This window comes from Sphingobacterium sp. BIGb0165 (assembly GCF_024810095.1).
GTDB lineage: Bacteria > Bacteroidota > Bacteroidia > Sphingobacteriales > Sphingobacteriaceae > Sphingobacterium > Sphingobacterium detergens.
The window spans coordinates 173,015-230,685 of the sequence record NZ_JANUEB010000006.1; the positions used below are offsets into that span (position 1 = coordinate 173,015).

Annotated in this window: 53 protein-coding genes and 1 tRNA gene (2 of these 54 running past the window's edge); 24 read left to right on the plus strand and 30 right to left on the minus strand. The window is 38.3% G+C overall.

The genetic code is table 11. The features are described from left to right. A protein-coding gene (locus M2408_RS15155) for a TonB-dependent receptor (RefSeq protein ID WP_259183162.1) crosses the window boundary here: on the minus strand, positions 1-2,890 show its 5' portion. It extends 281 nt beyond the left edge of the window; only the first 2,890 of its 3,171 coding nucleotides appear in the window; its start codon is at positions 2,888-2,890; the stop codon falls past the left edge of the window. Between the two features lie 180 nt (positions 2,891-3,070). Beyond that, entirely contained in the window at positions 3,071-4,099 is a 1,029-nt protein-coding gene (locus M2408_RS15160) for a FecR family protein (protein WP_259183163.1), read from the minus strand. Between the two features lie 433 nt (positions 4,100-4,532). Between M2408_RS15160 and M2408_RS15165 the strand changes: the two genes are divergently transcribed. Then, positions 4,533-5,129, plus strand: coding sequence for an RNA polymerase sigma factor (locus tag M2408_RS15165; RefSeq protein WP_259183164.1), 597 nt, complete (start codon positions 4,533-4,535; stop codon positions 5,127-5,129). Between the two features lie 89 nt (positions 5,130-5,218). On the opposite strand, the gene M2408_RS15170 is transcribed toward M2408_RS15165, so the two are convergent. The 3 genes from M2408_RS15170 to M2408_RS15180 form a co-directional block, all read right to left on the minus strand. Then, positions 5,219-5,551, minus strand: coding sequence for a 2Fe-2S iron-sulfur cluster-binding protein (locus tag M2408_RS15170; RefSeq protein WP_259183165.1), 333 nt, complete (start codon positions 5,549-5,551; stop codon positions 5,219-5,221). A gap of 149 nt (positions 5,552-5,700) precedes the next feature. After that, the gene (locus M2408_RS15175; protein WP_259183166.1) at positions 5,701-6,603 is read right to left on the minus strand and encodes a dihydrodipicolinate synthase family protein; all 903 of its coding nucleotides are present in this window, start codon (positions 6,601-6,603) and stop codon (positions 5,701-5,703) included. 27 nt (positions 6,604-6,630) lie between these two features. Next, on the minus strand, positions 6,631-7,131 hold the full coding sequence (locus M2408_RS15180) for a cupin domain-containing protein (protein ID WP_120258890.1): 501 nt from the start codon (positions 7,129-7,131) through the stop codon (positions 6,631-6,633). A 100-nt stretch (positions 7,132-7,231) separates the two neighbouring features. Between M2408_RS15180 and M2408_RS15185 the strand changes: the two genes are divergently transcribed. Continuing rightward, positions 7,232-8,653 (plus strand): PLP-dependent aminotransferase family protein, encoded by a 1,422-nt coding sequence (locus tag M2408_RS15185; RefSeq protein ID WP_259183167.1) that lies wholly within the window; start codon positions 7,232-7,234, stop codon positions 8,651-8,653. A gap of 189 nt (positions 8,654-8,842) precedes the next feature. Here the strand turns inward: M2408_RS15185 and M2408_RS15190 are convergent, their stop codons facing one another. The 6 genes from M2408_RS15190 to M2408_RS15215 form a co-directional block, all read right to left on the minus strand. After that, positions 8,843-11,134: a PQQ-binding-like beta-propeller repeat protein gene (locus M2408_RS15190; protein WP_259183168.1), complete on the minus strand. Its 2,292-nt coding sequence runs from the start codon at positions 11,132-11,134 to the stop codon at positions 8,843-8,845. Between the two features lie 246 nt (positions 11,135-11,380). After that, complete coding sequence (locus tag M2408_RS15195) at positions 11,381-13,195, minus strand: RagB/SusD family nutrient uptake outer membrane protein (protein ID WP_259183169.1); 1,815 nt, start codon at positions 13,193-13,195, stop codon at positions 11,381-11,383. 13 nt (positions 13,196-13,208) lie between these two features. Further along, entirely contained in the window at positions 13,209-16,571 is a 3,363-nt protein-coding gene (locus tag M2408_RS15200; RefSeq protein ID WP_244211713.1) for a TonB-dependent receptor, read from the minus strand. Positions 16,572-16,825: 254 nt separating this feature from the next. Continuing rightward, entirely contained in the window at positions 16,826-17,926 is a 1,101-nt protein-coding gene (locus tag M2408_RS15205; protein WP_259183170.1) for a FecR family protein, read from the minus strand. Between the two features lie 51 nt (positions 17,927-17,977). After that, a complete protein-coding gene (locus M2408_RS15210) occupies positions 17,978-18,523 on the minus strand; it encodes an RNA polymerase sigma factor (RefSeq protein WP_259183171.1) in 546 nt (181 codons plus the stop codon). Positions 18,524-18,745: 222 nt separating this feature from the next. Then, a complete protein-coding gene (locus tag M2408_RS15215) occupies positions 18,746-19,993 on the minus strand; it encodes a winged helix-turn-helix domain-containing protein (RefSeq protein ID WP_259183172.1) in 1,248 nt (415 codons plus the stop codon). A 252-nt stretch (positions 19,994-20,245) separates the two neighbouring features. Between M2408_RS15215 and M2408_RS15220 the strand changes: the two genes are divergently transcribed. From M2408_RS15220 to M2408_RS15235, 4 genes are all read left to right on the plus strand, one after another. Then, a complete protein-coding gene (locus tag M2408_RS15220; protein ID WP_120258897.1) occupies positions 20,246-20,623 on the plus strand; it encodes a nuclear transport factor 2 family protein in 378 nt (125 codons plus the stop codon). A 335-nt stretch (positions 20,624-20,958) separates the two neighbouring features. Then, positions 20,959-21,858: a TraB/GumN family protein gene (locus M2408_RS15225; protein WP_259183173.1), complete on the plus strand. Its 900-nt coding sequence runs from the start codon at positions 20,959-20,961 to the stop codon at positions 21,856-21,858. Positions 21,859-22,267: 409 nt separating this feature from the next. Next, complete coding sequence (locus M2408_RS15230) at positions 22,268-23,203, plus strand: S9 family peptidase (protein ID WP_259183174.1); 936 nt, start codon at positions 22,268-22,270, stop codon at positions 23,201-23,203. 118 nt (positions 23,204-23,321) lie between these two features. Then, entirely contained in the window at positions 23,322-24,479 is a 1,158-nt protein-coding gene (locus tag M2408_RS15235) for a TlpA disulfide reductase family protein (RefSeq protein ID WP_259183175.1), read from the plus strand. 91 nt (positions 24,480-24,570) lie between these two features. Here the strand turns inward: M2408_RS15235 and M2408_RS15240 are convergent, their stop codons facing one another. The 3 genes from M2408_RS15240 to M2408_RS15250 form a co-directional block, all read right to left on the minus strand. Then, complete coding sequence (locus M2408_RS15240) at positions 24,571-25,209, minus strand: hypothetical protein (RefSeq protein ID WP_259183176.1); 639 nt, start codon at positions 25,207-25,209, stop codon at positions 24,571-24,573. Next, the gene (locus M2408_RS15245) at positions 25,200-25,694 is read right to left on the minus strand and encodes an RNA polymerase sigma factor (protein ID WP_120258903.1); all 495 of its coding nucleotides are present in this window, start codon (positions 25,692-25,694) and stop codon (positions 25,200-25,202) included. Before M2408_RS15245 ends, M2408_RS15240 begins: the two co-directional genes overlap by 10 nt. A 232-nt stretch (positions 25,695-25,926) precedes the next feature. Then, a complete protein-coding gene (locus tag M2408_RS15250; protein ID WP_259183177.1) occupies positions 25,927-26,922 on the minus strand; it encodes a phosphotransferase enzyme family protein in 996 nt (331 codons plus the stop codon). 156 nt (positions 26,923-27,078) lie between these two features. On the opposite strand from M2408_RS15250, the gene M2408_RS15255 reads away from it, so the two are divergent. Beyond that, positions 27,079-28,173 (plus strand): DKNYY domain-containing protein, encoded by a 1,095-nt coding sequence (locus M2408_RS15255; protein WP_259183178.1) that lies wholly within the window; start codon positions 27,079-27,081, stop codon positions 28,171-28,173. A 209-nt stretch (positions 28,174-28,382) separates the two neighbouring features. On the opposite strand, the gene M2408_RS15260 is transcribed toward M2408_RS15255, so the two are convergent. After that, positions 28,383-28,712, minus strand: a complete 330-nt coding sequence (locus M2408_RS15260; protein WP_120258905.1) for a hypothetical protein — start codon at positions 28,710-28,712, stop codon at positions 28,383-28,385. Between the two features lie 426 nt (positions 28,713-29,138). Here M2408_RS15260 and M2408_RS15265 point away from each other — a divergent pair, with 426 nt between their 5' ends. Beyond that, entirely contained in the window at positions 29,139-29,861 is a 723-nt protein-coding gene (locus tag M2408_RS15265; protein WP_259183179.1) for a ferritin-like domain-containing protein, read from the plus strand. Positions 29,862-29,882: 21 nt separating this feature from the next. After that, a complete protein-coding gene (locus M2408_RS15270) occupies positions 29,883-30,716 on the plus strand; it encodes a ferritin-like domain-containing protein (RefSeq protein ID WP_259183180.1) in 834 nt (277 codons plus the stop codon). 62 nt (positions 30,717-30,778) lie between these two features. Here the strand turns inward: M2408_RS15270 and M2408_RS15275 are convergent, their stop codons facing one another. Continuing rightward, positions 30,779-31,621, minus strand: coding sequence for an anti-sigma factor domain-containing protein (locus M2408_RS15275; protein ID WP_120258908.1), 843 nt, complete (start codon positions 31,619-31,621; stop codon positions 30,779-30,781). Between the two features lie 2 nt (positions 31,622-31,623). Next, complete coding sequence (locus M2408_RS15280; protein WP_120258909.1) at positions 31,624-32,190, minus strand: RNA polymerase sigma factor; 567 nt, start codon at positions 32,188-32,190, stop codon at positions 31,624-31,626. A 346-nt stretch (positions 32,191-32,536) separates the two neighbouring features. On the opposite strand from M2408_RS15280, the gene M2408_RS15285 reads away from it, so the two are divergent. The 3 genes from M2408_RS15285 (at position 32,537) to M2408_RS15295 (ending at position 34,338) form a co-directional block, all read left to right on the plus strand. After that, positions 32,537-33,385: an NAD(P)-dependent oxidoreductase gene (locus M2408_RS15285; protein ID WP_259183181.1), complete on the plus strand. Its 849-nt coding sequence runs from the start codon at positions 32,537-32,539 to the stop codon at positions 33,383-33,385. A 102-nt stretch (positions 33,386-33,487) separates the two neighbouring features. Beyond that, positions 33,488-33,937, plus strand: a complete 450-nt coding sequence (locus tag M2408_RS15290) for a hypothetical protein (protein WP_259183182.1) — start codon at positions 33,488-33,490, stop codon at positions 33,935-33,937. A gap of 71 nt (positions 33,938-34,008) precedes the next feature. Continuing rightward, a complete protein-coding gene (locus M2408_RS15295; protein WP_120258912.1) occupies positions 34,009-34,338 on the plus strand; it encodes a helix-turn-helix domain-containing protein in 330 nt (109 codons plus the stop codon). Here the strand turns inward: M2408_RS15295 and M2408_RS15300 are convergent. The 3 genes from M2408_RS15300 to ppsA all read right to left on the minus strand — a co-directional run bounded on the left by M2408_RS15300 (position 34,335) and on the right by ppsA (position 38,450). After that, positions 34,335-34,793 carry a VOC family protein gene (locus M2408_RS15300; protein ID WP_120259312.1) on the minus strand — a complete coding sequence of 153 codons (459 nt, stop codon included), beginning with the start codon at positions 34,791-34,793 and terminating at the stop codon, positions 34,335-34,337. The genes M2408_RS15295 and M2408_RS15300 overlap by 4 nt on opposite strands. A 103-nt stretch (positions 34,794-34,896) precedes the next feature. Beyond that, a complete protein-coding gene (locus M2408_RS15305; protein ID WP_259183183.1) occupies positions 34,897-35,697 on the minus strand; it encodes a DUF1080 domain-containing protein in 801 nt (266 codons plus the stop codon). A gap of 320 nt (positions 35,698-36,017) precedes the next feature. Continuing rightward, complete coding sequence (ppsA, locus tag M2408_RS15310) at positions 36,018-38,450, minus strand: phosphoenolpyruvate synthase (RefSeq protein ID WP_259183184.1); 2,433 nt, start codon at positions 38,448-38,450, stop codon at positions 36,018-36,020. 126 nt (positions 38,451-38,576) lie between these two features. On the opposite strand from ppsA, the gene M2408_RS15315 reads away from it, so the two are divergent. Beyond that, positions 38,577-39,461: an AraC family transcriptional regulator gene (locus M2408_RS15315; RefSeq protein ID WP_259183185.1), complete on the plus strand. Its 885-nt coding sequence runs from the start codon at positions 38,577-38,579 to the stop codon at positions 39,459-39,461. A 338-nt stretch (positions 39,462-39,799) separates the two neighbouring features. Beyond that, complete coding sequence (locus M2408_RS15320; RefSeq protein ID WP_259183186.1) at positions 39,800-40,519, plus strand: DUF1028 domain-containing protein; 720 nt, start codon at positions 39,800-39,802, stop codon at positions 40,517-40,519. 267 nt (positions 40,520-40,786) lie between these two features. On the opposite strand, the gene M2408_RS15325 is transcribed toward M2408_RS15320, so the two are convergent. Continuing rightward, on the minus strand, positions 40,787-41,101 hold the full coding sequence (locus tag M2408_RS15325; RefSeq protein WP_259183187.1) for a hypothetical protein: 315 nt from the start codon (positions 41,099-41,101) through the stop codon (positions 40,787-40,789). A 474-nt stretch (positions 41,102-41,575) separates the two neighbouring features. Between M2408_RS15325 and M2408_RS15330 the strand changes: the two genes are divergently transcribed. Both M2408_RS15330 and M2408_RS15335 read left to right on the plus strand, forming a co-directional pair. After that, positions 41,576-41,657 (plus strand) — tRNA-Leu (locus tag M2408_RS15330). 529 nt (positions 41,658-42,186) lie between these two features. Beyond that, positions 42,187-42,633, plus strand: a complete 447-nt coding sequence (locus M2408_RS15335) for a VOC family protein (RefSeq protein WP_259183188.1) — start codon at positions 42,187-42,189, stop codon at positions 42,631-42,633. A 609-nt stretch (positions 42,634-43,242) separates the two neighbouring features. On the opposite strand, the gene M2408_RS15340 is transcribed toward M2408_RS15335, so the two are convergent. After that, a complete protein-coding gene (locus tag M2408_RS15340; RefSeq protein ID WP_259183189.1) occupies positions 43,243-43,983 on the minus strand; it encodes a hypothetical protein in 741 nt (246 codons plus the stop codon). Between the two features lie 119 nt (positions 43,984-44,102). Between M2408_RS15340 and M2408_RS15345 the strand changes: the two genes are divergently transcribed. Further along, positions 44,103-44,999: a hypothetical protein gene (locus M2408_RS15345; protein ID WP_120258921.1), complete on the plus strand. Its 897-nt coding sequence runs from the start codon at positions 44,103-44,105 to the stop codon at positions 44,997-44,999. 222 nt (positions 45,000-45,221) lie between these two features. Here the strand turns inward: M2408_RS15345 and M2408_RS15350 are convergent, their stop codons facing one another. From M2408_RS15350 to M2408_RS15370, 5 genes are all read right to left on the minus strand, one after another. Continuing rightward, entirely contained in the window at positions 45,222-45,605 is a 384-nt protein-coding gene (locus M2408_RS15350; protein ID WP_259183190.1) for a hypothetical protein, read from the minus strand. A 128-nt stretch (positions 45,606-45,733) separates the two neighbouring features. Then, positions 45,734-46,702 (minus strand): ROK family protein, encoded by a 969-nt coding sequence (locus M2408_RS15355; RefSeq protein WP_259183191.1) that lies wholly within the window; start codon positions 46,700-46,702, stop codon positions 45,734-45,736. Positions 46,703-46,953: 251 nt separating this feature from the next. Then, positions 46,954-47,703, minus strand: a complete 750-nt coding sequence (locus M2408_RS15360; RefSeq protein WP_259183192.1) for an SDR family NAD(P)-dependent oxidoreductase — start codon at positions 47,701-47,703, stop codon at positions 46,954-46,956. Positions 47,704-47,844: 141 nt separating this feature from the next. Beyond that, entirely contained in the window at positions 47,845-48,303 is a 459-nt protein-coding gene (locus tag M2408_RS15365; protein ID WP_259183193.1) for a hypothetical protein, read from the minus strand. Between the two features lie 205 nt (positions 48,304-48,508). Then, positions 48,509-48,946: a GNAT family N-acetyltransferase gene (locus M2408_RS15370; RefSeq protein ID WP_259183194.1), complete on the minus strand. Its 438-nt coding sequence runs from the start codon at positions 48,944-48,946 to the stop codon at positions 48,509-48,511. 213 nt (positions 48,947-49,159) lie between these two features. On the opposite strand from M2408_RS15370, the gene M2408_RS15375 reads away from it, so the two are divergent. Both M2408_RS15375 and M2408_RS15380 read left to right on the plus strand, forming a co-directional pair. Beyond that, on the plus strand, positions 49,160-49,981 hold the full coding sequence (locus M2408_RS15375) for an SH3 domain-containing protein (protein ID WP_259183195.1): 822 nt from the start codon (positions 49,160-49,162) through the stop codon (positions 49,979-49,981). 31 nt (positions 49,982-50,012) lie between these two features. Then, positions 50,013-51,044 (plus strand): hypothetical protein, encoded by a 1,032-nt coding sequence (locus M2408_RS15380; RefSeq protein WP_259183196.1) that lies wholly within the window; start codon positions 50,013-50,015, stop codon positions 51,042-51,044. Between the two features lie 83 nt (positions 51,045-51,127). Here M2408_RS15380 and M2408_RS15385 read toward each other — a convergent pair whose 3' ends face one another. Next, positions 51,128-52,027: an AraC family transcriptional regulator gene (locus M2408_RS15385; protein WP_259183197.1), complete on the minus strand. Its 900-nt coding sequence runs from the start codon at positions 52,025-52,027 to the stop codon at positions 51,128-51,130. Positions 52,028-52,366: 339 nt separating this feature from the next. On the opposite strand from M2408_RS15385, the gene M2408_RS15390 reads away from it, so the two are divergent. The 5 genes from M2408_RS15390 (at position 52,367) to M2408_RS15410 (ending at position 56,024) form a co-directional block, all read left to right on the plus strand. Next, entirely contained in the window at positions 52,367-53,416 is a 1,050-nt protein-coding gene (locus M2408_RS15390) for an alpha/beta hydrolase (protein WP_259183198.1), read from the plus strand. 24 nt (positions 53,417-53,440) lie between these two features. Next, complete coding sequence (locus tag M2408_RS15395) at positions 53,441-53,887, plus strand: nuclear transport factor 2 family protein (protein WP_259183199.1); 447 nt, start codon at positions 53,441-53,443, stop codon at positions 53,885-53,887. 51 nt (positions 53,888-53,938) lie between these two features. After that, complete coding sequence (locus M2408_RS15400; protein WP_259183200.1) at positions 53,939-54,664, plus strand: carboxymuconolactone decarboxylase family protein; 726 nt, start codon at positions 53,939-53,941, stop codon at positions 54,662-54,664. Positions 54,665-54,668: 4 nt separating this feature from the next. After that, positions 54,669-55,190, plus strand: coding sequence for a cupin domain-containing protein (locus M2408_RS15405; RefSeq protein ID WP_259183201.1), 522 nt, complete (start codon positions 54,669-54,671; stop codon positions 55,188-55,190). Between the two features lie 195 nt (positions 55,191-55,385). Beyond that, positions 55,386-56,024: a hypothetical protein gene (locus tag M2408_RS15410; RefSeq protein ID WP_259183202.1), complete on the plus strand. Its 639-nt coding sequence runs from the start codon at positions 55,386-55,388 to the stop codon at positions 56,022-56,024. Between the two features lie 843 nt (positions 56,025-56,867). On the opposite strand, the gene M2408_RS15415 is transcribed toward M2408_RS15410, so the two are convergent. Both M2408_RS15415 and M2408_RS15420 read right to left on the minus strand, forming a co-directional pair. Continuing rightward, positions 56,868-57,062: a hypothetical protein gene (locus M2408_RS15415; protein ID WP_259183203.1), complete on the minus strand. Its 195-nt coding sequence runs from the start codon at positions 57,060-57,062 to the stop codon at positions 56,868-56,870. 568 nt (positions 57,063-57,630) lie between these two features. Then, positions 57,631-57,671, minus strand: partial view of a bestrophin family protein gene (locus M2408_RS15420; protein WP_259183204.1) — the 3' end only. The gene runs 967 nt beyond the window's last position; only the last 41 of its 1,008 coding nucleotides appear in the window; its start codon lies off the right edge, out of view — the gene reads right to left on this strand; the stop codon is at positions 57,631-57,633.

Sequence of the window (57,671 nt, forward strand, 5' to 3'; positions counted from 1 at the left end):
GGTTTTCCGGAGTCCAGTTGTCCATGTGCATAGGACGGGCATTCTGTGTCAGGAAAAAGGCCCAGCCTTCATAGCCACTGATATATCGCGTATTCTGCAAGGCACCGTACATATTGACCGATATATCCAAATTTTTCCAACCCAATCCCAAATTCAGTCCATAACGTATGACAGGTTTATCGCGCAATATCACACGGTCGTCTCCATTGATGACACCATTTCCATCCTGATCTTTGTATTTAATATTTCCCGGAAAAATATTTGCCCCCTGTGACGCACTATTGGCAATTTCCGCTTCAGATTGGAACAACCCCTCGGCTTGATAGCCGTAAGGAAGATTATAAGTATATCCTATATCCGTAAAGGTTTGGCTTCCAATCCATGGGCCTGTCCCCGCGAGATTCTTAACTTTATTTTTAGAAAAAGAAGCGTTAGCATCGACGGACCAGTACCAATCATTTTTGCGATCATTATATCCGACCTGAAACTCCATTCCCTGACTCCGCAAACTCAGCAAATTGGCCAAGGGTCCGGCTAAGCCAAACTCTGTAGGTACGGGCGGTGCATATAAGATATTATCGCGATTATTGATAAAATACTCCGCGGTTATATTCACTTTGTTGAATAGACCCAAATCAACAGCTAAGTTGCTCTGTTTGGACTCTTCCCAGCTAATATTTGGATTGATCGAGACATTGTTCCAAGCACCGGGTACCACAACGCCATTGAATCCATACATGGCCGGATCATAAGTTAATACGGCAGCAGTAGCATAATATCCTACCTTTTCGGCATCACCCAAAATTCCCCAAGATCCTCTCAATTTTAAAGTGCTCAGGAAATCAGCATGAAAGAAATCTTCCTGATGAATATTCCACCCTGCAGAAAACGATGGAAATACACCCCAACGATGTCCTTTTGCAAACCGTGACGATCCGTCAGCTCGAACATTGGCCTGGAATAGATATTTCCCTTTATAATCATAATTCAATCGCGAGAAGTAAGATTGGATAGCCACATCGCTGGCATCCCCTGTCGAAATCATATTGGTCTGGGCTCCGCTATTTAGCACATCAATGTTCGGAAAAGGCAAATTGTCCCGAAATGCTGTAAAACCTGAAGTATTAAAATACTCCTGCGAATATCCGCCTAGCAATTTGAAGTGATGATCACCGAAATCCTTTTTGTAGGTACCTGTAAATTGTAGCATATTACGGTAATTGTTGCTCGCTCCATCAGTTAAATTTGTGACCCGATTTTGAACAGAAACTACATTTCCAGCATCATCATATAAATTGTAACTCAAGACACGGTTTTTACTCCAGTTATCAAACGTATAACGGGAAAAATTTCCTTTAAGCTCCAAATCTTCTATCGGTTTATAGGTCAGTTCGAAAATACCCAATAGCTCCTTGTATTTTTGTCGATTGACCCCAGATTGGTAAACTCCCGCAATGGGGTTGTTAACCATCGAAGAACCTGGACCATACTGTCCCAGTTGATTTTGTACAGAATAAATAGGTGCAACACGCGTGGCTTGTGTCTGCCAAATTTCTGTTCCGCCCTGAGGAGCATCAATATAGGTTTCAGTATATTGAATATTTGCCCGCGCATCAATCTTTTCGGAGATATGAAATGTCATATCTGGCTTTAAAATAATACGGTTATATTTGTTGTTGGGCAATGTTCCGTTTTGGAAATCGTGTGAAGCCGAAAATCTATATTTTACGCGTTCGTTGTTGCCGGAAAGCGACAAATAATTATTATTAATAATTCTGTTTTTCTTATAAATCTCTTCGTACCATTTAACATTGGCATATTTTCCATCGTGTAAATCTTGCAAACCTTTTTCTCCATACAATACAGCTTTTCCATCATTTACAAGTCCTTGATCCCACAACTTCATAAAATCTTCTGAGCCTACGAAATCAATATGTTGCTGCGGTGACTGAATACCTATTCCTGTATTGACTTCAATAGACAGTTTATCAAATGCCTGGCCACTTTTAGTGGTGACTAAGATTACACCATTTGCCGCACGAGACCCATATATTGAAGCAGATGAAGCGTCTTTTAAAATCGAAACACTCTCGATATCATTAGAGTTTAGCGTATTGATATTACCCGGTACTCCGTCGATGAGTACCAATGCTCCTGAGCTGCCACCAATTGTTGATGTTCCACGGATGTTAATTGAGGCCCCACTGCCTACAGCACCACTCCCCTTACTCACATTGACACCGGGAATTGTTCCGGCCAAAAGCTCCTGAACGTTTGTAACCGGCCTTGACTTTAAAGATTTGCCAACATCCACTACACCTACTGACCCTGTCAAATCAGCTTTCTTTTGTGTACCGTACCCGACAACGATAACCTCGTCCAAATTGGTAATAGCCGTAATGAGTTGTACAGTCATTGGTGCATCAGAATTAATTTCTCGACTAACAGCCTGATACCCCAAAAGATTGAACTGTAAAGTACTTCCAATGGCTGCTTCTATGTTAAACTTCCCCTCAGCATCCGTTCTAACTGCTGTTGTTCCCTTTAAAACTTTTACTGTAACGCCTGTCAACGGCTTTCCATCTTTATCAGTTACAGTCCCATTAATATATTGCTGATTTATAAAATTCTGCTTACTTAAGGAGGTTCTCTCTATGGTATTACTGGTCGATTGCTCAAATTTTTCGATAACATATTGTTTGTCCGAGATCTTGACCATCCGAAGATTAGCTCTCGCCAAAATTTTAGGTAGCGAGGACAATTTCACAGTCAAGGGATCTATTTCGCTAATCGCCAACTTTTCAATAAGGACATCTGCATAGGCAAAATAAATTTTCTCCTGTTTGGAAACAATCTGTAAAATTTCAGGAACACGCAGTGATCGAAGCACTATTTTGTCAATTCGTTGTTGCTCAAAAGACAGTTCTGCAGCATTCGTATTCCAATAAATCTCCGAGGCTAAGGCACCGTCGATCAGCGAAAATCATGACAGACCAATCCCAGCCCAGGCGAGTTGCCGAATCCATTTGTTTTTCATAATGTAGGGGGTATTTAGATTATAATTTTTTGTTTATTCGCTCGTTTTGATTTCGAAGTGGTCTTTTTCCTCTGAAATATTAACCTTATACAAGTTGCCTATTGATCTCAATACAATTTCCTGTTCTGAGACATCTATCTTGCCACTCACTGTGGCCTTCATCATACTTGAAGGAAGCCTGCCAACCACTTTCTTTCTGTAGGTTAATTCCATCCAAATAATGATTTCATTTAAAGTAGTTTTATCCAAATCGAGTATACCTGTCTGCCAACTATTTACCAAACCAGATCGTATCGGCAGTCGCTTCAATATACCCCGGTCTACGTTTACAACTTCACCTGGTTTCATAATCATATTACCGCTTCCGTAACCTGCCCGCACACTTCCCTCATCAAGGGCCACTAATTTCGTTATAGGTGTATTGATAACATTAAAACGAGTGCCTAATACTTCTACTTTTAGACCATCATGTTCAACAATAAAAGGTTTTTTTTTGCCATGCTCCATTCGCTTTGTCACATGCAAATAACCTTCTCCAGTCAGATCCAGTCTTCTACCAAATTCATCTTCATGATATACAGCGGTACTGTTTTTATTGAGCCAAAGTGTGGTTCCATCCGGCAAGGTGATTTCTTTTTTATAGCTTGTACTGCTGTATTTTTCACCCGAAGGTATCGTGGCCCGTTGGAAATAAATCCATAAGCCAAGTGCACTCACACAGATAAAAATCGCTGCATACTGTAGCCATCGCATCAAACTTTGTTTTCCCAAATTACGATCAGGTTTTGAGCTTTCGCTAGTATCTAAATGCGCGACAACACCTTCCCAAACTTCTGAGCGATAGGTTTCATTGAAAGTTACCGTGGATTCATAATATTTTAACTCGTAAAGCTTTCTAGCCACGAGATTCACCTCTTGATACCTCGGATACTCATCAAACCAAAGTTGCCATTGCGCATCGTCAACCAAAGCTTGTTGCGCAATTAATTGCAAAAAGGAAGGTTCTCGGAACAACTCTTCTAAAAGCTGATCGCCGCCAAACATATCTGTGTTAGTTGTCATGTATCAATAATTCGGTTTACTTAATTTAAAGACACCATTTTTTAATTCTGTCACCCAAGAAAAATTAAGAAAAACTATAAAACACTGTAAATGAGATATATTTATTTAAATTTAAATCTCATTTCAGAAAAAACATAGCCGTGCCTAATGTCAAATTGAGTTGTTCCTATTGATATCGACGGCTAAATGCAGGACCTCTATAACGAACAGCGACAGCTATTTTTATCTCATTTGACGAATTGTTTTTTTCGGATAAAAGATACATTCTCGATGAGGATCATTTATAAATCTTCTTTTTTGCAAAAATTTTATTTTCGTTTCAACTTCTGTTTCAGGTTACAAATGATGCTCTCGAAAAAGTAAAAATAAAGGCTGTAAATCCAAGCGATATACCTGTATATTTGTCTCATTACTAATAGCTAGTCATATAACGATGCAAAATGAAAACACATTAGAAATTGAATGGGAGAAGTTTCTGAAGGGAGATAGAAGCTCTTTTGAGAAAATTTATAATTCTAATTTCAAAAGTTTATTTCTATATGCCCTTCGCTTTTCGAAAGATGATGACTTAATTAAAGATGTAATACAAAATGTTTTTATCAACTTTTGGGAAAAACGGAATTATATTAGAGAGATGAAGAACGTGGCGGTGTACCTACACCGATCTGTTCGCAACGAGCTTTTAAATCGGAAAAGACAGGAGGATAAGCATGCTTTTGACGTTTTGGATGAACAGGTTTACTCGTTTGATTTCGAACTTCCGCTTGAGGCCAGAATTATAAAAAAGGAAGAATTAAAGGAAACGCGCCAACGCCTAAAACATGCATTAGAAAATATTACTGATCGGCAAAAAGAAATATTGTATCTGAAATATGTCAAAGGCATGACTTTCGAAGAGATATCTGACACAATCGGCATCACAGTTAAGGCTTCTTATAAGCTTCATGCTCGAGCAATCAGCTCCATTCGACAAAATTTCGGCAACAACCGTTATTCCATTGCTTTCCTAATATCGCTGTATTTCTCTTGATAACAGTAAAGACAATATCTGCTTGGATAGCGACCTGAGATGTCGGATAGTAGCTCAGATACAACCAACTTAAAAACCATCTATTATAGCTAAAATTCGTCGTAGTTTATCTTTATTGTGTTACTTACAGGCGCCGCTACGCAAGTTAAAATTAAACCTTGCTGTAGGTGAGCTTCTGACAAAATAAAATTTCGTCTCAAACGCACTTCCCCCTCCTCTAGCTTGCACACACAAGTCCCACAATTACCACGGCAGCAGCTATGTGGTGCAGCAATCCCTGCATCGAGGATAGCATCAAGCAAGGATATTTTCCTGTCCCAGCGGATCTTGCCGATAGTTCCATTCAAGGTTAATGAAACTAATACACAATCCGATGGTTCGGCATCAGTTTCGGTAGTTTTTGATTCTTCGTCCAGATTCATACTTTTTCACTTATAAAATTACAACAAGTTCGGTTTACAAAGCCCGAACGCTCGCAGCGTTTCGGGCTTTAAAAATCATTATTTTAAATCTTCAATAGATGTCCTAAAGCCAATATGTTATACATTTTCATTAGCTCCGTTTTTCTGCTCTATTGATATTGGTATTCTTCACTTTTTACTGAGGCGAGTATCGTTTCTAATGTTGCGATATCATAATCACTGAGCGGCCCCAAAGGACTTTTAAAACCACCACCGCCTATTCCCAAAATATCTAATCCGGCCTTAATGGAACGCGGCAACCCTTTTGCTACGATGAATTTGAGTAGGTCAACCTGTTGATAGAAGAGCTTTCTTGCCTTTTCCAAATTATTCACTTGAATTGCCTCGTACAATGCTATATTCAATTCGGGGATAAGGTTAGGAGCCGCAGTACACCAACCGGCTGCTCCGGCCGTAAAAGCAGCTAATGCTAACGGATTGGAACCGTTGAAAAAGGCAACTTCCTCTCCCAATTCTTTCCTTAAATAATGCATGCGCTGAATGTCCCCTGTACTCTCTTTGATCATGGTCACATTGGGAATTTCGAGCAGGCGTTTCAGCAATGTTGGCGACATATCAACCCCGCCTGTTGCGGGATTATTGTATGCCATTATTGGGATAGAAATTTTGGATGCCACGGCATCGTAATGCCTTACTATTTCATCGTCGGTCAATTTCCAATAACTCATCGGTATAATCATCACGGCAGTCGCGCCAGCTTTTTCTGCAAACTGTGCATGGTAAATGGTCTTTTCCGTAGTCAGATTGGAAACGCCGACTAACGTAGGGACACGCCCTGATACCTGCTTCATGGTGGCTTCAGCAATAGCTTCTTTCTCTGCGTCATTCAAATAAGGCAGTACGCCTGTACTCCCTAATGGCGCAATCCCATGTGAACCCGCAGCAACTAAACGTTCAACCTGCTTTTTAAACAAAGGGATATCCACGACCTCATTGTCGTCGAATGGCGTAACAGGATAAGCGATTATCCCTTTAAATGGTACATTATCCATATGGTTTCTATTTTAATGTATGCTGAACTAAAAATCTCTTCCTTCTTCTTCGCGCAAGGCAACCCCTAGGTTTTGCAGTTGTGGCGCATTTTCACAAGCGATGTATTTTGCACTTTCGGTATCACTGGTGTTTTGGTGTTGATGCCAAGCCCAGGACGGAATATAAACGGCATCGCCGGCTTCCCATTCTACAATTTCATCCTCCACTTTGGTCCAACCTTTGCCCTCGATCACATACAGGACAGTCTCATAGGTATGGCGATGTAGATGCGTTTTTTGTCCGGGTAATAGTCCTCCGATCGTCAAACTGACATTTTTGCTTGGTAAGTCTACAAAGAAAACGGGATGCTTTCTTTCTGCTGAGAATTGATTGTGTACCCCAGCGTTTTCAACATTCTTATGGATAACATGTGAAGGTCTTACATAGGTAGGTCTTGCAAAGGTCTGATGAAAATCTTTAGAACTAAATTGCTTTTGTTCTGCATGAATTGATTTTTTTACTTCTGTTGATGCTTCTAATTTTGACATAACTTTAAAAATTTAATGTTCATTGCATTATTGCATAACAAAAATATGCTAACTTTGGACTAGCGTTATGATACAGTTTTTATAAAAAGAAATAGTCCAGATGTTACGAGAGTGGGAATTTCAAATTCAATTAGATGAACAATCAGATAAGGCCATTTATCTACAGATTGCCGATGCCATCATAAACGATATTCATTCCGGCCGATTAAAGGCGGGTGATGCTTTGCCGGGCAGTAGAAATCTGGCGCAGCGACTGAAAGTCAATAGAAATACCATAGTAGAAGCATTGAGTGTACTATTGATAGAAGGTTGGCTTGTTTCCAGAGAGCGGCAAGGCACATTCGTTGCTTCGACCTTGCCAGATTTTAAGGAAACGCAGACTACAGCGCCAATCGCTGAAGCAACAAATGATGCCACGAGTGGATCTACTCAACTGCAAATTGATGATGGATACCCCAACAGCAAAATTGCACCTGTTAATGAATTAGCTCGGGCATACCGTCAAATTTTCAACCAAAAAGCGAAGTGGCAATTAATGGGCTACAGTAGCGAATTCGGGAATCTAGAATTTAGAAAGGCTGTGGTCCAGATGCTCAATCATCAACGGGGAATGCGGGTGAATGAACAACATATCTGCATCACAAGGGGGAGCCAAATGGCCATGTATCTTGCAGCTCAATGCTTACTTTCAAAAGGAGATTATGTGATCATTGAAAATCCCGGATATAAACCCGCTTGGGAGGCCTTTGACCAAAGCGGAGCTAAGTTGTTACCTGCGGGGGTAGATAACGAAGGTGTGATAATCGAGGATATAATAGCGCTTCTGAAATTGCACAAAAACATAAAAGTTATTTATGTGACACCCCACCGCCAATACCCAACTACGGTCACAATGAGCCTAAAAAGAAGACTGGAACTGATCAAACTTTCCAATGAATATGGATTTACTATTATTGAAGATGATTATGACAATGAATTTCATTTTGGTTATCGCCCCATTCTTCCGCTGTCAAGTTTTACGGAGCTTAAAAATTACGTGTATATCGGTACCATGAGCAAGGTCGTAGCTCCGGCGTTACGTATCGGTTATATAGCAAGTAATGATTGTACTTTGATCAACAAAGTCGCTCGTTTGCGCAAGATTATCGATGTGCAAGGAGACAGTATTATGGAACAGGCTGTTTTGCAATTGATCAAGGATGGCACCATAAAACGTCATATAAAAAAAGCAACAAATTATTATAAGACAAAAAGGGATATTACCGAAATATTACTACAAAAACACCTTGGAAATAAAGTATCTTACCTTATCCCCGAGGGTGGGCTTGCCTATTGGATCGTGCCTAAAAAGCAGGTCGACTGGGCACTGATTTCGGAAAAACTCAATATGAAAGGTTTCAGCATGATCACACCAGAGAGCTACAGCTTTGACAAAATAATGAATGGTATGAGATTGGGATACGCATCGCTGTCTGATCAAGAATTGGAGGATTTTATCAGCGCTTTGGCGGACTTGTTTTAATAAACAGTACGGTCGATGTTTAGCGTATGTCTATCCCGAGCTTTATTTCAGTAAAATAAGTTGGAGAACTGGGAATTTTAAGTTCTCTATTAAGCTGGGCAATATAAAGGTGAGTTGCCCAGCTAATTTTAAGATAATATTATCAAACTATTCCACCTTAGTCTAATTGTGGCCTATATTCCAAGTAATTTATTTTGTTGTTGTCGTTATATTAAAACAATAGACATTACCCGCAAAGTCCGCAACATAGACTTCATTTCCATGAATGGAGACTTCGGCTAATATCGGTGTGCCCAGATTAACCTTTTGCACCAAAGTTCCATCTAAATTTAACACATATAGATAGCCGTCTGATCCACCGAAAAACAACTTTCCAGCCGCATAGCGGACACTGGATTCGACAGTTGCAACTTTCTTATGAAGATCAGGAGTTGAATAAGCAGAGCTGTAAATAAGGGCCTCTTCAGTCTGGAAACTCCATTTTTCGGTTAATGTATTACGATCAAATGCTTTTATCCCATTAGTCGCTGTGGGCATGATCACCAGTTCCTCTGTTAATAAGGGTGAGGCCATAACTTTAAAATCATCATCAGTTTGGCTTTTAGTTAACACAGTGCCCTTCTTTTGATCCAATCTAAAAAGATTGTTCAGCCCGGCTACATAAAGCGAATTTTCATCTGCACTGGCTCCTCCTGTTCTAAATCGCAAACCATCTTCATTTTTCTTCCATAGGAGTTTTCCTGTCTTACAATCGTGAACAAATAAGGCATTCCAATTTGCACCAGTAATTAAGTATCCGTTGGTGATCAGTAGCTCTCCAGGCATCCCTTCACCACCATTCCAGTCACTATTCTGCCATACTGTTTTCCCATCTTCGACTTTTATTGCTGACAGATAATTACCTGCGCCAGTATAATAAATACCATCGCGAACAACTCCAGCACTTACGTATCCTGGAAGCCGTCCCCCACTGAGATCCTTCTTCCAAACGAGTTTGCCCTCTTTTTCATCGATTGCATACACCGTACCTCCCATATCTGTAGCCAATACCAAACCATTGCTATAGGCCAACTTCTGCTTGACGGAGTTCTGGGTATGGAAAGTCCAGATGGTTTCCCCCGATTGGGCTTTTAATGCCTGAATTTTACTTTTACCACCAATGGCATCATCGATACTGGCCACATATACCCGCTGCCCCTGTACCAGAGGTGAACTCTTCCAAATATTCGCTCCAATATTTTTTGACCAAGCCAATTGAAGAAAAGCGGAAGAAGTGGGTTCGTTATGCCAAGCAAATTTCTTAAGCGCCTGTGTACTGTCGCCATAATTTACTTCCAGCATAATATCATACTGCTGATCGGTACGGCGTGGAACTGTAAAATTTCCACGCCAGTTCCAGTCGCTAACGGATTTCAATTTAGCCGTTTTTATCGCAGTTCCAAATTTATTTAATAGTGTTGCATACACAGAAATAACATTCTTTTCCGTATGATACACACTTGTGCTAATTTCTATTTCTTTTCTGTTTGAAATCTGCATTTGCTTACTTTGTGGATAAATTAACGCGATGTGATCTGACAAATAAGGATACTTTGGCGTTATTTTGCTAACCCCCTTTTTATCCACATCAATAAGCAGGAATTGAGCTGCAGAATTATCTATTCCTCCTTTATTAGGAGCATTTGTGGATATAACCGCAACTCCATCTCTGCTGCCAAAACTATAATTATTATGCCAATGGCCATACAGGTATGCTTTTAGATTATACTGCTTCAAATCTATAGAATCGGTTTTTCCTCTCATCACGAAATCCTTTCCGACAAGCAGGTCGTGGTTAATAAAAATGAGCGGTTTATCTTTTGTTTTTAGAGCGAGATCTTTTTTCAACCAAGCGATTACTTGATCCTGACTATAGCTGGGTGCATAATCACCGCCAGGCATGGGCGTAACCACAAAGTGTGCTGGTCCTGCCTCAAATGAATAGTAGACCGGTCCAAATAAATCCTCAAATAGTTTTTCACCATACTCACCTTTGACAAGGTCATGATTGCCTACTGTATAATAGGTCGGAACACCCATCAGTTCCGTATTTACCTGTCGGGCATGAAACTGCATCCCTGGCTCGTAGCAGATGTCGCCCGTATGCATAATCAGTGTAGCATTTTGTTGCTGCGAAAACTTACGAATATTGTCTATCCATTTCCCATATAATGGCGTTTCGGTATCTGTAATCTGAATAAACCGAAGCTTATCCGCCTCTTGCTTTTCATCTTGGATTAAACCGAAATCATAATTTTCTAGTTTTGGATCAATCTTAATATAATGAGTTCCACTTGCTTTATAACCAGCTGGAACACGCACAAAGAGAAATCTGGCTTTATCATTCTTTTTTAGGTTAAAGCTTCCATCTTCAGCAGTTTTTACAACCTCGTAACCATCGGATAATACAATATCTTTCATTCCTTTTTCAGCGTTTTCCATCTTTTTGTTGTTATCAAGATCCAAAAAGATATGCCCCCGATATTGAGCGTAAATTGCATTACTACATAGTAGTAGCAGTGATAGTATAAATTTATGTGTAGAACATTTCATATAAAAACTCTAATTGCAAATAAAGATAGGGTGCCATCCATCGATTGGAGTACCCTATCTTTAACCTTAAAATTTGTAAAAAATAACTCTTTTAATTTAGTCTTTTAGCATATTATCTAGCATAAAACCAATTCCTTACCAAAAGTTTGTCTGTACCAACTTACTACCATCCAGAACCATCTGACTATTAGCAACCGGATAATAGTAATACTTCGGTTTTTCAAATGTCTTCTTCTTATCTCTGGCTACAGTGAACATTATATGTCCATTGTTCCCATTTTCAAGATAAATTGACGTATTATTACCATTGGCATCTTTTAAATAATACAGGGAAATGTTCTTCTTTTCCTCTTCTGTCAAGTCTTTAATCGGATCGGTATCCTTTGCTGATTCAAGTATTGCGATATCTATTTTACCATCTCCGGTTACGTCCATTGGTCCCAATGCTTTTACATACATCCCTTGTTGTTGATCGGCCAGACGTTCGCCAACTTCCCATCTAAAAATGTCTCTATAGCGTTGACCTTCACAAGCGAGTTCAACACGTCTTTCTCTCCGTATTTCTAGGATAAGCCCCACATTGCCTCCTTTCACATTTGAATAGTAAGCTTGCAATTTCGGATCCACATTGGCATTTACCTGGCCCAGCTGCATGCTTGGCATCCCCACACGTTGACGTAGCAGGTTGACCGATTTGTCAAGATCAGCCTGGCTCGTGAGGATTCCCAGCTCCGCTTTGGCCTCCGCGAAGATTAACAGGATTTCGGCATAACGAAATACAAATGCATCTGTATAGGCTGCCTCCCAACTGATCATATCTGCTATTTCGGGATAGAATTTGATCTGATTGTACCCTCCGAGTGTTGGTTTGAGTCGCTGTGGGGTTGCAGCATTGACTGACTGAAACCCAGGCTTCATAAAAGTCTGCTCAAGGCGCGGGTCTCGGTTTACAAAAATTTGGTCTATATTCTTCGTTTTATAATCCACTTGGTCCGTAAAACGCTTTCCGTCTTTCATCAGATAGTTTTCCATCAGCGTTTGGCTCAGAGCCCATTCATAATCCAATACCGTATGTGCATTACGTCTTCTTCCTAAATCCTTATCGTAATCAATAAATAGGATGGTCTCAGGATTCGCCTGCAGGTTAAGACTTATAAATAGATCCCGATAAGCACGGTTAACACCACCAGCATTACTGATTGAAAACTTATTTGACTTCATAATCTCCTCAGTAGCAGAAACCGCTCTTTGCAGAAAAGTATTGGCCGATCCGCTCAGATTCAAATAAGAGTGATATTTACGGAAAGTTCCTTCTTGCAAGGCAAACTGTGCTAATTGCGCCAAAGCTCCCCACTTCGTAACTGTCGACTTGTGCCCATCAGGTTTGATATTGGCAGCGGCAAATTCGAGATCAGCCATGATTGAATCGACAACAAGCGACCGGCTGTCTTGTTTTTTGTGCAATAGTTCAATATCTGATGTTCCCATGGTCTGACTATACCAGGGAACATCACTGTATTGGTTGACCTTATCGATATAAAACCGTGCACGAAAAAACTTTGCAATGCCGATGTAATGGTTCACATCGGCGGCACTAGCCCCCTTCACACGCCCAGCATTTTCAAGAAAGAAATTAATATTTCTCAATGCTGACCAACTCCACACTGCTGCATTCTGCGCGCTCACGCCACCACGCATGATCTCATCAATCGTACTTCCAGAATTGTAATGTGCCAGATTATCTGTCCCAAGATCCGCTATCGGCGCACTCAAACTACCGTAGAAACCATCGGTATAAGTTTTAAGATCGTTTACATTGCTAAAAAACACTTCCGGTGTAACCGATGTCGTGGGATACCTATCCATGAAATCATCGTTACAGCTCATGATCAGGAACAAGGCCCCCAGCAACGCTCCAATCTTGATAATTTGTCTTTTTATATTTTGCATGATAATAGTCATTTTAGAAATTAAAGTTTAAGCCAAACGAGTAGGTCCTTTGGAAAGGATATGCCGTCCGATCGCCAACAATTTCAGGATCGAGATAATCCATTAGTTTGGTAAACTCAAAGAGGTTTTCACCGCTGACGAACAGACGCAATCGGTCTATTCCCCATCTATCTGTCATCAACTTGGGAAGCGTATAACCCAAAGTCACATTTTTCACCCTTAAATAACCTGCATTCTGCAAATATTTAGTCTGCGTCGCGGCTAGTTCAATACCACTTTGCTCGGCTACATAGGATTTTGGTCTTGGCAAATACGCATTTGGATTTTCAGGCGTCCAATGGTCCAAGTTAAACTTGGTTAGACTCGCCCAAGGTTGAGCATATATACCCCAAAAATAGTGGTCACCACCTGGAGGATAATAATTTCTTTTTCCGACACCTTGCAGGAACACACGCAAATCAATTCCGTTCCAGCTTGAATTCAAATCTATACCGTAACTGTAACGCTGTCTCGAATTACCGATAATTTTATAATCTCCATGATTATCCAATGTCCAATCCCCTCGGTTTATTTTGCCGTCACCATTGATATCCGCAAACTTGAGGTCACCCGGTTCCAATCCTCTCGTACCAGGATAAGAAGTGACATCATTTTGATTAGCATGTGCCTTGATCTCTTCCTGAGATTGGAAAAAACCCAATGTGGTTAGCCCCCACATCTCCCCTAATTCCTGTCCGACATAATAATCGCTTAAGTTATTTTTAGGATTATTATATTTTGTAATATAAGCTCTACTGTCTGCTAAATTAACTCTTGCGGAGAATGAAAACGGTTTGCTAGCCACCATAAACTCTTTATTATATCCAAGTGTTAATTCCCAACCGTTGGTTTTTAGGTTCGCCGCATTTTCAAGAGGAACCCCCGTACCAAGCACGATTGGCAACGTCCTACCTGCTGTCAACATATCCTTGGTATCACGACGATAGATATCAAATGAACCAAAAAACTGATTTTTAAATAAGCCGATATCCACCCCAAAATTAGATTGTGTGATGGTTTCCCAGGTCAGGGTCGATGACACTAAGCCCGGACTACCCACAATAGGTACAATCTTGCCGTCCAAAATTGCTCCACTTCCTTTGGACATATTGGCAATGTAAGGGTAATAGTTGTCCCTTAGATCCTGATTTGCCAATGAACCATACGATCCCCGCAGTTTAAAATTAGATACAGTTTCCTTTAGCGGCTGAAAAAAGTTTTCTTGCGAAACTACCCATGCAGCAGATACGGAAGGATTGAATGCAAAACGATCTTTTTTAGGGAATCTTGAGGAGCCATCATAGCGGAGGTTAGATTCCAGGATATATCTATCTTTATAAGTATAATTTAATCTGGCAAAAGCCCCTCTTACCGACCAGGCATAATCAAAAGCACCGACAGAAGGAGTTTGACCAGTCGCGAGTCCTATTGTCGGTAGCGAATTAGAAATCAACTGATCCCGGGATGCCGAAAATGACTCGTAGATCCGTTCTTCCTGATTGAAGCCCAGCATCACAGAAAAATAGTGATCATTGAGTGTCCGCTGATATTGTGAATAAATATTGTACACATTATAGCGTGTTTCATTACTTCCATTGGAGGCATAGCTATTGAAGTTTTGCCTGTTCATCACATTTGGTCCTGTACTGTAGGCAAGCGGCAACTGAAAGAAGTGTGATTTTCCAGAAACCCTTCTAAAGGTTGCGTCCCCATTTAAGGTCCAAACATTTTTGATGAAGTCGATTTTCGCACCAAAACTAGTTTGAAAATCGTTGATGCGACTGATACTGCGGCCCCCTTCGGCTACAGCTCCGATCATATTTACCCCAGCTTCTGTATAGGTACCATCCGGATTGTAAACGGTATTTAGCGAAGGTTGACGGTTAACATTATGCCAGTAGAGATACCCCTGATCAATTGCTGAGGGCTGATCATACTTATCATTTGTAAAGGTTGTATTATTTGATAAAGTAAACCAGTCCGTGATTTTGTAATCACCTTTTGCCCTGAAATTATAACGGTCATAGGTATCGGGACTGATCCGTAGCATACCATTTTGTCTGTAGTATTCACCAGAAAGGTAAAATGAAGAGCGTTCATTCTTTTGCGCGATGCTGATATTGTTGGTATATGAGGGTTGTATATTTTTATAAACTTCCTTAAACCAATCCGTAGATCCTAAATAGATATAAGCATTTGGATTTTGTGGATCGACGATCACACGAGGCAATGAAGGGTTTTCACTCAGCTGTTTACCATATTCGAGCATTTTCTCATCGTAAAGATTGTACCATGGTGCTGACATGATATTCCTGTATTTCATTACCTGATACGGATCATCCTCTATCTCTACTGTACGTGTTATTGCTTTTGCCGCAAAGATTGAGTTGGCCGTGACCTTAATTTCCTTCGTTGTACCCGATTTAGTCGTAACCAGTACAACCCCGAAAGCAGCGCGACTACCATAGATCGCTGCTGACGCGGCATCTTTCAATACAGTAACACTAGCAATGTCCATTGGATTCATACGATTGAGCTCCTCGTTCGTTGCTGGAATCCCATCAATAACAATAAGTGGCCCACCACCTGACAGTGATGTATACCCTCGCACATTGATCCCTGGCGAGCTATTGGCTCTTCCAGAGGTCGGTGTAATATTAAGATTAGCCATAGCGCCCTGCAATGCTGTCCCCACATTTGTAATCGGTCTACTTTCCAAAAACTTTTCACCAATCTGATCTACAGCTCCCGAAAGATTGATCTTTTTCTGCGTACCATAGCCAACAACGATGACCTCGTCGAGATGAGACTCTGCAGTTTCCATCAATACGTCCGCTCTGTTCTTGTCTGAGACATTGATTTCAACATCTTTATAGCCCATAAAGCGAAACAAAAGGATTGCTTTCTCTGGAACCCGTATGCTGTAACGTCCATCCTTATCGGTTTTTGTTGATATTCCAGCTACCCCCAGTACAGTCACCGTCACTCCTGCCATTGGTCCGGAAGCATCTTTCACAGCTCCTGACACTTCACGATCAGTCTGTTTTTTTTCTTTAATGACGATCGTACTTCCCATGATATCAAAGATCAAATTGCGACCACGCAATGTCTTTGCCAATGCAGCCCTTACATCAGATCCTGCCACAGAGATATCGACACGTGAGGCATTTTCAAATAGCCTTTCGTCGTAAAACAGACGCAACTTCGTCTGGTTGGAAATCTCTTTAAGGACAGTTTCAATTTTGGCATTCTTCAAGGACAGATTTACTTGTTGCGCATATCCAGATGCTCTAACACCTACCGTAAATGCCAGCAACAGTACACAAATCAACTTCATAGTCAAAATGACTTTAATGCTTAGGGTATAAGAATGACTTCTCCGGTCCCCCCATGCTATTAATGGAGAAAAAAATTTCATAACTTTGAATTGTTAAGGGTTTAATAATCTATAGAATTCGTACTTCGATAAATTTGGCCTTTTACAACAGGGGATGCGTCAACATCCCCTTTTCTATTGTATAGAACCTTTTGGTTAATTCGTCTGGTTATATCATATCTTATAAATTTTAATTGGTGAAAAATTTAACTGTACTAACGAATGATTATATGCCGTCCATCTATTTCAAACTTTCGGTTTGTCGCAAACGACAGAATATTCAACACCTCTGAAAGTCTGGATTCCCGGCTAAGCGTTCCATTAAACCTATTGCTTACGGTGATATCCTCCGCATTAATAAAATCCACATTATACCACCTAGAAATTTGACTAATAATTTCCGAAAAGCTACTACCCTCAAGTGAAAACTCCCCCCGTTGCCAAGCGGTATTTTTTTGTATGTCTGCTGGCTGTATACGTATTTTATCCGTGCTAATGATGGCTTCATTTCCTGGGAGAAGATAGGCTTCGTGCCCTTGACTCATAATTTTCACCTTACCTTCTACCAATGAGGTATTGATTTCTTTATGGTAGGCATTTACATTAAAACTCGTACCGAGTACCTCGATAACAGAGTTTTCAACTTCGATCCGAAAAGGTTTTTTGGCATCTTTGGCTACTTGAAAAAAAGCTTCTCCAATCAATTTTACTCGGCGTTCATCCCCTTCAAATTGATCTGGGTACTGTAATGTTGAAGCAGCGTTTAACCATACTTGGGTACCATCGTTCAACACAATACTATAGGTGCCCGCTGCTGGTACTTCTAATTTCAGATTCCCCTTAAGTTCTGCGGACTTTATGTTTTCGACCTGATCTTCCTTTCCCAAAGAATGTGTTTCCCCATGCTCATTGGAAAGTCTCGCATAACGCTCACCAGGCAGAATATCATTTTTATACAGGCCTGTTGTATCCGGAGTAATGGCCGCAAGCTGTGGAGCAGGGCTCGTTTGTCCTTGTTGCAAGAATAAAACAGTAATAGTTAACGCAAAGAGAACGGAAGCTGCAATGGCAATCCGTTTCCAGGTAAACACATTTTTGTTAGGTTTCATCTTATTCATCTCCCCTTCAAATTTGTGCATCAAAACATCTTTGGATCGACCTAGCAATGCCTCTCTTTCATCCTTTGGCAATGTTAGTTCATCATCTAATGAATAGAACCATTTGGTTACAAGCTGTTCTTCTTCTGGATTGCACTCCCCTCTCAAATATTTTTTTAGTAATTTTTGAGCATGCTCTCTTTGATTATCTTCTGTCATATATCTATATAACCTTAGATAGCGGATAGAAGTACCGAAAAAAAATGATTTTTATTTCGCCTTAAGCTTTAACCGACTTAAAGCCAGCGAAATATTATTCTTCACGGTCTGTTCGGATATTGATAGTCGAAAAGCGATTTCTTTAATGCTTAAGCCTTCGATACGGCTGAGATTAAATGCTGACTGCATTGTGGAGGGCATCTTAGCAACTTCATTATCCAGCAAAAATGAGAGTTCTTTAACCATCAATTTCTCATCGCTGTTACTTGCACCAACTGGTTCGTTGGTCAGTGGAAACACAAGTCGCTCGAAATATGAAATCCGTTTTTGATCCCTTGCCATCCAGTCAATGACTTCGTATTTAGCAGCTTTGAAAAGATAGGGGTAAATAGATTCCTCGATTTCTATTTTATAGCGTCTGTTCCATAAAGATGTAAAAACCTCCTGAAGGATATCTTCAGCATCTGTAATAGAACCAATCCGCTTTAATACAAAACTTAATAAAATATCCGCATAGCGATCAAATAACACCGAAAATGCCTGTGTATTGCCTTCTCTCACAATATCAAACAATTCTTTATCAGACAGATCTCTCATGACACATTGATTATTATGTACACTATATCAGATTTCCAGAGGATTTTTACAAAGGTATAATTGTGATGTTAATATAACATTAAATTGTACATCCTGCAAGCTACAAAATAATAAATTTTAAAAATAGAGTATTTAAATTAGGTGAAGATCGAGTAAGCTTATAATACTCCATTTCTGATCAAGTATAAGTTTTCCAAATTCTACAGTTATGCCGTAAAAAAACTAGGAACTACTGGGAACTGCTATTATTGGCGCAGAAATAGCTTCATATTGACAAAAAATATTGTTCAGAAGTAGGGCTAACGAATTATTCAAGGGACTTACCAGTGTTAATTTTATGGAATTACACCCGTTAAAAGCGGCAAACTTTTTTATTATTTCTGCAAAAGGCTCTACCCACAATTCGAAGTCTATAGACTGTTTTTCTATATGCAGATGGATCAGTTCAAGTTGCCTATTTTTTCGATGCGCTTTGCAGTCTACTCTGCCGATAAATGTATTGCCAAATAAAATAGGTAAACAAAAATATCCGTATTGTCTTTTCTCCTTTGGTGTGTAACATTCAATTCGATAATCGAAATTGAAAAACTGCTGAACCCGATCACGATGAATAATAGCATTGTCAAACGGTGATAGCAAATTAATTTCCTCACGAATCTTAGTTATTCTTCTGTCTACTAAATCTCGGAGAACATAAACTGACGGATAGCCTTCAATAGTAACTTTTTCTATTATATCATCCTCAATCAGCGCATTTAAAACGTCATTTACATTTTTCCTGATCGTTTCGCCCGCTTTAAGATGAGTAATCTGTTTTACAGTAGTCCATCCATATGCTCTTAAATAAGTTTTCACTAAATACTCGGCAAACTCAAGTGAACTTGGCCTCGTCAGGTCGATATCATTTGGTAGTACTCTTTCTGCGATATCATACGTCTTTTGCATTCCATCGCGTTCAGAAATCATTAAATCCCCCTGCAGAAAAAGCCGTTCCAAAGCAATTTTTGCAGGTTTCCAATTCCACCAGCTTCCCAGTTTTTTAGTTTCATTTTCGAAGTCTCTTGCTCTTTTGGGACCTTCAGCCCGAATGGTATCTATGATATACAGCATCATTTTAGGGTCCGCATTGTAGTAATGTGATTCATTTTGTTTTACTTCCAACATTCGCGGTAAAACAAAGCGAAAATCTTTCATCGGAAGATAAGATGCAGCGTGAAACCAATATTCAAATACCTGATGCTCCTTTACCAGCTCTTCGAGATAGCTCATTTTGTAATCAGAGATCCTTGTCCAAAGCGTATGGTGATGGGCCCTTTCAACAATTGATAATGTATCTATCTGTAAATAACCGAGGTGATCCAGTGCATTGAGCACGGCCTTTTTTCCTTTTCCGAATGCTGATCTGCGAAGTAAGCCCTGGCTTTCCAATGTGATATTTTTCAACTGCTGTATGGTCAATTTTCGCTGCATTTCTTTAAGTTTATTTTCTTACAGAAAGATAGATGTCTACTTCTGCACGCTATCCAACATGCGTTTAGTCTTTAACGAGTGCTAACATCGATATTAATCCCGACAACCGCTATGTATTGTTATGGCTCAATGGAAACGATCAATGAACCTTCTATGATTCAATCAAATTTACGAAATAAAGTGTACCGCAGTAGCTGTGTGATTTTTTTGTTATTTTTAAAGTAAATAATGTTATTAATTATATAATCAATTATGAGTAAAGTTACTAAAGAAGATGTTGCGGATGCAGAAAATCAGCTTTTCTTAGCCCAGTTGGCAAGCAATGTGGATGCTCTGGACCAGCTATTATTTGATAATCTCATTGCAGTTGCACCAACGGGACAAATGCTAACCAAAGAAATGGATTTAAATGCGCATAGAACAAAAGCAATGATTATTGAAGAGGCTTCCACAGAAATTGATGATATCAGAATAACCGGAGATACCGCGCTTTCCGTCGTTACGATGACGGCAAAAGGCAAGGTAATGGGAGCTCCATTGGAAGGAAAATTCAGGTATTTCAGGGTTTGGAAATATGTTGATGACAAATTAAAAGTCATTGGTGCAAGTTTCATGCAATTGCCGGAATAAAGATGTGATGAGTCGCTTGCATCTATAGCTCGTTAATGTTAAACCAGATGCTATATGGAACCAATCGGTATACCTTAAGAATATCATGTGACGCACTTGCTTATAATGCGATATCTGACACAACAGATGACTGTATTGAATTTAAGTATGAACTTGACACAAAAAATACAGTTCGTATTTAGATTTTTTCAATAGGCAAAAAACCTTAGTTTCATGCAGATATACCTTATACCAATTTTTTTATGATATGATTTTTCTTTCAGTTTCTCATAATTGACAATTAATTAGAATAAATTAGTAACATAAAGACCATATAATCAATAAATACTAAAATTATGAACATAAAGAGAACGTTTCTATTTTCGCTATTCTTTATAACCTTTACTATAGTATATCCACAAGACAAGCCAAAAACATTACTTTGGAAAGTTTCAAAAAATGGAAGTGAAAGTATTTCCTACTTATTTGGAACATTTCATCAAGTTAATCCTGATTTTTTCGATTCTTTATCAATTGCAAACCTGCATTTAAAAAATAGTGAAATTTTATTTGTTGAGGCATATTCAGACCCTAATACTGATACGACTAAAGCAGAACAAAATAAAGATGCAGCTCTATTTGAAACGTGGAATAAAGAAAAGTGGAAATCTAAACTAAACTCGAGACAGTTTGTCATTTTTGAAAAATTTGTAAACAGTAAATGGGTCGATGAATATGTTTACAAATTGCATCCCGCACAGTTAATGTTTTTACTCCAATACATGTATATTCAAGGTGTATGCGATACTCTTAACAGAAGTTCATACGATCCTATGGATACCAGAATTACACAGATTGGGTTAGCACATAAATTGACTGTTATTGGCCTTGATAAAAATCAAGCTCAAGACATTAAAATATCTACTGAGAAAGACAAGAGTTTGTCCTTAAAAAACACGTTAAAACAGGATGTAATCTATATTGATTATATTTTGAAAAAAAACACGGATAATCCGACTGCTAAAATTTTACGGGATTATAAAAACAAAAATTTGGATTATTCTTTAAATAAAAGCATAAAAGGCAATTCGTACTTACTGAATGAAAGAAACAATAAATGGATGGCTCAACTTACCGAATCGTTTAAAACTAAAAATTGCTTTGTCGCAGTTGGATTCCGACATCTATGTTATAAAACGGGGTTAATTCAACAACTTAGAAGAGAGGGATATAAGGTTGAACCAATAGCACTTTAATAACCTACAAATATTTATTGACAAGGCACAATTATTACCTAAATAACATATTGTCCAATAGATTAGTACCATACATGTTATTGATTAGAATCAATAAGCTACCATAAAGAATAGGAAAAACACCTTACAATTGCTAACATCAATACCAGGAAAATCAGGCATATAAAGATTGATGAGCTAATAAACTATTGAAGAGTTGAAAATTTGGAAAAGCTATTTCAATAAAGTTGACCAATTAAAGAAAAAATCTATTAAATTTTTTACCGATATATTGGTGCTTTTACCGATTAAAACAAACACTTCACCTAAATAATACCAAGATAAGAAGTCGGAATTACCTAAGTTAGATGCAGAAAATAATAGTTCACCATTGACATTTAAGCAACATAACTTTGAAAATAGATCCCCAATGAAAAAACACTTAAGTATAGCGTATTCTTATCATAAATCGCCGACTCAATATGCGAAAGAGAGATTACATAAAAGCGTAATTTTACTCTTACTTTTTCTATTATTTACAACCAACATCATCGCCCAAACTACAACATACACAGTAAAAGATATAAAATTTAAAAGTAAAGGGATTGAATTAGCGGGGACAATTTTCACCGCTTTAAATTCGAAAATTGGAATTGTTATAGTCCACGGATCTGGACAAGAACTTAGATCGAATAAGTTTGCCGCAATGTTGGCTAAAAATGGGATATCTGTATTGACCTATGATAAGAGAGGGGTTGGTGAATCAGGAGGGGAATATGCCGGTCCTGAAGTTGGCACGAATAATATTGACTCAGCAAACCTCAATCTTCTAGCGGAGGATGCCAATGCAGCAGTTTTAACCCTTAAAAATTATTTTGGAAAAAAACTAACACATATTGGTCTCTCGGGGGGTAGCCAGGCTGGCTGGATTATTCCTTTGGCATCAAATAAATCAAAAAACGTGGATTTTACGGTCATTTTCAGTGGACCAGTAGTTCCTACATTGGAACAGCTCCGTTTTCAATTTTTTACCGAAGGAAAGGCAAATTTTTGGTCAAATCACACCGAGCAAGAGGTAAGGGACCATATCCGAACTGCCCCCGATAGATATAAATTTATTACAACCGATCCGCAGGTATCCCTTCGCAGTTCAAATACACCAGGAATCTGGCTTTTTGGTGGACAAGATGTCCAAATCCCTGTCGGTTTATCCATTGATCATCTCAATTTACTTAAAATTGAAGGGAAACCCTTTGAATACTGTCTATTTCCAGAAATGGGGCACTTTCTAACAGCTTCGGACTCTTCAGCTCCTATTAAAATAGCTATAAATTGGATCAAAAAGCTAAGCGAAAAAGCAAAATAGAAGCTCATTTCTTAAATAATTAGAAATCAGCAGATCGTTCCGATAAAATTCCACCGCAGCAAAAGGTATATGTATAAAAATTTTTAAGTATTTTTATTTAAAAATTATAACCGATATAATGACTTTAATAAGAATCCTGGCCCAAATCTGGTTTACAATAATACTGATTACTGTCAACTTATTACTCAATACACAAGCCGTTTCTGCGCAACAGGATTTCCAAATTATGGGGATCGGAAAGACAATGTCAGATAACGATATTATCTATCTCGTCTACAAGCAAGATGGGAAGCTTGTTATAGATTCGACAAAGGTCAAGAATAATTCCTTTCGATTTAAAGGAAAAATCGGGAACTCTCCCCTTTCCGCTTCATTGTCCAGAAATCAGAATCCTACCAATAATAATTATAATTTCATAAGTGACCGTAAGAGCATTTTCCTGGAGGCAGGGAAAATAATCTTGAGAAGCAATGACACCCTCAGCAATTCTGTTCTTTCAGGTACAGACTTAAACCGAGTACTTCAGTTGAAAAATGAAAAATTATTTCGTATCTCAAATGAACTAAAAAGTATAAAAGACCCCTACTTTTTTAATGCCGAGGAATTGAAAGATACTATTTTGGTAAAACAAAATCAACGGATTATAGATTCGTTGGATTTCATTTCGAAAGATCAGGAATTGGATTTTGCCAGGGATTTTCCCGACTCCTATATTAGCCTTGATCTGGTCAACCAGATTTCAAAAATGAACAGGTTAATAGATAAAACCGAAATGGTCTTTAATGGATTGAGTGAGCGACTCAAAGCGATGCCACAAGCAGATATCTCAAGAAATAATATCAGAGAGAAAAAGAAAATACGAATAGGAAATAATGCGCCTTTATTTGACATGAAAGACATTCATGGAAATATTGTTCAATTGTCATCCTATAGAGGGCAGTTCGTCTTAATCGATTTCTGGGCCGCTTGGTGCTTGCCATGTCGAAACGAACATCCCAACCTGATTGAAATCGACAGATTATATGGGAAGCGAAATTTTTCTATTATCAGCATTTCCATTGATCATAAAGAAGATGACTGGAAAAGAGCTGTCAAAAAAGATGGTCTCACATGGACCCAATTGTCCGATTTAAAGGCTAGCGATAGTGACGTTTACAAGCAATATGGAATTACAACAATACCTGCTAGTTTTTTGATAGATCCTGACGGAAAAGTAATAGCGAAGGATCTGAAAGGTGATGCGCTAAAAAATAAAATTCATGAAATCGTAAAGTAAATTTAAAGTTGCTCAATTTCATAAAGTTCAACAAGCAACAGGGTTTGTTGAACTAATAATCTTAATAGTCTTACCTAATTTGTATTACTCTCTATTCGTTCATCCGATCTTCCGGAGGTTGCTCCTCCAATTCAGCTATATAATATTTTAGATCCACCAACATATCTTGATGAGGTTTGGCAAATTTTCTAAAAAAGTAGCGATGCACGAAATAGAAAATTAATCCATAGAGAGCAAATCTAAAAAGGACCGTAGTGCCGAATATTGACGCAAGATTAAAGGAATAGATATTCTTTAACGAGAATGCGGTGATCAGCATGAAATAGAGCGCTATTCCCGTCAATTTATTGAACCTCAAATAAGCGGAGATAAGCTGTTGTATCTTCTTGAAGCGATCAATTAAAGGTAGATCTGCCTCATAATTCTGACGAATATTTTTTCGCAGTTTATAGGCGACATAAATCATTACCGCTTCAACCAACGAGCCCAGAACAAAATAATATCCCCAGAATGCGCTGTCATAATAATACAGAACAATACCAATAGCAAGGATAACAAGCACAGAGCGATAGGTCATATTCTTGCTTAAGTTCTGATCGATCAGATCAAGCAAGCTTGTTGATCTTTGTGTAGTTATTTTTTCTATAGTATTTTCAGGTAAGTGCATCACTGTTGGTTGACCATCCATACTATTTTTTTGCATTTTATATTTCAGTTGATCTAGTTCCATGGTGATAGTTGTTTGCTTAATTCCTTCAATTTTGTTTTAATTCTCGATATTTTTACGGCTACATGGTTGGGCGTCATACCCATAGTCTCTGCAATATCATTGTAACTATAGTCTTCAAGATAGAGTGCCACCAAGGCTTTCTCCACCTTATTCAACTTACTTATTGCCTGATACATCACCAAAATTTCCTCATCCTCACTGTAAATGATTTCGCAGTAGCTTTCTTGACTAAACTGTAATTCTGCAAGATTGTTCCGGCGATCCCGCTTGATATATGTGATAGCCGTATTCAATCCTACTCTATATAGCCAAGTTTGAAATTTGGCATCACCTCTAAAGCTTTTGAATGATTTCCAGGCCTGTAATACGATTTCTTGAAATAAATCTTCCCGATCGGCTTTATTGTCTAGATACATGCAGCATATACGATGTATGATCTTCTGATTGGAAGTTATTAACCTAATAAAGTCTCTTTCAATGTCCATACTTTTCTGAGGATGTCTTATTTTATAGTGCTTTACTTTGTTAGTCTCTAAAAAGTTAAAAACATTACAACAGAAATAAAAAAAGCTATGCCGACCATATTCTTTAAAATATCGGATACATCTCACCGCATCTCATTGGGCCCAAAACGCTCTTATTACAGTTATCCATCAACGACTTTCTTTGGAGCTTTTTACAAAAAAATCTTGGACGCGATCATTTAGCTTTTGAAAATTAGCACTTATCCCAATAATTCTCCACGATATGCTTTAAGAAGGCCGTGTAAAAATTCAAATGTGCGGGTTGGCTAAATACAGAAAATTGATCGTGAGAGGTGTGGAATCCCATGTAAAACAGCCAAAACCCCAATGAAAGATAGGGTACCAGCGCTAATTCCTCATCTCCGACAGGGCGTATAAGACGATATCCATCCAAGAAGATACGATAGGAGTCATGAGCAGCCTGCTGTGTCATCCTCCCAGTATATACATCTAAGATGAGGTGTTGCCAAAAGGTCATGATATCATTCACCAGCCAGCCGTACCCCATGAAATCAAAGTCAAAGAAAGTCACCGAATCATTTTCGAAATGAAAATTTTTGGGTAGAAAATCAAAATGGCAATAGCCTTTTGAAAATACCGATGGATCTATTTGCGACAGTTTTTGTTCAATACGATGAGCTATCTCACACAACCAGCTATATTCTCCAGCGTTTTCTTTAAAAACAGGTCTCAGTTTTTCCAAAGGCTTAAAAACTGTTGTCTCAAGATCGAAAGTCCATCTTTCTCCGCCCAAACTAACTGTGGATGAGGTATGGTGAAAACGTGCCATTTCATTTCCCAAAACACGAAACTGATTTTCACTCAATGACCGGACGACCTGACCTCGCGCAAAACTGAACAACACCGCATAACGCTCCCCCTCTACTGCTTCAATTTTCTGTATTGATTCTCCCAAAATATCAGTAATCGGATAGGATACAGAAACCTTTGCCTCCTTTAAAGCTTGCAATAATTTCACTTCCTCTCCTATCTGTGGTAAACTTCGATGTGATGAACGATAAACCCGCAATATAAACTTGGCTTCAGAAGCCTCTACAAGATAGGTATCCCCTACCCCACGAAGCAGAAATTTACATTGAACATTTTCAAGTCTATATTTCGCTGAAATCAGCGAAGATAATGCGATTGGACAGAGTGTAGAATAAGTAGCAGGAAAAACAGGTTTCATTTCATAAAGATACCTGAATATTTGGCAGATCACAAATACACATCCATTGCAAAACCAAATATTCCAAAAGGTTTATTGACCTAATATTAGATTTGGTTCTTTATAATTTTACAAGAAAATTCCCTTTTTTAAATTCCACAGTGTAAATTTATATAAATGAACACTATAAAGAAGATGGCATCGATTCTACCAAACAGGCAAGTGAAAAAATACTTTTTTTTCCTGGCTTGTATTTTACTCAGTTTTTGTACCTCATGTAAGGATATTGGCAAACTGGTTGATAAGCAAAAATCGAGTTCCTATTTTATCGATTCCAAAGGACAGGTAGTCTATTGTCAGAATGGCAATTGGTTTAGCTTGGGCATATTGCAAATGCAGGCTGATGCGAAATCGTTTGAGGTTTTGGCGGAAGATATAGGCAAAGACAAAGACTCCGTATACTTTCGTAATATGGCACAAAAACTGGTAGACAGGAATTCCTTTTATGTCGACAATCAGGTTCCTAAAGATCGTTTTCACGTATATTATATTGATCAGGTCTTGGGTTTTAATGTCATTGAAGGAGCGGATCCAAAAACCTATGAACTAATCAGCAATCATATCAACTGGGCCCGGGACAAAGACCATTACTTCTACTCTAATGATATGATACAGGCCGATCGGAAAACTTTTGCATTCGTCAATGACTTTTTTCTGAAGGATAAAGATTCTGTTTATGTTTCGCCTAATATTGGAGCCTTTAGGTCAGTCATGCCTAACACCGGAAATGTTGAAGCCATAAATAAGTATTACATGAGAATCACAAATACAATATGCTATCCACCTTTTCAGCAGGGCTCTCCCGCCATAACGAAATCATTTGATTCCATACATACCATTCGGGTGCTTGATCAGGATATAATTTGTGTCAACAATAAAACCATCCTATTCCGGGGCAAAGATTTTAAATACACAGATGTTGATGCCTCCTCTTTTCAATTATTTCCTGTACATGAAAAAGATGGAATATATGCAGACAACCCTTATTCAAAAGACAAGAACCATATATACTATGATCAAGAAATAGTTCCGGATGCGGATGTAAAGACATTTATACCCATCGGTCGTGATTTCGGAAAAGACACTAAAAATGTATTTTATCAAAAACAACGGCTAGAAGGTGTAGATGCCACAAGCTTTAAAAAAGACGGTGATTTTTATAAAGACAAACGAGGGAATAAATTCAGCACTTTGACAGGAAATAAAGTGTAAATAAATATCTCCTCCGGAGGGAGCTTGCCGGAGGAGATATAATTCGTACAGATGTATATGACCTTGTAATACAAGTTTTAAATTTTGTTCTTTAAAAAGATCAAATACTTGTTTTGGATTTACAAACGTATTATAGAAAATATAACTCCCTAGTATACAGGTTTACAAAAAACTAAACGGTTGCAGCATCTATATTTGAAAAGTATCCACTAATTCCGAAGCAACATATTGTATGTGGCCAAATAAAACTCATCAATCAGTTGCTTAATTAAATCATCTTTTTTGCTATCTACGACCAATCCGACCCAATTTTTGGTTGGAAGATATTTACTTCGGATCCATTGAACAGGCAACTCCACTTGCTTTTCGGTGCGCAGCCATTCTAATCCACACTCGTTAAAATAGATCTTTTCATTAAATAAATCCATAACAACGAATGGTCTTTTCTTGAAATAGAAAATACTCATATCAAGATCGGCAAGCTCATTGAAGCTGATATATTTTTTTAGATGCATATAGGCATTAATTTCGGTCAACATAACGGTCTATTTGTTTTATCGGTTCATAAAATTATCCATTGGTCCAGATCATTAATCACACCTGATTGATTCGCTTATCAGTTGAAATTAGCTACTACTTCCCTTATTGGAATTTGATTTATAATTCAGTTACGAATCAAATCTAGGTGAATCGGGGCTGTTGGTTGGGGTAAATTTTGGTCTAATAGGTGGAAAAACACGAATTTTCATCGCCTATTGGTTTCTTAACTGAAAAGCATTTGAATATCTTGGTATTTGAAATAGGTAGGATGACAACATCCATTCTAATATGAAAAGCGATCTTGGTATTCTTTAATTCAATTTTTCAGGACATTAAAAAAAAGATGGATCTTCGCAATCCAAGCAATCCAAAAAGTCGTAAATGCTTATAAGTACAGAAAAATTATAAACTAAAAGACTTTTGTTATGAAAAAGATAACACCAAACAATGAGTCACTATTGACCTCCGATAGTGAATTTGAAAAGAAAGATCTCGGACGTAGAGATTTTCTAAAATTTGCAGGCGCCAGTGCCGCCTCACTTGCCATTCTTAGCGTGGCAAGCTGTAAAAAAGATCGTGATGACGATATGGATAATGGTGGTAAAGGCATGTACTTCGGTAGTGGGGACATTGCCATCTTAAACTATGCCTATGCACTGGAACAGCTTGAAGCTGCCTTTTACATTCAGCTGGTCAACAATCCATACTCCGGCATTTCCGATATGGAAAAAGCTTTCTTTACAGATATCCGTGATCATGAGATTGCCCATCGAGAGTTTTTTAAAGTGGCTTTGGGAGCAAAGGCTATATCTAATCTTGAATTCAACTTATCAGGTATTAATTTTAGCAGTCGAGCATCTGTCTTAGCTACCGCTAAAACATTTGAAGATCTGGGTGTTTCGGCCTATAACGGTGCCGGTTGGTTGATTAAAGATCCTAAATATCTCCTTTTAGCAGGTAAAATCGTTTCAGTGGAAGCCAGGCATGCCGCCTGGGTGCGTGATATGATCGACAATGGTAGTTTTGCCAACCAAGAAGTTGTCGATTCCAATGGACTTGACCTGGCCAAGAGCCCTAGCGTAGTTTTGAGTGCAGCGGCACCATTTCTCAAATCAAAAATAGATGTAAAGGATCTACCTACCTATTAATTCACTTAAAATCTAATTATCATGAATCTCTTAAACGTTTTTGACCAAATAAATGCTGTAGATCCAGAATTTAGCGATCGCATCAGCCCACGTCGTGAAGCTATCAAAAATCTGGCCTCTATAAGCGGAAAAGTCACGCTAGCGGCAATTCCTTTTTTAATCAGCGAACTCTTTAAAAAGGCATATGGTGCTACCGCACCCACTGACGTCAACGGTGTACTTAACTACGCCTTGACCTTGGAATATCTCGAAGCGGAATACTATACGATGGGGGTTGCCAAAGCTGGTCTTATTCCATCGGGTAGACCACTTGGTGCCATCACCACCATCCGCGACCATGAGGTTGCTCATGTCAATTTCCTCAAACAGGTACTTGGCAATAAAGCTGTTTCCAAACCTACATTTGATTTTACTGCTGGGGGCACCTTTGGGAATGTCTTTAGCAATTATGACACTTTTTTAGCTGTCGCACAAGCTTTTGAAGACACAGGAGTACGGGCATATAAAGGACAGGCTGGTATACTCCTTGGTAATCGTGTTGTGCTTACAGCAGCCTTGCAGATTCATTCGGTAGAAGCGAGACATGCCTCCCATATCCGTCAGATGCGACGGGCCCGTGGTGGTGGCGCAGCTGATCAAAAACCTTGGATCACAGGAAGCAATGACACCGGTATCGGCGCGGTTGTAGACCCTATATATGCTGGTGAAAACAATATTACACAAGCTGGAGTGGACATCACAGGCCTCTCTGGCACTATGGGAAAAATATCAACAAATGCGGCTACCCAGTCTTTTGATGAACCACTTTCTGCAGAAGCTGTACTTAATATTGCAGGTCTATTTATTAAAGCATAACAAAAAAACGTAGTTTATCTGTTTAGCATGTCCTGGTTTGTTTATCGAATCAGGGCATTTTTTTAGATACCGCCCATGACATAGAGTTCACTAAGCGTTGGCACATCTTTGCCTCCCTCATCCTCGAGTGTAATAGCAAAAGCTTGTGCTTTGGGGATGTCCAGCATTTTGCTTGTGCCATCTACTTTTGCATCCAATGGAAATACACCAGCATTCACCGGCTTACCATCAACCATCGCCCACAATTGATATTGCTTACCTTTAGGAGCGGTAGGCATCTGCTCAAGATTTAGGTACACTGCTTTCGAAAGTTGATCCCAAAAAACCAAAGCATGAAGATCCGGTTTATTTTCAACCCCTTTTAGCGGAATTGTTTTTATTTCAGGATTTTGCACAAGGCGCCATTTATCTTGTAAGGTGGCTAAGCTCGCTTGTTGCTGATCAAACGAAGCACTCGTCTTTGTCAGTTTATCTTTCGTTTCATTGTTTTGCTGATACAGCAACACATTAGCGCCGACACTGAGTACAAGCAACACGCTCGCGGCTATTGCCCAATTGTAGGACTTGCGTGGCACAATAACCGCCTCCGATTTTTCTCCGGAGTTCTGTTCGATATTATAATCGATTGTTGAGGATTCAGTCTCATTTCCTTCAGCAGGATCACTAGATGCAACGAGATTTTCCGCATTTAGTTTATTCCAGATATCCTCTTTTAGAGACACAGGCATAGCCATCGCTTGGATATCAGCCAACTCTTCGAGCGTTTTCTCCGCCTCGGCGATGGCCTGTTCCACTTCGACATTATTTTTTCGAATACAGTTCAAGATACTCACTTCCTCTTCCGAAGCAAGCCCCAAGACATATGATTCAATAATCCCTGACGATATGTATCCTTTAATATCCAAAACTAACGATACTCCTTTAATAATTGTTGTAGCTGTAAAAACGCAGCTCTGGTACGTGTTTTGACCGTCCCCAAAGGAACGTCAAGCTGTTCAGCAATTTCCTGTTGCGTATAGCCTTCATAGTATGCCATTTCGATTAAGATACGCCATTCAGGCTTTAATTTATCCAAAATATTTCTGAATCCAATAAAATCTGCTTTGGCGCTCTGCTCAATTTGAGTCTGATCCTGTTCTTCCTTACTATTTACGATATTTGAAAGCGGTTGGTTTTTTTGTTCGTTTAACACAGCCTTGGATTTTCGGTAGTCTAGGGCCGTATTCCGGGCGATACTGATCATCCAGGTATAGAGCCTGCCTTTCTCAGCGTCGAAAAGATCGACATGCTTCCAGATCTTAACAAATACATCCTGTATCACTTCCTCGGCATGCTCACTTGAAGCCACAATACGACAAACCACCCCATAAAGTGCCTCGGAATAGTTATCATAAAGATAACTAAAAGCCTGTTGGTTCTTTTTTTTCAATAAAAGAATCAGTGTTTCTTCAGGAAGGTTGTGTAAAGGGCTCAAATTTTACGTTTATAACTGGATAAAGATCAAAATTATATGTTATAAAACCAAGCCGCTATTATAAAACAAGTTAAAATACCTAACCAGCCGCATAAAATACTTAAACTGCAGATCGATTAATAATGATCTCATCTGTTTTATTGTTCTCTGCCATAATCCATTTTTCTCATCTGAAGACCTTTCCAAAATAGACTTCAAATGATCAACGTTAGAATATAATACCTCCGTAAAAAAGAACAACTGATAGCTTAGTAAAAAAATATAGTGAGAAGAGGACAATAATCTGACTTCACTATTTTAAATAGCATTAGTGATATCTTTACTTTTATTTACTAAAAAAACGAAAATGCGCATATTAGTAACAGGTTCAGCAGGAAAACTAGGGAGCACAACGGTTCAGACGCTAGGTCAGGCAGGACATGATGTCACTGGAATTGATTTATTGGAAAGTAACACAACAAATCACTTTTTAGATGTCCAGCAACTTGATTCCGTTATAGAATTTACTGTTGGTTATGATGCAATTGTTCATACGGCAGCTTTGCATGGAAGACATATGGATTTAAATTATATTCGACAGCGTTTTATAGATACAAATATTACAGGGACATTAAACTTGTTAAATGCCTGTGTAAAAAATGGAATAAAACGTTTTCTTTTTACAAGCACAACTTCCATATATGGCAATGCCATGCTTGACAATGAAAAAGCTGTATGGGTTACCGAAGAACTTACCCCTCAGCCCCGCGATATTTATGACATTACAAAACAAGCATGTGAAGAACTTTGTAAGGATTTTTTTGAAAAGGAACAAATAATGACCAGTGTCTATCGCGTAGGTAGGTTCCTTCCGGAATCTGAGAATCTCATGTTAAATCATCGTTTATATAGAGGATTAGATGAAAGAGATGGCGCTGAAGCTCTTCGACTCGGTGTTGAATTCAACTTTAAATCCTTCCAGATTTTCAATGTGTCCAGTGGTTCGCCTTTTGAAATTGACGATCTAATCGAACTAAAATCTAATCCTTTGCATGTTATCGCCAAGCGTATTCCAAAAGCCATTGAAATATACAAACAAAAAGGCTGGAGCTTTCCAACCTCGATAGATCGGGTGTACAGAAGTGATAAGGCAGCTCATGTACTTGGCTATAAGCCACAATTCACATTCACTTTTCTTTTGGATCAACTATCCTAGAACTTTAGTTATTGTCAATATCTAAAATTTCATTTAATATGGCCTAGTTTTGGATAATAATTACACAAATTTGTATCAGTTCAATTCAATAAAGGAAAAATCATGTTACATAAAGTTCTCATTTTGAGTTTAGGCATCTATAGTCTGACAAGTTGTACCTCTCAAAAAAATGTTCATGTTTATGGGAAAGAGGCCGAACGTATAGACCTATCCGAGGGACAACAAAAAATATTAAAAGAATATCCGCTGCAAATTAAATTCAACCGTATTTTAGAAGAAAGTCGTTGCCCCAAAGGAGTGGATTGTATATGGGCGGGAGTTGCTGTTGCCGAAATTGAAATAACGGAAAAGGCGGCCAAACCTATCATTTTGAATCTCGCGACAACAGATATGCAAACAAGGGGTTACCAAAAATCTACTAATCTCAATGGATATACCATTGCATTACAAGATATTACTCCCTACCCTACAGCCGAACGTGGGGCACAAGATTTAAAAGGGGACTATAAAATCGTCATTACAGTACAAAAAAATGGAATAAATGATGTTTAACAAGAGAATTATGATCGCAGCATTATGGAGTAACAATAAACAAAACTGTGGTCTTTCAGAATATAATACATATGCGTAAAGAAAATTCGACCAATGCTATCAATGAAAAAGCACTACAACAATATTGCAGTGCCTTTAAAACATTATCATTAATTAGCGGGCGGTGGAAGCTTTCCATTTTATTCAAATTGCTTAAAACTGAGACAAGCTATTCTGAGTTCAAACTCCTTCTGCCTGAAATAAGCGACCGAACGCTTTCTAAACAATTGAACGAACTAATGGCGGATGGATTGATCTTAAAGAATAAGAGCAAGGTTTCGTCGATGTATACATTGACAGATAAAGGCTTGAAGCTTGAAAAAATTTTAATCGACCTTTCCGCATTTCATGATCAAGATTAACCAAAATCTATTTTTTCCAGAAACTCGATCACTTCCCCATTAGGACTGTACACCAAGCTATTTCTCACAGGAACAGTTTTGGTGTCATTTGATAAATCCAGCTCAAACATGCCTTGACTTAGGTCTTTGGCCCCATATTCAAGGGCTTGTTTTCTTGCCGCTTCGGCATCTTTTACAACGAAACATATATGAAGTAAAGCATTCTCTATGTATTCGTCACCCGGTCTTCTTTTTCTGCCCTGTGTTGGTATAGCTGCGTTTTCATCGCATATCTCCAAGTAATAATTGATGGCTCTGTTATGAAGCATCACACATTTTTCCAAATTGAAATCGGGTAAGGACCAGCTGTGTACTATTTCGAAGCCAAAATTCTTATAAAAATCCACAGTATGTTCAAAGTCCTTGGCTTTAATAGATATATGATGAAAACCGATGATGTTATTTTTTAAATCCATATTGCTAAGTTTTGTATTTTCAAAGGTACCCATCAATAGATCGCAATAAAAGGGCTTACAAAATTGTTAGTATATGAAAAGAAACAATAAAGCATCGCGATCTTTATCTCCTTGGCTTAGGGAGCTCTTTGATCCAGATATTCTTAAAATCTACTGGTTGCCCCTCACTTTGCAAGGCGATAAATCCGCTACTCAACAACTTACCATCGATCTTAATTTTGGGGTCATACCCATTTGCTGTTCCCCCTCCGATCTGCGGTTTTGAGTATTCCAGAACGGTATCACCGTTAATAATATGTTTAATCAGTGAATCACCCAATACAATCAATTCTCCTTGAACCCATTGATCACCATCATAAGTCTTGGAAGTCGAATTTAAACAATGTGAAGAAGCAATCTTACCTTTGTAAACCACGTTAGTCCCCGGAGAACACATATTTCCTGTAGGTCGTGGTTCGCCATCACTTAATCCACCCAAAAGTTGCATTTCTACAGAGATGGGCCAATCTTGCTCTTTCAACATTGTTCGGGGATCTTGTGAATGAAACATGACACCGCTATTGCGCAATGTATATGAAGGTGCTCCTTTGTGCAGATCACCCACAAACCGATATTCAAATTTTAAGTGATAATAAGAAAATGGTGTTTTATAATATAAATGACCAAACTGATCATTGAAATCACCATATTGATCGTACCTGATCTTAATAATTCCATCTTCAACCCTGAAGGTGCTCCCATAATTCTCACCAACTTCATGGTGATGAATTTTGACAAACCAATCATTAATATCTTTCCCATCAAATAATGATTTCCAGCCCGCGTTATCAGACTTGCCCTTCATTCCTGCACAACCAGCAAACATCAGAGCGGCAGCTAAAATTATATAAATCAATCTTTTCATTGAATACTTATTTGGTTTAAATCGGATAGCAATATACGACATATTCCATTAAGCCCCATTGAACAGGCTTGTTCTTGGCGTTTAATAGTAATTGCTTCTAATCATTTTAGCTTGATTTATAAAAAAATTTAGGTATAAACAGCGCCTAGACAAGGCTGCTGAAAGATTTCGAACGCTTTTCTCTGGGGGAAGAGCGGGTCTCATTTTTTCCGGATTTAGTAAACCAGACAGAATCCAAGTAACTATAGGAAAAATCATGGTAGAATATTTTTTATATAAGAAATACTCCCGAGATTTTGATCCCGGGAGTATTTTTCGCGTTAATAAGCGACCAACTTCTCTTCGATTTCTTTGACGGCTTTCACTGTTTTCATAAAGGAATCGGGTGTAACGGAAATAGAATCTATACCTTCTTCGACCAGAAACTGGGCAAAATCCGGATAATCGGATGGACCTTGACCGCAGATACCGACCTTGACTCCTTGTCTCTTTGCGGTGCGAATAAGGTTCGCAATCATTATTTTGACCGCAGCATTGCGCTCATTATATAAACCGGAGACTAAGGCTGAATCGCGATCCAATCCAAGTACCAACTGGGTAAGATCATTCGATCCAATGGAGAATCCATCGATATAACGAGCGAACTCTTCAGCAAGGATGATATTGGAAGGCACTTCCGCCATCAGATAGACTTCCATACCCTTTTGACCCCGTTTAAGACCAAATTCCTCCATCACCTGATAAACCCGCAGCAACTCATCTACTGTACGGCAAAATGGGATCATAACGACGACATTGTCTAGCCCCATTATTTCGCGAACTCTTTTTATCGCTCTACATTCCATCCCAAAAGCCGCCTTATAGGCCGCTGAATAATATCTCGAAGCTCCCCTCCAACCAATCATTGGATTTTCCTCTCCGGGTTCAAAGTGCTTTCCACCGGGCATATTATAGTATTCATTGGTTTTAAAATCTGAAAAACGAACGATTACCTTATTTGGATAATAAGCCGAAGCAATTTTACCGATTCCGTAGGACAGCTTTTCAATGAAATATTGCTGTTCATCTGCATAACCGGTAATAAGCGAGCTGATGTAATTGCTCAATTCGATATCATTGAGTTCCCGATGTTTTAAGAGCGCCATGGGATGAATCTTGATATAGTTGTTGATAATAAATTCCTCCCGTGCCAAACCTACTCCTTTTGCAGGATACTCCGCATATTGAAAGGCGATATCTGGAGATCCAATATTCATCATTATTGGCGTACTCACATCAGGTAGGTCAGAAAGATCATGTTCATGCTTACTATATGGAATCTGTCCTTGGTAAATGAACCCTGCATCCCCTTCTGCACATGAAACAGTAACTTCCTGTCCGCTAAGCAATGTTTCTGTCGCTCCATCACAGCCCACGATAGCGGGCACCCCCAATTCACGGGCAACAATAGCAGCATGACATGTCCGTCCACCTTTGTTGGTGATTATTGCAGCTGCCTTTTTCATAATTGGCTCCCAGTCGGGATCGGTTATCTCCGCAACCATGATATCACCTGGATTAAAGTTGATCTCTTGTATATTTTGCTTATTGACGCCTTTGAAATTATGAACTCTCCCGGAAGCAATCTTGTCTCCCACCGCAATACCTTTTAGTAGAACCTGCGAGGACCTGTTTTTCGCATTGATTTTATATTCCGTAATACAATTGGATTTTTTCAGTGAATGGATGGTCTCAGGTCTTGCCTGAACAATGTATAAATCACCTTTCAAACCGTCAAGAGCCCATTCTACGTCCATAGGACACCATTTTCCTTTGAGCGCGGTATAATACTCTTCAATAATACACACCCATTTGGATAGCTGAAGGATTTGTGCATCGCTTAGACAAAATCGCTTCGTGCTTTCCACTGGCGTATCTATCACCTTCACTGTTTCACTTCCTGAAACACTGTAAATCATCTGTAATTGTTTGCTCCCTAGCTTCTTTTCTACAATCGATGCGTAACCTCTTTTTAACAAAGGTTTGTATACAATAAATTCGTCCGGATTCACCATCCCTTGCACAAGAAGTTCGCCCAATCCATAAGATCCATTCATAATCACGGCATCTTTAAAACCACTTTCTGTATCAATAGAAAAAGCGACTCCTGAAGCTCCTAAGTCAGATCGTACCATCTGTTGTATACATACAGAAAGTCCTATATTAAAATGTCCAAAATTAAATGCTTCTCTATAACTGATCGCTCGATCCGTGAAAAGAGAGGCAAAACAATTTTTAATCGCTCCCAACAGATCTTGCCGACCCCTAATATTTAAATAGGTATCCTGCTGACCGGCAAATGAGGCATCGGGGAGATCTTCTGCAGTAGCGGAAGAACGGACCGCAACACCAAAGTCCTGTATATTCTCCAAACCGATAAGCTCTTCGTAGGCGGCGAGGATCTCCTGTTCCATTGCCGGTGTGAAAATACCTTGCTGAATCAATGTTCTGATCCTACCTCCGCAACTGGTCAGCTCCCTCAGGTTTGTACTGTCAATGCCCTTCAGTATATCTTTAATTTTCTGATCCAGTTGATTGTCGGTGATAAACTGAAAGTAAGCCTGACTGGTCACAATAAATCCATCTGGAACATTTACTCCTAAAGGTTTCAAATGCTGTAACATTTCTCCTAAGGAAGCACTCTTCCCTCCTACCAAATCAATATCCTCAATAGAGGCTTCAATCAGGCGCATTGTAAATCTGTTGTTGTTCATTATACAATTATTTTACACGAAGTTAGGCTGCATTTTTTGAAGTCATTTGTTAAATATTAAGACAAACTGATATTATTTTAATAATTTTATTTACATCATAAGCATATTTGTATTTATATTATATAAATGGAAAACTATTTTGGACAGACAATCCTAACGAAAAATTCGATGTTTACCTTAGCAACTGCTGATATTTACCATGCAGCAAACAGCTTCCACAGCCATCGTGAACTCGAGCTGATTTATATCTGTTCGGGCGAGGGAACGTTTTCAATAGGTCAATCTTCCAAAAGAATTTCCAGCGGTACGATCATCCTAATTGGCGCAAATGCGCCACACATGTTCAAATTCGAAACGAACCGCTATTATGACTATGCAATGAAGCACGGTAGGACACCAGTACCTCTCAAGCTCTTGACATTACATTTTGACCCCAACAAATTAGGGCAAGATTTCCTCAATCTCCCTGAAAACAACTTATTAAGCAAGCTACTAACAGCTTCAAAGGTCGGATTGCAACTCGAAGGACGAACAAAAACGCGTGCAATAAGGAAACTCAAGAAGCTAGAAAGCTGTGAAAGCTACGAACAGCTACCTTTGTTACTATTGCTAATAAATGAAATCAGTGCAAGCCAAGATATCCCTCAGAGCTACGAAAATGAGGATATCAAACCCTTTAAGAAAATAGACGAAACACGTTTGAGCAGGATCTACTTGTACACCATGGACAATTTTTACAAAGACATCAAGCTAAGTGACATTGCAAGTATAGTATATATGGTTCCAAATGCTTTTTGCCACTATTTTAAGTCTCGTACAGGAAGGAGCTATTTTGACTTTCTCATTGAAGTCAGAATCGAACATGCCTGTAAGCTATTGCGTGATGGAAATGAGAGTGTCTCTGCCATCTGTACGAGCTCAGGATTTAACAATCTCTCGAACTTCAACCGCTACTTTAAACAGCAAACCGGAAAATCTCCGATTGCCTATCGGCAGGAACACCGACAATAAGTAGTATTGTCATAAATAGCTACAACTCGTCATTCTTGATATAATCATACCTGATATAGTCATACTTGCCAACGATTATCATAACTTGTTATTCATTTAGATTTCCAACATTACGTCAGGCTTATACCCGCTATCATACGCCACCACTAAACAGGTACAGCATCCAACTTACATTCGAAATTGAAAAAAACAGATCTATCTATAGGTTATTTGATGGAGATAAACAATTAGCTGAGAATCAAATCGAACAGTTTTCAATCTGGAAGTAGGTTTACTATTGAAAAATGGATTAACTTTATTATAGTCTTTTTTTTAGTTCATTTTAAACAGTGATCGTTATGAAACTATCCAAGGGAATTTTTCTTGCATTTTTGGCTATGTGCTATACATTACAGGCATTTGCGACATGGTCAATTATTATAATAGATCCCAAAACAAAAGAAATTGGAATTGCTGGGGCTTCATGTACCTACAGCGTTTATGGAATTGGCACTATCGTTCCTGGAAAGGGAGCAGTTGTGGTTCAGGCAATGAGCAATAATAATGCTAGAAAAAAAGGAACTACAATGGTTCAGCAAGGTATTGCTCCCGAAAAAATTCTGAGTGCCCTACGAGATCCCGTCTTTGATCCCGAAAACCAACAATATGCGATTGTTTGCTTATATGATTTATCGACCCCTGTCTCTTATACAGGTACATCGGCATCTCCTTTTAAGGGAAGTTTGACAGCAAATGGGGTTTCGATTCAGGGAAATATATTAGCCGATCCTGGCGAGTTGAAAGCAATTCTAGATGCAGTATTAAAAGGGCAAAAAGAGCACTTAAGTATAGCGGAAATTTTAATGCGCGCACTTGAAGCGGGAGCAGAATTGGGGGGGGACAAACGATGTGGCGAACGTAAAGCCGCAAGCGCCTTCATTAGCGTCGCAAAACCAAGTGATAATCCTCAAAATTTATCAATCAATCTAGTCGTAACCGGAGAAAATGAAAACATCAATGCTATAACGGCCCTACGCAATAAGTTTGAAACCTGGAAAGCAGACGTTAAAAAAAGGTAGGGCATAAATTTTAACTTGCCATCAACAGTCACATGGATAACATAAATCTGCTTTTTATTCAGCGGATTGACCGCAGCTACAGATTGGAACTAGGTAACGGTAGTTTGTACTGATTTGACGGCACCTTTGATCTGATAAAGTTCTTCAATGACGGTACCATTATACAAAAGGTAAGGCAATTCTTTGATACCTAATTGTTGACCATGTGCATAAGTTGATAGGCACCAGATAAAAATGAATGTAACCTTGTATTGTCATTTTTATATTTTAAAACATCCGTGTTATTCCATCGCGATTATTATACTTTCTTTTTTTTAGCCAGCTACCCACAGTGATAAATACAAGGGAAACAGCAACGGCAAAAACAGCATCTATGAAAAGGTGCAAGGGATGATACTCCTCTGACTGTCCAATCGTATTGGTTGCTACCAAAAATACATAGACTGCTTTATGATAAATCACTAATGGAAAACCGAAATTGAGGCTACCATCATTATCCGTATCATTATGATAGCTCAATGCACAAAGAGCAAAAAAAACCACTATAGTATACAATAACCATTTGAGCGTTGTTTTCATCATCTATTTTATAATTATTACACTTTATTTAAAGTACGAAAGGAATATATGCCAGTGTTTTATCTACAACTTCTTCATTCGATAAATCATCAGCTATAGAGAAAAAGGCTAATTGCAAAGAGTCTCCAGTTCATATTTAATGTTATTTTGGCTATAGTTCATTTAGAAATAAAGAAATTAAATCAAACCAACTTATTGAGTTAGTTTCGCACAATTTTATTTTTTCAAGATAGGGATGAGACAAATTTTCAAATTCCATAACGACAAAAAAATAGTTTTGAGAGTCCAATATAACAGCCTAAACCCATCAAGTTCGACAGCTTTAAAAAAGAGGAATAATAAAGTCCATCCAGTGCTAGAAAAAATCCTAATTAAAAATATCTGACTCATAATCTGCCCTGTACAACGAATGTAAGCAGAATACTTGCAAGATATAGCTTAGGTTTATATATTTGCGACATCAAAAGAAATCCTAATGCGGAAGTGGCGTAATTGGTAGCCGCACCAGACTTAGGATCTGGCGCCGCAAGGCGTGGGGGTTCGAGTCCCTTCTTCCGCACTGAAATCCTCCTGAGTTTAAAATCGCAGGAGGATTTTTTTATTCTAAAATACTCCAGAATTATCTGAGTTCACCCCTACAGCAGTAATCCATGTCCCATTAAATCAGACAAGTCCAATTACGATAAAAAACCAAGCGGATAAATAATGAAATAAATAAATTCGCTATATTAGTGTTAGCGCTATTAACCTAATAAGCTAAGTATTAGATATAACCAATTTGGATATGAACCTATTATTTCTAAACATCGGGACACAAGAACTAATTCTTCTTTTCCTATTAATTCCACAGTTCCTAGTCATTTATACACTTTACAATATTGTTACCAACAATAAGTTTGCTAATGACAAGAAACTTCTTTGGGTTGTGGTTGTTTTCCTTTTTAATGTTATCGACAGTATCATATACTGGATGGTCGAAATGAAAAAAACGCGAGCTTATTAGTGAAAACAATCATTTTTGTAGCTGTTGACAGGCAGTTGTCATCTACGCATTTATCTTTGAGATATTCAACTAAAATTATATTATCATGGCATTATTACACGCGTATTTGAATTTCAATGGCAACTGCGAAGCAGCATTTGACTTCTACAAAACAGTATTTAATACTCCACTAATCGGCGTTCATCGTTTCGGCGACATGCCAGGGGATCCCGAACATCCAATTGCAGATGCTGACAAGAATAAAATTATGCATACGGCACTCAATATCAACGGTTCGGTTATGCTAATGGGCTCAGATTGTTTGGAGAGTTTCGGACAGAAAGCGACCTTTGGAACAGGCAGTTATTTGATGCTGGACGCTCAATCTGCCACAGAGGCCACAGAACTTTATGATAAACTTTCGGCAGGCGCCCAAAATATGGAAATGCCTTTGGGCGAACAGTTTTTCGCTGAATTATTTGCATCCTTTCAGGATAAATTCGGCATTGCATGGATGATCCACTTTGAAGGAAATAAAAAAATGAGAACATAAAGAATCCCTTCAAACAACACATCTAAACATATACTGTCTATTACTCTATTTCCTGCAAATGCATCGTTTGTGGGGAATGGAGTAATAGTTATTGGCATCTGGTTCGGGATTTAAAATATTATCAAATTTTTCTCTGGGTTGTTCCTCCAATAAAACCACATAGGTTCATAGCTATAAATTGTATTATTAACAGGATGATAAGATAACCAACTGGTTTTCCTAAAAAAAGACCAATTGTTATTTTTATCACTCCCGAAACAAGAATGACTATCATAAAGTAAAATGTTGTATTCGAAATAGTCTGCCGTAAATAGTTAAAGCTAAAAACTGAAAGATAAAATCCGGATAAGAGGATCAAATAAAACTTTAAAAATTCAGGTCCTTTCAAAGAAAATGGATTGTAAGTTTGATGGTTTATTACAAGCCAGATCATACTTATTGCAATTGTAGCCGAGTGAAATAGTATTTTTTTCATCTGTCTGAATTATTTGTTCATCAATTATTTTTAGATAAGGTATTATTCATAAGTATTTATTTGCAATGGTATTCATGAGCTCAATCGTTCAGCTCACTCGGTCCACGTTGCCTTCAGCGGTATAAGTGCAGGTCTCAACCGCCACATCCACCACAGCCCCCGCATCCGCCACATCCGCCACCACAACTTCCACCTCCGCTACAGCTTCCCCCCGTAGTAGCGCAACTTCCGCTATCAGAATTGGTATTGTTACCATTTTTTTGATTTTTTGTAGTAGTACCACCAAAAATCCATGAGAAAAACCCCAGCAAAAATGAGATGCTAACGACCAGCACCACCATGACTGTCAACGTATTAATAACTTCTCCTATACAAGATGTCATCATCAACAGCAATGCAAAACAGGGAACCAACTTCAATCTTTTAAGCCAGCTCAGTCCCGAAGGCTTCGCGTCATTATTCCAAATATCGTTAGGTGCATCTTGATTAAAAATTTCTCTATAGCTGGCCAACGTATCTACAAACCATTTTTTGTGCCTGCTTTTTTCTGCGACGCCGCCTTTTGATGGGTGATGATGTAACTTTCTTTTCAAAATCTCGGGACAGAATTCCTCCCAATAGTTTTGAGTATACATAAGATGCATATGCCAGACTTTATCTACGATTTCACTTGGTGAAGCGCCGTTTGGCAAAATACAACAGAGATAGACAAACTTCTTATACTCTTCTATCGCTTTTTTTGTAAAGTCCAAAGTCCAGTTTTCTTCTTTGGCCAGTTTCTTTGAAAAAGGAAGATCAACATCTGGACTGTCTAACGAAAACTTCTGAAGCCTGCTCCAGAGAGAATCATTCTGTAGTATGGTGTTTGTTTCCATTGTTTTAAATTTTAAGTTCTATTTCTTATTCAAATATGCTTTGATTAGAAAATATAAAAGTCCTGCAACAGTCTCTTTATGTTGTAAATAAATCTTAAATTAGTCTTATACAAAAACGGATGAAAAAAGAAGATATCCTGCATCTTGAGAAATTAATGAATTTTCTGAGCATGCATTTTTTGAAGAAAAATCATTGGGAAGATGTCACAAAAACCGAATGGTCTTACATCGTTGCAGAGCTTAATGAATTAATTATCAAGGACAATACAGAAAAAAGCATCAAAAAAGAACCTGAAATACTTGGCTCCAACTATCTTTATGAACACCTGATAATCAACAAACTAAAGAAGTATTACCAGAATAAGACCACCATTCTAAGCAAACCTAATTTAGCAAAACTGAGTTTAATCGTCAGAGTTTTAGGCTATGCAAATTATATTGATTTTATTAATTCAAATACGGAAGCATTTAATTTTAATGATCTGAGGATTAATATGAACAATGCAAAGCAGAATACATTGCTTTTGGATCGGTTGGTGGGATGCTGGTATTCCTATAACAGGAATCTTCCAGACAATATTCTACAGGCCAAAGAGGATCGGATATGGCGTTCGGCGATGGAGATCTACAAGTCTGAAACTTCTGATGAATATTTTATCGAACGAAGTGGTGGAGATCACCACAAATATTTCGGGAAGGTAACGGCATATTCAGACTATGTCTTTATCATAATGAACAGCAATACATTTATCCGCCAGCGGCATTTTATTTCGAGAATAAAAGACATCAATGAAAAGCTTAAAAACCCAGAATATAAGCTCTTTGAATTGCATTTTATAAGTACATGTATCAGCTTTAATCAGGAACCAATTGCGCTTTTTGAAATATTTCAAAAAGCAGAAAGAAAAACGTTTATCTCCGATTCGATCAGCTTCCCAATTGACAGCGATGAAATTCCTCAATCTATTTTAAGGCAGCTCGAAGATACTGAGGCAAACAGAATAGATTACAGATAGGTATTAAGTGAAATTCTCGGATACATGTTTTTGAAACTGCACTAAGTAAGGTTTGTATCAAAATTGGCATTTCAATATATTTTGATATCCAGAAGGTAATACCTCAAATTAGTGTTCAGTACCTTTCTAAAAAAAATCAGCATGGAAGATTCGATGCTGATTTTTTTTAATTATCAATCGCTGTGCGTGTTAGCTCCACAGACTCAAAATTGTTGTTATAACTTAAGCTGACCAGTCGAAAGGTTTTGTACAGGGGTCGCACTCAAATTTTAATACCTTACCTAGGCTCTTTGCTTTTTTACCTTTTTTCACAAACACATAGGCTAGGTCTAAATATTCTTCAACTTCCTTTCCACTTTCATCTCTACCTTTTAATATGACAGAATAATATTTCCCCTCACTATCTTTTTTAAAAAACACCTCGTTAACGGTAACTTTTTTCGGTGTTTCATTATCACAACAGCTGCACCACAAAACTACAACTGCTTCCTTCTTGAGATATCCAACAGCTTTCTCTGCCTGCGCCTGTGTTAATGCCGAAAGTTGATCTGCTTTCGAAAAAAAAGCAGTGCAGAGCAATACAAAAAGTAAAATGGTCTTTTTCATCTATTTAAATTTATCTTTTAATTGTGTAGAAAGTTTTCAATTTTTAAAGAATAAGTTAAGCAAATACTATGCCCTTTAATAGCAAAAACTCGGCCTCTCTCCCACAAATTAAATATGCATCATTATAATTACTTTTCCCAAACCAAAGCACTAGCCCCGAGAATGGCTGCATCTGCTTCCTCCAGTTCACTGAAAACCAGTTTCACCTTATTTCTAAATAAGGGAAAAAGATTTCTTTCCATGTGCAACTTCGCAGGTTTTAAAATAAAATCACCAGCTTTAATTACACCACCAAACAGCAAAATAGCTTCGGGAGAGGAGAACATCACAAAATTTGCCAATGCTTCCCCCAATTTCTGGCCAGTATACCTAAAGACTTCAATGGCAATGGGATCACCTTTTTCCGCACATTCATGAACAGTTTTGGAGTTAATGGCGTCTTCGGGATATTGATTCAGCATTGACTCCGGAAATTCAGCTCTCATTTTCTTCGCAGTAATTGTGATTCCCGTTGCAGAAGCATAGGCTTCCAGACTTCCTTCAGAACCTGTGCTCCAATGCTTTCTTCCTCCCGGTTTGACAATTGTATGTCCTAATTCTCCAGCAAACCCATCATGTCCATAAATAAGTTTCCCGCCAGCTACAATGCCACTTCCTACGCCTGTTCCTAAAGTGATCATAATAAAATCCTTCATTCCTCGTGCTGCCCCAAAAAGCATTTCACCATAGGCTGCGGCATTCGCATCGTTGGTTATTGTACAGGGAATATTAAATTTAGCAGTCATTAAATCACTAAATCGAATCACGCCTTTCCACGGAAGATTGGGGGCATGGTCTATTGTCCCTGTGTAATAATTCGCATCGGGAGCACCAACTCCAATTCCGTCAAAGTTATCCCCACCGCCAAACATTTCGATGAGAGGATAAGCTTTCGCATACAAAGCATCTATAAACTCTTCAACATGCTCATACTCATTCGTTCTTATGCTTCCTTTTTCAAGTACCTCACCCCGATGATTGACTACCCCGAATTTCGTATTGGTACCCCCGATATCTATGCCTAGCGCTACACGTTTTGATAAATCTATTAATGACATTACTATTCCTTGTTTCTAAGTTTTAAAATTATAAAAAAGATAGTGTTTTATAGTGAATTAAACAAGGGATTAGTGTACCAGTTTAGATACTGACAATGAAACAATCCAATACAACCACGGTCTATTTTAACTGATATTGCAATGACAGCCTGCCGATTAATGATGTTAGTTCGATTATTTGAGATCATGAGCCTAATTTTTAATCCGTCGAATTCGACGGGTTAAAAATCAGGCTCATGTGAAGATTGTGCTTAATGTCTTTCGTTCGTATTTTCTGCATAGTATAAATCTGAAAAAATCTTTGCTAGTTTAGAAGGATCTTCTCGCCAGGTATTGTACATCCCTTGCCCCATCTCATCAGGAACAATATCAAATTTACCCTCAGATACATATTCCAATATCTTTAACGCTATACTATCCGGACCTGGCATATCCCAATCACTTCCTTTATTCATATCCGTATCAATTGCTCCTGGATTGACTGCATAAACAGCAATTCCTTTTTTAGCCAATTCAATTCTGACAGATTGTGTTGCAGAAAAGAGAGCTGCTTTTGAAGCGGCATATCCGGCAATAGTTGGTAAAGGCGAATAAGCTGCAATTGAAACAATGTTTATTATTTTCGATGGCTTATTCTTGCTCAGAATAGGAGCAAACGCGCGCATCATCTTTATTGTTCCAAAATAATTTACCTTCATATCATTATTCATTCCCAACAGATCGCCTTCCAAAATATTTCCTGCACTTAAAACGCCCGCATTATTGATGAGGATTTCAGTGTCCTGGGCGACCGTTGCAACCATCGTAATCTGCTTATCATCTATTATATCCAAGGACAATGTTACAACCCTGCTATCATCAAATACTGGCATTGTATTTAAATCTCTACAGGTAGCATATACCTTTCTTGCCCCATTGTTTAGTGAAGTCTTTACGAGTGCCCTACCTATTCCTCTGTTGGCTCCCGTAATGAGAATGACCTTATCTTTAAAAATCTGCATATCGCTTGATGTATTTAGTTAACACAAAGCTATCTTGAAAGTTAAAAAGATAAAATCCGAAACTTGCTACATTGCTATTCTGACTTTGATGTTGATAGAAGTTCTCCCAAGAAAAATCGATCAATAGAAATTTCAGTAATCCTATTTTCTAAAAGTCCAAACCTGCGTTTTTTTATCATATTGACCCGCTTTATCATTTTGCTTCAACTCCGTTAGTTTATAATCTCTGCAGGGATCACCTTCATCAATTTTAGATGTATAGCTTATTCTGTCTATTACACCGGGTTTGAGTTGTATATAGAACGTTCCATTTTCTATTTTTTCTAAATTAACGGCAATAAACTTTTGCGCTCTGTTTATTGTAAAAGAAAAGGAAATATGTTGATCGTTTGGCGCTATTTTATATATTTTGATTCCTTCGACAGGATAAAGCGGGCTGTCGCTAAATATTAAATCCTTTCCATTTTCATTTAGATAATTAATGTTACTTACCATTGGAATATAAATCTCGGCACAGAATACATTATCGTCATTGCTTTTACAAGCTCCAACAGTAATAAAAACCATGGATAGGAGGAATAAGTTCAAGTAATTTTTCATCTATATAAATTTGTTTATTCATTAATCAATTATCTCTTTAAGGCGTTATTCATAAGTATTTATTTTCAATGGTATTCATGAGCTCTTTTCACTCGGTTTGAATAAATCATGATGGTTTCATAATCTATCTATTTGATCAGCATAATATCCAAACGTCAATCTCCGTTGATTCGCTACAGCGTGAATTAACTGACAGACAGCCTTTTCAATTAAGAGTAGCTTCTAATCCCATGTGTAGGATCGGATATTCTTCACCTTGTCCGTCCAATGCGGACCTTTTAAGAACTTTAAATCCGATATGCTTGTAAAAATCCACGGCTTGAATATTTTGCTCATTTACATCTACGTTAGCCACTTCCAAATATTTTATTGCATGGTAAATGAGTTGTTTTCCAATTCCTTTACCACGAAAATCATTGTGAATAAATAACATTTCAAGGTTCTCTCCAGAAATTCCCATAAAAGCAACTAATACGCCATTTTCCTCATAGCCCAACAAGGCAACATGCTCAAAATAGGTTGGAATTTGCGCCTTATAATAATTAAAATCCTCCTCTTTCAGAAAATCATGTGTGTTCAACACAGCACTCTCCCATATTTGGATCAGATTTTGATAATCGCTCGTTTCAATTTTTCTAATCATACCTGTAAATCTTGAAGGGTAAAAAAAGCAACCCGCCCATTCATTGTAATTTAAAATAAAATTCTATAGAATAAAATTACAATTATAGCTATATTTCATCTATATAAATTTGTTTATTCATTCGTCAATTTTCCCTTTAAGGCATTCATGCTGCCTTCGGCGGTTTCAATTTTGATGAAGCGATCAGTTTTATTCATAAAATAAATTATCTCTATGGCAAGCCTCAAAACATTCATTCATAAAAAAACTTGGATTTTCAGTTTTTTAGTATTTGTTTTTAGCTTAAATGCATTTGCACAGCAAGTACCCAAAACCTATTATGCGACACTGTCTGAGGGAGTGAAACTTTATGAAAGTCCCAACGAACACGCAAAGGTTCTAACGACCGTCACCTATGGTTCTAAAGTAACCTTCAATAATTCTGATACAGATAAGCTGACCATGCTCGACAATTCAGTGGTCGTAAATGGAGCAAGAACTTATTGGATGAAAGTAACACATAATAATGTCAAGGGGTATGTTATAAAAGATAATTTAGCAACCATACAGCCACCAAAGGAGAATACCGATAAGCTTTCTGATTGGTTGAAACAATTCGCTCAACCCTTCGCCAATAAATGGGAAAGTGGCAAAATAGCTGAATCCTTGAGCGAAAGTGAGCATGACAATTACATTTCAAGGCAAATATTTCAAAACGGGATACTTCTAACGGTGACCTCAGGTTATGATGCAAATTCCTCGGAGACTGTGCAGATACCAAATACCAATATATTCGCAGTTTATAACCTGATACAACATATCGGAAGTTTTAAATCGGTTTTTAAATTAAATACAGCACTGCGTGAAGGGACATCTAGCTTTAAAGATAGCGAAGGCAACGAATATAAATGGGAGGTCTTATATCAGAAAGGAGAAGAAATTGAAGACAAAATCCTACAGTCAATTGTAATAACCTGGAACAATGGAAATAACAATACACTCAAAATATCCACGCTTGGTAATGATATTGTTGTTTTTTATGAAACCACACTGTAATTCTGTTACGATCCAGTATAATTTTTAAAATATGATAAACCTGAATTACAGTCTTTTTTCCCGTTTCATCGGTATCTTAGTATACCTTGCTCCAATGACCGGAAACGCTCAAGTGACATCTTTCTATCAGGTTGCACCGGTTGAGATCGAAGGTTATTTCACAAAGACAATATTCCCGTTCAATCCAACTTTTATGAAGGAAAATAGGGTAAAAAAGGTAACCCTCAAAAGTCAGGAAAATGGAATTGCCAATCACTATGCATTTGATTCCAATGGCCTTTTGGCGAGCATAAGTATGACCCGATTCAATAAAGAAAAAATAGATACTGTTTTTTATACAGCATATAACTATAATACCAATGGTCTTGTCGCTAGAGAAGCGAGAATTGATTATCATAATGGCATCGTAAAAATAAAGCTGTATAGGTATGACGAAAAAAATCGAATTGACAATATCAGTATCTTTTCCTTGAACGCTCAAATGCCCAATAGAACACAAAATAATGATTGGATGGGAGAACCTGTTCCCGGTTTAGATCAAATCATTCTCAAAGGATCTTGGCCGGATGAAAATCTATTAAACAACATGATCAATGAAAATAAGTTTTCTTCCTGGCGATATCGTTATTTTACAGAGAATAAATTTGAGGCAGAGGAACGTACAGAATTCTTCGATTTTGTAAAAAATGGGGGTAGTCCAGATACCTGTCACCAAAAGATGACGTATTATTATCTAAATAATCAACCTATTGTTCAATTTCTCCATTCTGGTTGTGCAGCCAAGACCATACCCTCTGAACAATATGATTTTAAAGATGGACTTCTACTGGCAATAAATGAAACAAATGCCAGTATTGAGCCTAGAAATGAAAAATACACCTATGACAAAAACAAAAATCTGGTATTGATGCAAAATAGCTGGAATGGACAAAAAGTAAGCGAGTTGATTATGACGTATAATAAAAAAGGCTTTCTAACGACCATTCAACGAAAATCTGAAACAGCTAAAATGGCTCATTATTTTGAAGATCGCATCCTCGATCTGAGCTACACCTTCTATTGAAAAATTACGTCATATTAACCGGTTTCGTTAAAATATGTCTTCAAAAATCTTTAAATGGATATCACCAGCAAAATGGATCGACCTTAATTTAAATTTGCGGTTCTGTATTCACCCGGAGTTTTTCCGATTGTCTTTTTGAAAAACCTGTTAAAATGTTGTGGGTATTTGAATCCGAGTTCAAACGCTACCTCGCTAATACTTTTTTCAGTATCAAATATTTTCTGTTTTGCAAGTTCGATCAATTTGAATTGAATAAATTCCTGCGGTGATTTGCCAGTTTCCTTCTTGATAAGATCGCCAAAATAGTTCGGAGAAAGACACAACTGTTCAGCACAATAAGATACTGTCGGAAAGCCATTCTCCTGAGGTTTTTCAGAATTAAAATAGTCATCCAAAAGCGTCTCAAATTTTTCCAATATCCCTTTATTTACATTGTCGCGGGTGATAAACTGTCTATCATAAAAACGCTGACAATAATCGAGGAAGAGCTCAATATTGGAAACGATTAGCTTCTTGGTATGCTTGTCGATGTTATGTTTTAATTCAAGCTTAATTTTCTCCAGACAGTCAATGATGGTCTTCCTTTCCTGCTCTGATAAATGTAGCGCTTCACTGGCGGAATAGGCAAAATAAGAATAATTGCTAATTTCCTTGGCGAGCGAAGTTCCATATAAAAGCTCCGGATGGAAAACTAAAGCTGTACCCTGGGGTTGATAATATTCATTTCCATTCTCCCCGATCACTTGTCCCGGCGCGAGAAATATCAATGTACCTTCCTCGTAATCGTAATTTTTCAGCCCATATCTCAAGTCTCCACATTTCACTTCTTTAAAGAATATGGTATAAAATTCATACCTAAGCTTCGACAACTTTCTTGGATCCGCTTTGCTCAAATCGACAATACTAATCAAGGGATGCAACGTTTCATTATTATTGAAGTTATTGTATTCTTTGATTGTTTTAAAATTGATAATCTCTTCCATGGCAATTTCTTATTTATTCAAAATTACAAAACTGAAATCCAATATTTTATTAAACAGGCTATCATTCAGTAATAATGGTATCAATATAAGTAATCCATATACCATATCCCGCTGCTGCAAACCTGAGATTTTTATTGGCAGTACACCGTAATAGGATAAACAATTAAAAACTAAAAGTTTGGATAAGTAATATTGGTAGTAATACCTGTAATCCGTATACCCAAAAAGCAAGCCAACATACTGAACTTTGCATAAACACCGAAAACAGCAATGAAATTAATAGCGATAAATTGGTTTGTAAAAATTAAATAACGGGAAATAACTTTAAAATCATATTAAATGGAACAGATAAAATATATTATAGTCGCCATGTTTATGGCAACAGGCATTATCACAGAAGCACAGAACAAGTCCAAAAACCCCTTTGGTCTCGTCTACGGGGATGCCATCAAGGAAAATAGAAAGGGTAAAGTAAATATCCATCCCGTCAGCTACAAATTGAATGGAATCGATATCGCAGCCAACGTATATACTCCTGTGGATTACGATAGTTCAAAGAAATATCCAGCGGTTGTTGTCGCCCATCCTAACGGTGGTATCAAGGAGCAAACCGCGGGCCTATATGCACAGCGTCTGGCAGAAGCAGGTTACATTACCATTGCTGCCGATGCAGCTTATCAGGGTGCAAGCGGTGGTACTCCCCGTCATACAGACAGACCCCAATTCCGCACAGAAGATGTCCGTGGAATGGCAGACTTTATAAGTTCATATTCTGGCGTAGATGCAAACAAAGTAGGTGCGCTGGGAATTTGCGGTGGTGGTGGTTATACACTCAAAGCAGCACAATCGGACAAGCGTCTAAAAGCCATAGCTACCCTGAGTATGTTCAATTCGGGAGAGGTAAGACGTAATGGTTTTCAGAATTCCCAGATAAATACCATTCAAGAGCGCTTAAAACAAGCTTCGGATGCCCGCGCCCAAGAAGCAGCCGGTGGAAAAATCAAGCTTTCGGGGCTCGCCAGCGTAACGGATGAAGAAATTGCCAAAACGCCAACCGATCTCTATCGTGAAGGATTTGTCTATTACTACCGGACCCACGCTCATCCCAATTCAACCTTTCTCTACACCACAAGCAGTCTGATGGATCTGATGACATGGGATGCTACTGACCAGATCGAACTTATCGATCAACCGCTGCTCATGATCGCAGGAAGTAAAGCTGACACAAAATATATGACCGACGAAGCTTTTCCAAAAGCAATCAATGCAAAAAACAAGGAGCTTTTTGTAATCGAGGGGGCCACACATATTGAAACCTACTGGAAACCGGAATATGTTGAAGAAGCTGTAGGAAAATTGACCAACTTCTTTGGTGAAAATCTGAAATAAGGGATTTAAAACGAATCAAACAACATGAAAAAATTAATATTCAATATGCTATTCATCGTCATGGGGCTACAGTTGTCCTTTGCACAGCAATCTTCTCCCGATCAGGAGATCATGGCGATATCCAAAGAAAAATGGCAATGGATGGCTGATAAAAAGACCTCCGAATTGGATAAGCTCTTTCATGAAAAATCCATGTTCGTCCATATGGGTGGCTCCTGGGGGAAACAACAGGAACTCGATATCATCAAGAGCGGCGGTATCTGGTACAAAAAAGCGGATATCCACGAAGTATCTGTAAATATTATCGACAATACAGCAATTTTATTAAACAGAATTGACCTATTGGCTGTTGTTGGTGGGAATGAGGTAAACAATCCTTTTATGGTGACTGAGGTTTACATGAAACAGAACGGTGTCTGGAAATTGGGCTCTTTGTCATTCACAAAGCTACTTGTCCCTGATAGCAGGTAATTGAAAAAAGATCAATATTCCAGAACGCAGATTGTATAATCAAGAATAACAATGACTAGCAATAAATTAAACAACATACTACTTATCTTATTTGTATCCCTTTCCTATATGTTGAAAGCGCAGGCAAACCCAAAGAAAAGCTTATCTTTAAAAGAACAGCATATTGTGGCCATCGCCGCATCCACTGCAAAAGGAGATCTCGCTATGCTCAAAACAGAACTGGAAACAGGACTTGACGCCGGTTTGACGGTTAACCAGATCAAGGAGGTCATTGTGCATATCTATGCCTATGCTGGGTTTCCAAGAAGTATCCGCGGCCTACAAACATTCATGGTTGTACTGGACGAACGAAAAGCAAAAGGTATAACAGATCCACCCGGAGCCGAAGCTTCGTCTATTGATAATAGTGAAAGTAAATATGCACGTGGGCGGACAATACTGCAGCAACTAACGGGTATCCCTGAAATGGGAACGAAAACTGGTTATGCCGCTTTTTCCCCTATTATAGAAGTTTTTCTGAAAGAACATCTATTTGCTGATATTTTTGAACGGGATATTTTGAGTTATACAGAACGGGAGCTGGTCACAATATCGGTACTCGCCAGTATCGGTGGCGTCGAGCCCATGCTTCAATCCCATTTGAAAATATGTCTGAATGTCGGCCTGACTGCTGAACAATTGCAACAATTCGTTACGATCATAAAGTCAAAGATCGGGGAAGGTGAAGCAATTGTTGCTGGCAATGTACTGGACGAGGTGCTGAAGACAACAAAGTAAAACAATGAAACAGCTATTACAAATGAAACAATTAAAAATAATTACTCCACTGATATTCACCACCCTGCTTTCGGCATGTGGAAACAAGGTACAATCCATCAATACTGATATGAACAGAACTGAAAATCTGATTTTTGCCAAAGGAAAAAAAATCGAAAATGATAATTTCACGGGAACAGCCTGGCTTAACAGCCTGGTCGATGCGGATAGTACCAACCAAAATGCTGTTGGGAGTGTAACCTTTGAACCGGGTGCACGAACAAAATGGCATTCTCACCCAGCAGGACAAATTATATTGGCTTTAGATGGGGTTGGATATTATCAGGAAAAGGGCAAAGAAAAGGTCATCGTAAGGAAAGGAGAAGTTGTGAAGTGTCCGATCAATGTCCCTCATTGGCATGGAGCGAGCGCGGATACAGCCTTTGTACAGATTGCGATAACTGGGCGGGAAAAAGGAGAAACAGTCTGGCTAGAGCCTGTAAGCGACAAGGAATACTACGGCGGGCAGAAAGAAAGGCAGCCCTAATCCTCGTGACACACTTATTATTAATTAGTTATGAAGACCTAATAAGAAGCAACCAGCATTCAGGCCTCCAATTTGTCGAATTGTAAAAGGGATATCACGGATTGTAAATAGATAAGATTTAATTATATAGTAGTCATTAATTTTAGGTTTATAAAGGCTGATGCTATTTGTTCAGCCCGTTAGACCTTAGACAAAATGACAACAGCAAACAACATTCAGGCAATTGCAGAAAAAGTTAAATCCTTCGCGATGGGATTTATTGGCGCATTTTTTTTGGCTCTTGGAGTCAGTTATTTTAGTGAGCAATCGTCGTATAGAATCCCAAGAATATTACTTCCTGTTTATGAACTTTTAGGAAATATAGGTTTAGCGGTCGGTTTACTTATATTGGGAGCTATACTTTTATATTATGCTTACATCAAATTTAAAAAATACGGTGGCAGACCAGTTATCATGCTAATTGTTCTACCCCTGTTTACACTACTAGCTTTTGGTTTAAATACATTCTTCAACAATAATCAGTCTGGCAAAAAAGAGTACAGTGCGCAAAATAGACAAGCGACAGAACAGGTCGGAAATGCAAATCGTCCCGAGTTAAACAATGAGAAAGCAGAAAAATATTTGGATAAGCTGGAAAACCTATTCGCTGAAATGACCAAGGCTAAAGAGGGCGCTGATGAAAATAGGTTTAAGCTCCTGGAGACACAGTTTTTAGATTTGGGTACTGAATTAGCCATTATTATCCCAGAAATGGCTAAAACAGATCAATATCCAAGCTTCATACAGTATAACGCCTATGTATCAAACAAGATCCATAAGATGCGAATGAACTAACAGGAAAAAAATAGAAGATTCGACAATCCTCTTCCGGTCTGTTATATTACCAGCGTATCGATTCTTGTTGAGACAAGGTGAATCATACAGATCCATAGCGAAAACAATGTTTCATTACGGATCAGTTCAGTTTTTCAGCTTACAAACTGAACTGGACAAAACAAACAGCACACTCGTTGGCATCTCTAGCGAAAGGGCAAGTATAAATGGTTCATGCGCTAGCATTACTCAGATCTTGTTGCTAATACGCTTGTGTACAGGTCAAACCTGTGCAAACGACGTCGGCACGAGTTCATTTGTTAGCTGTCCGATAACCGATCCGCCAGGGCGGAAAACACTTGCAAGCAGCAAGAGAATTATTCGGACAAGCAAAAGAATTGATGCCACAGCGAAGAAATCGGTTCAACGATGGAAATGTTCTCCTGGATAGGCCAAAGGTACAATGTGGCGGTGAAGTGAATTCTTGGATCCTCGACTGATTCTTATCGTCAGGGGAATAATCATCTTAGGCGTAATACGAAGCTTCTTGGGTGGGTCAAATGTACACAAGAACCACCGAAGAAAGTGTGTGAGCCATACATTGCTCCTCTTCGACACCCGATAAGAACACTTCATACAAACAGGTGAATTAATTGACTGACCAAGTGTTTATGTGAGGCACAAAAGAAATCAAAGGAGAAGAGCAAGCAATTCTATCGAGCGATCAGGAAATCTCTTCGAGACTGAAGGGGATCACATGAGTACCGAAGCATTCTCTTGCGCAGGGAATGTGATTTCATCGGTGAATCATAGAATTTCCTGGAAGGAAAACAAGACATCTTCCTTTGCGCAAGAAAGCTCCGTTCAGCAGCAAGAGACCTCGGTCTGTGCTGATTTACCCTCGATCAGGCCATACCATTTCTTGGCAGCTTTCACTTCGGCCCGGATCAACCGCACATTATTCCTTTTAAATATACTAGTCAGCTTTTTATTCCACCACAGTTCATCCAGCCTATCCCAACTGATCTTAAGCTCCAGAAAAGCATTCTTGACGGGCATCAGTTATTCATCAGTATAGGTTCTCAATTTCTTTTTTTCGAAACTCGCTACCACAATAGGTTCTTCCGCATTTTTAGCAACCTTGTGCTTCTCTCACAGCTACTCCCTCGCCAATAGCATCTGATCGATTGTGTCACTTCTGCTGCTCAAATGTATGTTCTATTTAATCGTTTATCTTCCGATCTATATTATTCAAAAAAAACAGAAATAACAATCCGTTGATCAACAAATTGGTCATTGACCATAACGACATTAACCAGCTTCTATCGCACTATAAAAGAAAAGCATCCACAGCGAAACCACTCCATTAATAGAATACCTTATACATATTGAGTTTTTCACCTATGGTGATACAAAAAAAGGTTTTCAAACGGGGAGAATGAAAACCTTTAAATAACCAATTATAAACCTAAATTATGATAGTACAAATATAAAGATCTAAAAGCATAAAAACAAAATATCTACCAAAATAGTAGATATTTTTTTTCATTCTGTTTTCAATCCTTTACACACATGCTGATTTTGAGCTAAAAAGAACAAAGAAGCTACGACAGACAGAATAAACGGTTTACATTAAAATATTATTTTCAGCAACAATAGGTTGCGGCA

Coding starts and splice junctions, on each gene's coding strand:
- M2408_RS15160 (WP_259183163.1), bottom strand. CDS start 4,099: ATGACAACTAACACAGATATGTTTGGCGGCGATCAGCTTTTAGAAGAG.
- M2408_RS15165 (WP_259183164.1), top strand. CDS start 4,533: ATGCAAAATGAAAACACATTAGAAATTGAATGGGAGAAGTTTCTGAAG.
- M2408_RS15170 (WP_259183165.1), bottom strand. CDS start 5,551: ATGAATCTGGACGAAGAATCAAAAACTACCGAAACTGATGCCGAACCA.
- M2408_RS15175 (WP_259183166.1), bottom strand. CDS start 6,603: ATGGATAATGTACCATTTAAAGGGATAATCGCTTATCCTGTTACGCCA.
- M2408_RS15180 (WP_120258890.1), bottom strand. CDS start 7,131: ATGTCAAAATTAGAAGCATCAACAGAAGTAAAAAAATCAATTCATGCA.
- M2408_RS15185 (WP_259183167.1), top strand. CDS start 7,232: ATGTTACGAGAGTGGGAATTTCAAATTCAATTAGATGAACAATCAGAT.
- M2408_RS15190 (WP_259183168.1), bottom strand. CDS start 11,134: ATGGAAAACGCTGAAAAAGGAATGAAAGATATTGTATTATCCGATGGT.
- M2408_RS15195 (WP_259183169.1), bottom strand. CDS start 13,195: ATGCAAAATATAAAAAGACAAATTATCAAGATTGGAGCGTTGCTGGGG.
- M2408_RS15200 (WP_244211713.1), bottom strand. CDS start 16,571: ATGAAGTTGATTTGTGTACTGTTGCTGGCATTTACGGTAGGTGTTAGA.
- M2408_RS15205 (WP_259183170.1), bottom strand. CDS start 17,926: ATGACAGAAGATAATCAAAGAGAGCATGCTCAAAAATTACTAAAAAAA.
- M2408_RS15210 (WP_259183171.1), bottom strand. CDS start 18,523: ATGAGAGATCTGTCTGATAAAGAATTGTTTGATATTGTGAGAGAAGGC.
- M2408_RS15215 (WP_259183172.1), bottom strand. CDS start 19,993: ATGCAGCGAAAATTGACCATACAGCAGTTGAAAAATATCACATTGGAA.
- M2408_RS15220 (WP_120258897.1), top strand. CDS start 20,246: ATGAGTAAAGTTACTAAAGAAGATGTTGCGGATGCAGAAAATCAGCTT.
- M2408_RS15225 (WP_259183173.1), top strand. CDS start 20,959: ATGAACATAAAGAGAACGTTTCTATTTTCGCTATTCTTTATAACCTTT.
- M2408_RS15230 (WP_259183174.1), top strand. CDS start 22,268: ATGAAAAAACACTTAAGTATAGCGTATTCTTATCATAAATCGCCGACT.
- M2408_RS15235 (WP_259183175.1), top strand. CDS start 23,322: ATGACTTTAATAAGAATCCTGGCCCAAATCTGGTTTACAATAATACTG.
- M2408_RS15240 (WP_259183176.1), bottom strand. CDS start 25,209: ATGGAACTAGATCAACTGAAATATAAAATGCAAAAAAATAGTATGGAT.
- M2408_RS15245 (WP_120258903.1), bottom strand. CDS start 25,694: ATGGACATTGAAAGAGACTTTATTAGGTTAATAACTTCCAATCAGAAG.
- M2408_RS15250 (WP_259183177.1), bottom strand. CDS start 26,922: ATGAAACCTGTTTTTCCTGCTACTTATTCTACACTCTGTCCAATCGCA.
- M2408_RS15255 (WP_259183178.1), top strand. CDS start 27,079: ATGAACACTATAAAGAAGATGGCATCGATTCTACCAAACAGGCAAGTG.
- M2408_RS15260 (WP_120258905.1), bottom strand. CDS start 28,712: ATGTTGACCGAAATTAATGCCTATATGCATCTAAAAAAATATATCAGC.
- M2408_RS15265 (WP_259183179.1), top strand. CDS start 29,139: ATGAAAAAGATAACACCAAACAATGAGTCACTATTGACCTCCGATAGT.
- M2408_RS15270 (WP_259183180.1), top strand. CDS start 29,883: ATGAATCTCTTAAACGTTTTTGACCAAATAAATGCTGTAGATCCAGAA.
- M2408_RS15285 (WP_259183181.1), top strand. CDS start 32,537: ATGCGCATATTAGTAACAGGTTCAGCAGGAAAACTAGGGAGCACAACG.
- M2408_RS15290 (WP_259183182.1), top strand. CDS start 33,488: ATGTTACATAAAGTTCTCATTTTGAGTTTAGGCATCTATAGTCTGACA.
- M2408_RS15295 (WP_120258912.1), top strand. CDS start 34,009: ATGCGTAAAGAAAATTCGACCAATGCTATCAATGAAAAAGCACTACAA.
- M2408_RS15300 (WP_120259312.1), bottom strand. CDS start 34,793: ATGGATTTAAAAAATAACATCATCGGTTTTCATCATATATCTATTAAA.
- M2408_RS15305 (WP_259183183.1), bottom strand. CDS start 35,697: ATGAAAAGATTGATTTATATAATTTTAGCTGCCGCTCTGATGTTTGCT.
- ppsA (WP_259183184.1), bottom strand. CDS start 38,450: ATGAACAACAACAGATTTACAATGCGCCTGATTGAAGCCTCTATTGAG.
- M2408_RS15315 (WP_259183185.1), top strand. CDS start 38,577: ATGGAAAACTATTTTGGACAGACAATCCTAACGAAAAATTCGATGTTT.
- M2408_RS15320 (WP_259183186.1), top strand. CDS start 39,800: ATGAAACTATCCAAGGGAATTTTTCTTGCATTTTTGGCTATGTGCTAT.
- M2408_RS15325 (WP_259183187.1), bottom strand. CDS start 41,101: ATGATGAAAACAACGCTCAAATGGTTATTGTATACTATAGTGGTTTTT.
- M2408_RS15335 (WP_259183188.1), top strand. CDS start 42,187: ATGGCATTATTACACGCGTATTTGAATTTCAATGGCAACTGCGAAGCA.
- M2408_RS15340 (WP_259183189.1), bottom strand. CDS start 43,983: ATGGAAACAAACACCATACTACAGAATGATTCTCTCTGGAGCAGGCTT.
- M2408_RS15345 (WP_120258921.1), top strand. CDS start 44,103: ATGAAAAAAGAAGATATCCTGCATCTTGAGAAATTAATGAATTTTCTG.
- M2408_RS15350 (WP_259183190.1), bottom strand. CDS start 45,605: ATGAAAAAGACCATTTTACTTTTTGTATTGCTCTGCACTGCTTTTTTT.
- M2408_RS15355 (WP_259183191.1), bottom strand. CDS start 46,702: ATGTCATTAATAGATTTATCAAAACGTGTAGCGCTAGGCATAGATATC.
- M2408_RS15360 (WP_259183192.1), bottom strand. CDS start 47,703: ATGCAGATTTTTAAAGATAAGGTCATTCTCATTACGGGAGCCAACAGA.
- M2408_RS15365 (WP_259183193.1), bottom strand. CDS start 48,303: ATGAAAAATTACTTGAACTTATTCCTCCTATCCATGGTTTTTATTACT.
- M2408_RS15370 (WP_259183194.1), bottom strand. CDS start 48,946: ATGATTAGAAAAATTGAAACGAGCGATTATCAAAATCTGATCCAAATA.
- M2408_RS15375 (WP_259183195.1), top strand. CDS start 49,160: ATGGCAAGCCTCAAAACATTCATTCATAAAAAAACTTGGATTTTCAGT.
- M2408_RS15380 (WP_259183196.1), top strand. CDS start 50,013: ATGATAAACCTGAATTACAGTCTTTTTTCCCGTTTCATCGGTATCTTA.
- M2408_RS15385 (WP_259183197.1), bottom strand. CDS start 52,027: ATGGAAGAGATTATCAATTTTAAAACAATCAAAGAATACAATAACTTC.
- M2408_RS15390 (WP_259183198.1), top strand. CDS start 52,367: ATGGAACAGATAAAATATATTATAGTCGCCATGTTTATGGCAACAGGC.
- M2408_RS15395 (WP_259183199.1), top strand. CDS start 53,441: ATGAAAAAATTAATATTCAATATGCTATTCATCGTCATGGGGCTACAG.
- M2408_RS15400 (WP_259183200.1), top strand. CDS start 53,939: ATGACTAGCAATAAATTAAACAACATACTACTTATCTTATTTGTATCC.
- M2408_RS15405 (WP_259183201.1), top strand. CDS start 54,669: ATGAAACAGCTATTACAAATGAAACAATTAAAAATAATTACTCCACTG.
- M2408_RS15410 (WP_259183202.1), top strand. CDS start 55,386: ATGACAACAGCAAACAACATTCAGGCAATTGCAGAAAAAGTTAAATCC.
- M2408_RS15415 (WP_259183203.1), bottom strand. CDS start 57,062: ATGCCCGTCAAGAATGCTTTTCTGGAGCTTAAGATCAGTTGGGATAGG.